Below are 57,671 nucleotides of genomic sequence, written 5' to 3' on the forward strand. Positions count from 1 at the left end.
TAAGTCCTTATTGACCTTTTCTTGAGTCCAATCCAAAATCTGATTTAAAACCTCTTGCAAATGCTCCTCAAAACGGTATTTAATAATCAATTGATAATGATAGAGGTTGTGAGTGCGGGCAATCGGCTTAGGAGTTGGTCCTAATATCTGAACTTTGTCTGACAAGCCAGAACGTATCATATTTAAAACTTCGTATGACTTTTTAACAACCTCTGCTTCTATTTTATGAGACAAGGTAAGTCCCACCGTAAAATAATAAGGGGGATAGGCCAACTGCTTTCTAATACTCATTTCATAAGCATAAAAGCCCTCATAATCCTGATTTTTCGCAAAAGTAATCGCATAATGCTTCGGATTGTAACTTTGAATAATCACATGACCTTCCTTTTCAGCTCGTCCTGCACGCCCAGCAACCTGAGTTAAGAGTTGAAAGGTGCGCTCAGATGAACGAAAATCTGGCAAATTCAAAGCCGTATCCGCATTGAGCACTCCCACGAGAGTAACATTTGGAAAATCCAGCCCCTTTGCAATCATCTGGGTTCCCAGCAAAATATCTGCACGCCCTTCACCAAATTCTTTTAAGATTTGTTCGTGACTGCCCTTTTTCCGAGTAGTATCAACATCCATTCTCAAAATACGAGCCTGCGGAAAGGCTTCTGCTAATTCATCATAGGCTTTTTGCGTCCCAGTCCCATAGTAACGAATGCTCCTGCTGAAGCAATTCGGGCAACTGTGGGGAATCCCTTTTGAGAAACCACAATAGTGACAATTCATACTTTTCGTATCCATATGCAAGGTCAAGGAAATATCGCAGTTTGGACAGGTGTCAACCGTTCCGCATTCACGACACATGACAAAACTAGAATAGCCCCGCCGATTCAACATTAAGACAACCTGCTCTTTTCTATCTATCTTATCTTGAATGGCTTCTAACAAAACAGGCGTGAAATTACTAGCTTCATTCTGTCCAATGTAATCACGAAAATCCACAATTTCCACTTCAGGAATCTGAGCTTGCGGCTTGGCTCGCTTGGTCAGTTGCAAAAAGTGATACACACCTTTGCCAGCCCGCGCTCTGCTTTCTAAACTCGGCGTCGCCGACCCCAACACCAGAACGGCTTGATTGTACTTTGCACGTAGTAAAGCGACATCTCGCGCATGATAGCGTGGATTGGAGTCTTGCTTGTAACTCGCTTCATGTTCTTCATCAATGATAATTGCACCAATATTTTTTAACGGAGCAAAAATAGCAGAACGAGCACCAACAACCACTTGTGCTGCTCCTCGCTCAACTTTGCGCCATTCATCATACCTTTCCCCATTTGAAAGACCTGAGTGAAGAATGGCTACTTTCTTTCCAAAACGCGAAATGAAGCGGTTTGTAACTTGTGGTGTCAAGGAAATCTCAGGCACTAACATAATGGCTGTCTTGCCATAGCTGAGCGCCTCCTGAATTATCTGCAAATAGACCTCCGTCTTACCGCTACCTGTCACTCCTTCTAGCAGAAACGGCTTACCGTCATGCCCGATTTGCTGTGTGATAGCTTGAGCCGCAGCTTCCTGCTCTTCATTTAGCACCAAGGCAGAAGACGCTGAAATATTTTCAAAATAAGCCTCAGAACGACTCACCTCTTTTTCAACGATTTGCAAAGCTGCTTGCTCTATAAAATAATGAATAACTTCCCGTGAAAAGTTCTCTTTCAAATCTGCTAAAAGGTGTATTCCAGTCTGATCCTGTAAAACTTCCCGTAAGACTTGCTTTTTTTTCGCCCGATTGGGAATGACCAATTGACCTAAAACCTCGTGATCAACCCGATACCATTTTTCTGTTTTGATATGTTTTTGATCGATTGCCTGATATTCCAACTGAATCGCTCCTTGCCGCGTTAAACGCATAACCTTAGCTTGCAGTTCTTTATCAAGTGATGAGAAATGCTGCTGATCTACATTTCCAAAAATGAGCAGTCGATCTTCTTCGTTCAGAGAGAGTTGAGCATGGAGAATTTTATCATAACTGGAGTTTAGAAATCCCGGCAACATAGCTTTTAAAATTGAAATTTTGTAAGAAAAAACAGATTTTCTCAATTCTTCTGCCAGCCACAGCTGCTCCTCATTTAAAACTGGTGTAAAATCCAATACCTCTACGATTTCTTTCAATTCTGTCGTCGTTTCTTCTTCTAGCTCTACGACAATCCCTTGAATCAAGCGATTGGCTTTCCCAAAAGGCACATGCACACGCATGCCAATTTCTAACATAGTCGAAAATTCTTTCGGCACCGCATAACTATAAGGTTTATCTGTCTGCATTAGAGGAACATCCACAATGACTTTTGCAATCTGCACTTTCTCACCACCTCTCATTTATCAGTAAAAGAAAAAATAAGATTGAGCTGACCCAACCTTAAATTTTTTCACCCTCTTCTTTTTCCTTCGCAATTTGTTCTTTGATTTTACGCTCTTCTTCTTCTCTGCGCAAACGTTCTTCCTCAGCACGCCGACGAACTGCTTCTCGCTTGCCTTCAGGATCTGGGTGAATCCCAACATTGCCAGATTCGATTTCTTCTAAAGCACGAAGTGTTGATTTGACAGACTTAAATTCTTGGGTCGGAGCTGCTCCTTCTTCCAATTCATGAGCACGTTTTGCTTCAAGAATCACCAAGGAGTATTTTGAAGGCACCTTATCAAGCAAGGTGTCAATTGAAGGTTTTAACATCATAATCTTGTACCTAATTTCTAAATTCTTATCTTACTGAAAGTTGTTCTAACAGCATATCTTGATAGTGACCGATGACACGTTCCACTCGAAAATGCTCTGCTTCAATAACGCGCTTGACACGTTCCGCTGCTAAGGGAACTTCATCATTGACAATGGCATAATCATATTCGCGCATGAGAGCAATTTCTTCTCTTGCTTTGGCAATGCGTCTAGCAATTACCTCAGCACTATCTGTTCCGCGCCCCACCAAACGATCTTGTAATTCTACCAAATCAGGTGGCGTCAAAAAGATAAAGACAGCATTCGGCACTTTTTTCTTCACCTGAAGCGCCCCTTGAACTTCAATCTCAAGGAAAACATCAATCCCTTTATCCAAAGTTTCATTCACATAGGTCAAAGGAGTTCCATAGTAGTTGCCAACATACTCTGCATACTCTAACATCTGACCTTGCCGAATCAACTCCTCAAACTCTTCTCTCGTACGGAAAAAATAATCCACCCCGTCCACTTCACCAGGACGTTGAGCACGAGTTGTCATGGACACAGAGTATTGAAACTGATTATCCGAGCTTTCAAAAATCTCACGTCGAACCGTTCCCTTCCCCACACCTGAGGGACCAGAAAAAACGATTAACAAGCCACGATCCGCCATCATATCTCCTTCATTGTCTTTCTATATAGTGTAACAAAAAAGCAGTATTTTTTCAACTGCTTTTTAGCATAGCATAGGTAGATGCTTGTTTCCTGAGAAAACAATGCAAGTCACTCTTACCTGCCTAAAATTATGCATTAGCTAGATAAACATTCATTCTTAGTAATATCTATTTCGCATAATCCACAGCACGCATTTCCCGAATAACCGTTACTTTGATATTTCCTGGATATTCAAGGTTGTTCTCAATCTTTTCACGCACATCATGAGCCAAAATAGTAATTTTATCGTCTTTGATTTGACCAGGATTGACCATAATCCGAATCTCACGACCTGCTTGTAAAGCAAAACTATTTTTCACGCCCTCAAAGCTATTGGCAATTTCTTCCAAATCTTGCAGGCGCTTGATATAGCTTTCAAGGGATTCGCTACGAGCACCTGGACGAGCCGCACTAAGCGCATCAGCTGCTGCAACAATAACTGCAATCACACTTTCAGGTTCTACATCACCATGATGACTGGCAATTGTATTGACCACAATTGGATGTTCCTTATACTTACGAGCCAATTCTGTTCCAATTTCCACATGGCTACCTTCCACTTCACGGTCAATAGCCTTTCCAATATCGTGAAGGAAGCCTGCACGGCGAGCTAAGTTAGCATTTTCACCGAGTTCACTTGCAATGACACCAGACAACTTAGCAACTTCAACAGAATGACGCAATACATTTTGCCCATATGACGTACGGAATTGCAAGCGTCCCATAATCTTCATCAAATCCGGATGTAAGTTTGGTGCACCGATTTCATAAGCCGCTACTTCACCATATTCACGAATCTTATGGTCAATTTCCAGACGATTTTTCTCTACTAATTCTTCAATGCGAGCTGGGTGGATACGACCGTCTTTCAGCAGGGCTTCCATTGTCATGCGTGCAATTTCACGTCGAATAGGATCAAAACCAGATAAAGTCACCACTTCTGGTGTGTCATCAATAATGACATCAATACCCGTTAAACTTTCAAAGGTTCGAATATTCCGACCTTCACGTCCAATAATGCGACCTTTCATCGTATCATCCGGCAGATGAACTGTTGAATTGGTTTGCTCCGCAACATAGTCACCTGCAATCCGTTGCATGGCTTGGACTAAAATATCCTTTGCCACCTTATCAGAACGTTCTTTGACCTCTTGCGCTGCTTCACGAATACGCGTCGCAATTTCCTTTGATAACTTATCCTCAGTCTGAGTGAGAATGATATCTCTGGCTTCAGTTTGTGAAAGTGAAGCAACACGCTCTAATTCTGCTTCTTTATGTTGCTCCAACTCTGTCAGTTTGTTTTCACGCGCCTCAAGGTTTTTGTTTCTATCAGAAATACTTTGTTCTTTCTGTTCGAGTGTTTTTTCTTTGTTGGTCAAATTGTCATCTTTACGATCAAGACTTGTCGCACGTTCTGTCAAACGACTTTCCAATTGCTTCAATTCTTGACGATCAGATTTAAATTCTGCCTCAACTTCTTCTCGATATTTTCTGGCTTCTTCTTTTGCCTCTAACAGTGCTTCTTTTTTAAGGGATTTACTTTCGCGCTTCACTTCTTTTAATAACAAATCCGCTTCGCGCTCAGCTTGTCCACGTAAATTAGTTGCTTCTTGTTCAGCATTTAAAAGAGTAAGTTCCGCAGCTTCTTTCGCAGATTTCATGCGAACTGTGATACTTACATATCCAATGACTAAACCAATGATGACGGCAAAAACACCTGCAAAAATCATTTCCATGTTTTTACCTCAAATTATTGATATTGAATTGTAAAATTCTTAATTATTTTATCATAAAAATCGATTTTTCACAAACTAAATTCTTATAAATACGTGACTGTTTTCACATTCTTTTTCGCGAATCCTTTTTCCTGTCTGGCTTTGGTAAGCAGAATTTTTTTCTTTGCTAGAGCAAAATATGGTATAATTTATTAAAAGTAAAAGGAGTTCTATTTATGGTCAAAGAAGTCATTGTTGAAAGTTTTGAGTTAGATCACACGATTGTCAGAGCCCCCTACGTACGCTTGATTGGCGAAGAGGTGGGGCCTAAAGGGGACATCATTTCCAACTTTGATGTTCGTCTGGTACAGCCTAATGAAGATGCCATTCCGACCGCTGGGCTTCATACGATTGAACATCTGCTAGCTAAGCTCATTCGTACTCACATTGATGGTATGATTGATTGTTCACCTTTTGGTTGTCGGACAGGATTTCACATGATTATGTGGGGGCAACATAGCTCAACTGAAATTGCTAAAGTCATTAAAGCTTCTTTAGAAGAAATTGCAAAAACCACTACGTGGGAAGATGTCCCTGGTACAACTATCGAATCTTGTGGTAATTACAAAGATCACAGCCTCTTTTCTGCCAAAGAATGGTGCAAGCTAATTTTAGATCAAGGAATCTCTGACGATCCTTTTAAACGCCATCTTGTATAAAATAAAAAAACGGACAGGAAATGCAAATTCTCCTGCTCGTTTTCTTTTTTATTGACGAATCAAATAATCAAATGCTCCCAAAGCTGCCGTTGCTCCTGAACCCATTGAAATAATGATTTGTTTATAAGCGCTATCTGTACAATCACCTGCTGCAAAAATTCCTGGCACATTTGTTGCACCATGTTTGTCAACAATAATTTCACCGCGTTCATTAAGAGCAACTGAGCTATCTTTGAGCCAGTCTGTATTTGGCAAAAGACCAATTTGAACAAAGACACCGCTGAGTTCAATTTTATGTTCTTCATTATTCGCACGATCGAGATAAGTAATGGCTTCAACTTGATCGGAACCATGAATTTCTTTTGTTGCTACATGGGTTAGAACTGTCACGTTTTTAAGTTGCTGTACCCTGTCTTGCAACACTTGATCGGCTTTCAAAGTTGGTAGAAATTCTAACACATAAACATGCTCTGCCAGACCAGCTAAGTCAATTGCTGCTTCAATTCCAGAATTTCCTCCACCGATAACAGCCACTTTTTTACCTGTAAAAATAGGACCATCGCAATGTGGACAATTGGTTACACCTTTCGTCCGGAATTCTTCTTCACCAGGGACGTTGACATTTCGCCAGCGAGCACCAACAGAAAGAACGGCCGTTTTTGCTTTCAGAACTGCGCCATTTTCAAGCTCCACTTCAATCAAATCCTTTTTCTCGATGTTTTTCACACGTTGATTCTTCATGATATCAATTAGATATTTCTTGGCATGTTCTTCTACCTGCGCCATTAGCTTAGGTCCTTCAGTGTAAGGCGTGCCAATCATATTTTCAATACCAACGGTCTCCATTACCTGTCCACCGAAAGTTTCAACGACCATCCCTGTACGAATTCCCTTACGAGCAGCATAAATAGCTGCGCTGCTTCCTGCAGGTCCGCCTCCAACAACCAATACATCAAATGGTTCTTTTTGGTCAAATTCCTCACTTGAAGCAGGTCCAGAAATCTTGTCGAGCAGTTGCTCAATGGTCATACGACCATTTGCAAATTCTTCACCATTTAGAAAAACCGTTGGAACAGCCATAATCTTTTTGTCTTCAACTTCTTGTCTAAACATGCCTCCTTCAACCATTGTATGGCTGATATTAGGATTCAAAATAGCCATCACATTGAGAGCTTGCACAACGTCTGGACAATTATGGCAGGTTAGGCTAACATAGGTTTCAAAATGAAGTGGCTGCTTAATAGCTTGAATTCGTTTTATAACAGCATCTTCTACTTTTGGTGCGCGACCAGAGACTTGCAGCAAAGCCAGCACAAAAGATGTAAATTCATGCCCTAAGGGAAGTCCTGCAAACTGCACACGCCCTGCTTGCCCCACTTGTGTAACGGTAAAACTTGGCTTGCGGTTAGTCTCTATATTTTCCAGTGATAAACGTGGAGACATTGCTACAATTTCCTCTAGAAAAGCCCGCACCTGCTCAGAACGCTCATCTTGACCTAAAGAAGCTTGAAATACAACATCAGATTCTAAAAGTTCCAGGTATTGCTTCAGTTGTGCTTTAATTGTTTCATCTAAAGCCATATAAGCCTCCTTAAATTTTACCAACTAAATCAAGACTTGGAGTCAGTGTTTCAATTCCTTCTTTCCATTTAGCTGGGCAAACTTCACCTGGATGACTCCGAACATATTGTGCAGCATGGATTTTGTCAATCAAGACAGAAGCATCGCGCCCAACACCGTCTGCATTGATTTCAAGTGCCTGTACAACACCATCTGGGTCAATGATAAAAGTACCGCGTTGAGACAATCCACTTTCATCTAACACATCAAAACCAAGCGAAATAGCATGAGATGGATCACCAATCATGATGTATTCAAGTTTTCCAATGGCATCTGAATGATCATGCCAAGCTTTATGTGTAAAATGCGTATCTGTTGAAACAGAATAAACTTCCACACCTAGTTCTTTAAGAGCTGCATACTGCTCTTGCAAATCCTCCAACTCAGTCGGACAAACAAATGAAAAATCAGCAGGATAGAAGCAAACGACGCTCCAATGACCTTTTAAATCTTCACTAGAAACTGTGATAAATTTCCCGTTTCCAGCGTGATAAGCATCTGCTGTAAACTCGACAATTTCCTTACCAATAAGTGACATAAGATTACCTCCAAAATTAGTTTTATAATAAAATAAAAATCTTATAAACCCATTATAGCCTATAAGATTTTTAGTGTCTAATATCTTGCTTGAAAACGTTCCCTAATAATCCAAAGCATCTGCGTAACCCGCGCCATTTCCTACAAAATAGCCAGTTTTGCAGTTGATACTAAAGAGATACGTGCCGTCTGTTCTAAATAGATTGTAATAACCATTTCCATTGATAATATTCACACGTTCAAGAATATAATTATCTCCTGTGAAATAGCCACGTTCCCGTGAGGTTGCTAAGATTTTTTCTAACACACCAGGATTGAAATTCCAAGCTGGATTATTACTGTCGTTAATTTTAGTTTGGTCGTATGGTACTCGACTTAAATGACGCTGTAAATTCGTGCCTGACGCTGGTGCTGCTGGAGCAGTTGTTTGCGCTGGTACAGAAGCTGGTTGTTCTGCTACAGGTGCTTGAGCGGAGCTTTGTGACGGTGCAGCGGCGGTCTCAGATTGAGGAGCAGAAATCGCTGATTGCTGGCTCTTTCCTAGACTGATAGCAGCTTTCAAGACTTTATCCAAATCTGTATTTCCTGTTGTAATATCTGTGAATTTAGCATCATTTTTAATCTTTGCCTTAGTATCTAAAACGCCGTCTGTGATTGCCACTGAGGTAAACTGTGCATTCACAGTTTTTACAGCTTCAACTTGTTTGAGCAAGCTGTCGTATTTTCCCTTAGCAACATTGTATTCCTTTGTATTCTTTAACTTTTCTAATGCTGCTTTTAGTTTGTTTAAGTTTCCGAAACTGCTGTTTTTCAAAGCCAATTTATTGGCATCTGTAAAGAATGAATCATAAAGGCTGTTGAAAGCTTTCAAATTCTTATTTTCAGAGCTAGAAGTGGTAGAAGATTTACTTGTTTGGCTCGTTGAATTTGTAGCTGGCTTTGCTTGCTTTCTATTCAACGACAGATAAACAGTCCCACTGATTAAAGCCAGTAAAGCGACACTCGCTACAGAATACAGGACTTTCTTATTTTTATAAAATGGAACTTTCTCTGTTTCCATTTCTTCATCCAGCGCTGTAAAAGTCGGATAGCTTTCCGTTGACTCAGTTGAACTCACAGGAATATCATCCATTTCAGGCTGAATTGGTTCCATTATTTTTGTCTCAGCCTCTAACTCCTCTGGAGTTTGTGTACTGTTTTCTTCCGAAGTTTCTTGCGGTTCTGCTTCGCTGGCTGCAAGTGCAGCTACTGTTTCATCAAAGGCAGACTCCTCAGACGCTACCTCTGCAGATTCTAGGGGGGCTTCCTCTTGAACCTCATCGTGCATCTCCTGGATAAATTCTGCTAAGTCTAACTGGCTCAGCTGTTCTTGATCTTCTGCTTCAGATATTTCTTCTGCAGATTGAGCCGAAAATTTTCCTGCTTCAATTTCTTGACGATGCTGTTTAATGTATTTATCCAGCACATTGTCCTCTTCCGTCACCCCTGCTTCAAGTTCTTCGCTTTTTCGAGCAGCTTGACCAACTGTCATTTCTTTAGCTGTTTCAAAATCAAGAATTGATTCTTTTTCTTCTTGTTCTGGCAAATGTTTTTCGTCTTTACTCACGGCAAATCCTTTCTAATCTATTTGGCGTTTGACTCTCTGACCAAAATATTGGTACAAATCAACTTTTAAAGTCCCATTATAGAGTTTGCGTTTTTTATCGGCTTGACTGCCAAATTTTGCTTCAAATGCTTCATCACTCGTCAAGATAAATTTGCTCCACGTCTTTAGTGGCTCAAAAGTCTGCCCCATTTCTTGATAAAGCTTGGTTACAGCATCATCATCCAGCAATCGCTCTCCATAAGGGGGATTGGAAACGATGACACCATTTATCTTGTCGGTGTGCAAATCTTGCAAACGCATTTGCTTGAAAACAATCTGCTCAGAAACACCTGCTTCTTCGGCATTTCGCTTGGCAATCTCCACCATACGTGCATCAATATCAGCCCCTAAAATATCAAGCTGAATGTCTTGCTTAATCTGTCCTAAAGCTCTAGCACGAACACGCCCAACCAAATCTGAGTCAACCCAATTCCACTCTTCAAACGCAAAATGGCGATGAAGCCCCGGTGCCATATTCATGCCAATCATAGCTGCTTCAATACAGAAAGTTCCTGAACCACAGGTCGGATCAATCAAGGGCTTATCTGGATACCAATTGGACAAGAGCAAAATCGCAGCCGCCATATTTTCTTTAATCGGTGCGCCACCTTTTTCAGTCCGATAGCCACGTTTAAAGAGGCTAAAACCTGTCGTGTCAATCAAAACAGTAGCTACATCTTTCAAAATAGAAACTTCAATTTTGAACTCTGCTCCATTTTCTATCAATGGAACGCCTTCTGGGCGTGCATAATGCTTTTGCAGCTTCTTAACTACTGCTTTTTTAGAAATAGCCTGCACACTAGGTTCATTGTGAAGTTTTGATTTGACACATTTTGCCTTGGCAATTGGAAATTTTGCTCCAAGTGGCAAATAGTTTTCCCAATCCAAAGCAAAAATCCCCTGAAATAATTCCTCAAAGGTTTTAGCCGAAAAACTGCCAACAACAATCTTAATGCGGTCTGCTGCACGCAACCAGAGATTAGTTTCAATAATGGTTTCAACAGTTCCGTCAAAACGCACGCGCCCATTTTCCACTTGACATTCTAAGCCAAGATTTCTGATTTCACGACCAACCACAGCCTCTAAACCAGCCGCAGCAGTCGCAATCAACTTAAATTTTGTTTTCATTCGTCCTCTCAAAATAAAAGCTAGCATAATACGCTAGCTAAACCTATATGCAACTTTCTATAAGCCATGTTTTGTTCCAGAAATAACTAGGTATCATTTCCTTCGATAATCATCTGTCTACTGTTTCCAGTCAGAATGCTGCGTTCGTTTCCACGCATTCCGTGCCCCGACCAAAGTTTGGGTTGCTAGCTTGAGGGGTTTACCGCGTTCCACTTCTTGTGTTTCCACAAAAACTACGTCACTGTGGCACTTTCAGGACTATTCCAGCATATCCAGAGACGTAGCTGTTTCGTCCGCCGTAACGGATACTTCCGTCCCTAGGCTTATTGTTTCACCTAGCACAAACACTACGGGCATCACAGCCCGTGCTAGCATGGACTTTCCTCATGAAAATAAAATATTCTCACGCGATTATCCAAAAATTGCACATTCCTTATTAAATTTCGTTATTTAAGATTTGCTTGCCGAATACTTCTTTTTCCAAACGATTTAAGCGTTTTAAAATATCAAAATTTGTCAGCGTAGCAGATGCCACTTGAGGGGTTTCCATGATAGATTGCGTCAAAGGGGAAGTTGCCGCCTCATTTGACTTTTTAGCGAGTTCTGCTTTCAAACGAGCATTTTCTTCACGCAGTTCCTTTACCAAAGCAGCATACGTTTCGTAATCTTTAATGACATCATCTAAAAATTCGTCCACTTCAACCTTGCTATATCCACGGACGCCAACTTTAAAATCTTGATCAAAAATATCTTTCGGTGTGTAAATAATACTAGCCATTTCTCTCTCCATTCTCGTTCATTACTTTAATTATATAAAAAATGAACCGCAAAAATCAAGGTTAAACATCTAATTTTCGGAAAAATTTTCTGCGACCTCATTCAAGTCATCAAATGTTAATTGTTTGATAAAATATTGTTCTTGTTTCTTCATCATTTGGTAAAGATACTTTAAATTTGTTTCATTTTCTTCATCGTAAAAAATATAAGCCCCGTCTGTATTACTGAGTAGAAAGTGATTGTAATCACGAAATTGGCTGGGATTTTCATAATGAGGATAGGCATATTTAACAAAATCCACCTGTTTAAAACGACTTAATTTTTCTTGATTGGCTTCATTCCAGTTTTCACCTTGATTCTCAAAAGTAAAAATCGTCGCAATTTGAAAATCGTAATCTTGCTGCAATTCTTTTGCAACCTCTAGTGCCCAAACTTCAAAACCTAAGTTCCCAGTAAAAATCAGCCACTCCGCACCTTCTTCTAATAAACGTGTCAAATCTCGCTGAATGGCTTTTTTAATAATCTTGATTCGAGGGTCTTTGTCATTAAAAATTCCCAAATCAAAATTCCGATAACCCACTATTAGTACGCTAACCACTTAAATTATCCCTTTATTTCCTTTTTTATGTTATAATAGAGCGATGTTATTGTACCAATAAGGAGATATATGGTCAACTATCCACATAAAGTTCCCTCTCGAAATTCATTAAGACTTCCCAAAAAGAAGTCCGTTGACTTTGCGAATCGGGGAATGTCGTTTGAAAAAATGATCAATGAAACGAATGATTATTATCTTAGTCACGATTTAGCGGTCATTCACAAGAAACCAACCCCTATTCAGATTGTAAAAGTGGATTATCCCAGACGTAGTCGGGCAAAAATTGTTGAAGCCTACTTTCGACAAGCCTCTACAACAGACTATTCTGGTGTCTATCAAGGACATTATATAGATTTTGAAGCAAAAGAAACACATCAAAAGGCTTCCATGCCGATGAAAAATTTTCATGCTCATCAAATCAAGCACATGGAACAAGTCGTCAAACAAGGAGGAATTTGTTTCGTTTTATTGCACTTTTCAGCCTTAAAATTGACATATCTACTTCCTGCTCCTTATTTAATTAACTTCTTCAAGATTGACAAGGGGAAAAATTCCATGCCACTTGACTACATTCAAAAGCATGGATATTCTATCTCACAGAATGGTCTTCCTAGCATTCCGTATCTTGAAATCATTCAACAAAATTTACTAGGTGGTAAAACAAATGAATAAGCAATCTTTACTGACAGCTGCAAAATATGTAGCTATCGGTCTCATTACATTATTTATGCTTGGAGTTGTAGCTGGTGGAGGAATTTTTCTCTATCAAGTTCACAAGGCACCTGCCTTGTCAGAAAAGAAACTAGTCGCCACAACTTCCAGTAAAATCTATGATAGTGAAAACAATCTTATTGCTGACTTAGGCTCTGAAAAAAGGGGCAATGCGGCAACAAGTGATATTCCAACTGACTTAGTACGAGCTATCATTGCAATTGAAGACCACCGTTTCTTCAATCATCGCGGCGTGGACTCTGTTCGTATTTTGGGCGCTTTCTTGAATAATCTGCGCAGAGGAAATCGACAAGGAGGGTCAACGTTGACGCAACAGTTGATTAAACTGACCTACTTCTCCACTTCAAGTGCCGACCAAACACTATCACGGAAAATTCAAGAAGCCTGGTTAGCTGTTCAATTAGAGCGGAAAGCCACTAAGCAAGAAATTATTACATATTATGTAAATAAGGTCTATATGTCAAATGGTAACTACGGTATGCAAACAGCTGCTAAAAGTTATTACGGCAAAGATTTGAAAGATTTGAGCTTAGCTCAAACTGCTTTATTGGCGGGGATGCCTCAGGGACCAAACCAATACGACCCTTATACAAAACCAGAAGCTGCTAAAAATCGTCGTAATCTTGTATTGTCAGAAATGTATAAACTCAAATACATCTCTGCTGAGCAATATGAAAAAGCAGTCAATACACCCGTCACAGATGGTCTGCAAAGCTTAAAAAATTCAGCGTCTTATCCTGCTTACATGGATAACTACTTAAAGCAAGTTATTGAGCAAGTCCAAGAAGAAACGGGTTATAACTTGCTGACGACAGGAATGGAAGTCTATACAAACGTAAACAGAGCAGCTCAAGAGCGCCTTTGGAATATTTATAATAGCAATGAATATGTTGCTTATCCAGATGATGAATTACAAGTAGCTTCTACCATTATAGATGCTACAACTGGTAAGGTAATTGCTCAACTAGGAGCCCGAAATCAAGCTTCAAATGTTTCTTTTGGTACTAACCAAGCAGTTGAAACCAATCGCGACTGGGGATCAGCCATGAAACCGATCACGGATTACGCTCCAGCCATTGAAAATGGCATTTACACTTCTACGGCTGCTTATATTAGTGATGCTCCTTATAATTATCCTGGAACAACTACTCCAGTCTACAACTGGGATATGCGCTATTTTGGAAACATCACCATTCAGTATGCACTTCAAGAGTCTCGGAACGTTCCAGCTGTCAAGACGTTAGAAGCCGTCGGACTCAGCAAGTCTAAGAAATTCCTAAGCGGACTGGGCATTAATTATCCAGATATGGTATATGCAAATGCCATTTCAAGTAACACGACAAAATCCGATCGAAAATATGGTGCCAGCAGTGAAAAAATGGCTGCTGCCTATGCTGCTTTTGCAAATGGTGGAACTTATTACAAACCACAATATGTCAGCCGTGTTGTCTTTAGCGATGGAACCTCAAAAGATTTCTCTAATCAAGGTACAACCGCAATGAAAGAAACAACAGCTTACATGATGACAAATATGCTGAAAACAGTTCTTACATCTGGTACTGGGACCAATGCAGCTATATCTGGTGTCTATCAAGCTGGTAAAACAGGAACTTCCAACTATTCCGATGATGAATTGGCGAAACTAACGAAGCCTTATGGTGGCTCTAGTGTTGTGACTCCTGATGAACTCTTTGTTGGTTATACGCAGAAATATTCAATGGCGGTGTGGACAGGTTACACCAATCGTCTCACTCCCGTTCTGGACGATGGTGTAAAAGTTGCAACAGATGTTTACCGTGCGATGATGTCTTACTTGTCTGAAAGTGGGACAGAAGACTGGGAAATGCCTAGCGGCCTTTATCGTAGCGGAAATTATGTCTTTTTAGCCAATTCCACTAATAGATACCAAGGAAATTATTATAATTCTACTTCCAGTTCGAGCCTTGAAGAATCATCATCTTCTTCAAACAGCCAAGAAAGTTCTACCCAAGAGTCATCAAGCAGCTCTGCTTCATCAAGTACAGAACCGAGTGCTTCTACGTCTGCAAGTTCTCCTAATGGCGGTGGAAATTCAGAAACTCCTCCTTCACGAAACCGATAATGAACAAGTTCCTGAAAGCCAAGCCGTTTAGAAGTTAGCACCTTCAAATCAGAGTTTTGTAAAAATTAAAAAACACGAACAATCAAGACCAGTAAATAACTGGCTATAAGATTGTTCGTGTTTTTAATATTTCAATTCTTGATGAAATTACCATGAAGCAGTCTTATACCTTATGAAAATCTCTTCAAACTTTGTCAGTTTCGTCTGCGATCTCAAAAGCTCCTCTTTTAATCTGCTTACGGACTCATCTCTTAGTTTGCAATTTGATTTTCATTAAGTATCAAAATTTTTTATACCGCTTCTTTTTAATTCTTATTATTTACTAGCCAAAGCTCCCATTGGATCCCATGGGGCAAGTACTTTTGGTTCTGCTTCATAGGCCGCTAGTTCTTCAGTTGTTAAAAATTCTTTGCGGACAACGATTTGATAAGTGTATTCGTCCATCCAGTCATCGCTAGCAACAAAATAGCCTTTGTTCCCAACTTTATCACCCCAAGAATTTTCCACTTTCCATTTTGTTGATTTGCCATTTTCGTCCAAGTCAACACCTGTCAAGACCATAGCATGAGTCATGAGACTTTCACTGTAATCCAAGCGCCCTGCTTTGTCTTGTATCAATTCAATATCCATGCTGGAAGTAAAATCATACATATCATTCACCATCACACCAGCCTTGCGATTGCTAGATTGACCCACATCAGAACCAAACCAAACCGTTTCTCCTGCTTGCATTTGAGCAATGGCCAGTTCTTTCAAACGATTCATATCGACATTCAAATAGCGGACGTCACGTGCTCCTACGACATTTCCTAACATCTCGACAGTGTAAGATTTGCCATAAGGTTTGTCAGCTGTTGGAGCATTGATGATGGATACATAATCATCTAGCTTAATATCCACATATTTCTTGTAAAATGCTTGTGGTGTCAATCCACTTTCACTATGGAAGTTATTGTCTTTATCACGATAAGCAAAATCAAAAGTACGAGGAGGGAGTCCAAGGGTCATTGCCAAGAAATTAAAAATTTCTTGCAAAAGTTCTTCTTTCTTTGCTTGAGCAGCTGCTGCATCAGCTCCGCTAGTAACCAAGTCACGTAAAATTTGTGCATCCTGGCGGAGTAATTTGTTGAGATATTGATTAAGCTCACGGCTATTGCTAGATGAAATGGATTCTGGGTAAACTGATTTTGGAACAACTCCATATTTTTCAAAAAGTGCCACAACCATATCCCATTGTCCGCCGTCTTGTTGAGGCGTATCTAAGAGGAATTTCACTTTGCGACTGGTTAAGTCTTGGTCAGCTGTTGCTAAGACTTGCTCTAAAAACCAGTTGGATTTTTCATATTTATCCCAAAAGAATGTGTGCGCTTGAGACAATTCAAATTCTTCCAATTGAAAGCCTGCAATCATTTTATGACGAAATGTATTGAGCGCTGCAAACATCCAGCAACGTCCAGACGCTTTTTGATTGCTGACTTTATCTTTGGTTAAATCAATGGAAAACACAGGATTGTTTTCAATTGCACTGCTGCGCTTTTCAAGCGATGTTAATAAACCATTGTGGCTAACTGCATTTTCAATTGCAGCATACTTGGCAGTTGCTTCATAATTTGCATATAATTTATCTGTAAATTGTTGATCTATAGAATTCATAGATACCTCCTTCTAATTCTAAACACTATTATAGCTTATTTTCAAAATTCTTCAAACAAAAAGTTAGGCGCACCTAACTTTTTGTTATACAGCTGATTTTAGTAACCGACGTATTTTAAAAAACATAAGTCAGAACAATTCTCCTGCTTATTTCCAAAAATCATCGAAGATTGTAATCGGCAAATGACGCTTGTGCTCCCCTTTGTGCCACCAAGATTCAATCCTTGCTTTCGCTTGGTCAGAAATGGTTTTACCTTCCAAATAGTCATCAATTTCGTTGTAAGTGACACCGAGAGCGACTTCATCTGCAATGCCTGGCTTTTCTTCTTCCAGGTCTGCTGTTGGTACTTTTTCATAGAGGGCAGAATCAGCGCCCAAGGCAGCCAACAGTTGCTTACCTTGCCGTTTATTGAGACGATAAAGTGGCAGAATATCTGCACCACCATCACCAAATTTCGTAAAGAATCCTGTGACGTTTTCTGCAGCATGATCCGTTCCAACCACTGCTCCTTTATAAGAGCCTGCTAAAGCATATTGCGCAATCATGCGACTGCGAGCTTTAATATTGCCTTTATTGAAGTCTGAGACCGTTGCTCCTGTAGCCTCAACCACTTTTGTCATAGCATCTGCACTTTCTTTGATATTGACAACAAGACTGACATCCGGCTGGATAAAAGCAAGAGCTCGCTGTGCATCGTCTTCGTCAGCCTGCACCCCATATGGCAAACGCACTGCGATAAATTGATAGCTAGCATCGCCAGTCTCCGCACGCATTTCCTCTATTGCCAATTGCGCCAAACGTCCTGCTAAAGTAGAATCTTGTCCGCCCGAAATTCCCAAAACATAGGTTTTCAAAAAAGAATGTTTTTTAAGATAATCCTTTAAAAAATCAATGGATTTACGGATTTCTTCCTCTGGGTCAATGACAGGTTTCACGCCTAACTGCTGGATAATCGTTTCTTGTAAGGTCATTTTGTTTCTCCCATTTGATTCGCTTTTTTGCGCATTTGATCAATCAAATCAACCTTGTCTTGCCATACATCACGCGCCAAATCCACAGGATAATCTTGCGGATTAAGGACACGTTTGTATTCGTCCCACAACTTATCAAACTCTTTGCGAGCATATGTTTGGATTTCTGTTAAGCTTGGCAATTGGTACACAAGTTGACCTTGTTTAAAAATATCTACCAACAGAGGTACTGCATCAAAATTTGTCACTGTTTTATTGATGTAGGTGTAAGTTGGGTGGAACATTTCTAATTTGGCAATAGTATTCACATCTACGCCATCATAAGTGATATAGTCTCCTTCTGACTTGCCTTTTGCACGGCTAGTAATCCGCCAAACTTGTTTTTTACCTGGTGTTGATACTTTTTCCACATTATTAGAGAGCTTAATCGTATTACGCAAATTGCCATGTTCATCTTCAATAGCCACAATCTTATAAACGGCTCCCAGTGCTGGTTGGTCATAAGCCGTGATGAGCTTAGTTCCAACGCCCCACACATCAATCTTTGCCTTTTGCATTTTTAAGTTGAGGATTGTATTTTCATCCAAGTCGTTAGAGGCGTAGATTTTAGCATTTGGAAAACCAGCTTCATCCAACTGCTGGCGAACTTTTTTAGAAATATAAGCCAAATCCCCTGAATCAATCCGCACTCCAAGGAAATTGATTTTATCCCCCATTTCACGCGCTACTTGAATCGCTGCAGGAACACCGAGGCGGAATGTATCATAGGTATCCACCAAGAAAACACAGTCATGGTGCGTTTCAGCATACGCCTTAAAAGCTTCATAGTCATTTCCATAGGCTTGAACGAGAGCATGAGCATGCGTTCCCAAGACTGGAATATCAAAGAGCTTTCCAGCCCGAACATTACTGGTTCCATTTGCTCCACCAATCACTGCCGCACGAGTTCCCCAGATAGCCGCATCCATTTCCTGTGCTCGGCGTGTACCAAATTCCATTAAAGGCTCATCTTCGATGACTGAGCGAATCCGAGCTGCTTTTGTCGCTACCAAGGTTTGATAGTTGACAATGTTTAATAAGGCAGTTTCCACTAATTGACATTGAGCAAGAGGACCTTCTACTTGAACAATGGGTTCATTGGCAAAGACCAAGTCTCCCTCTTGTGCAGAACGTACTGTTAATTCCAATTTCAAATTTGCTAAATAGTCTAAAAATTCTTCATCATAGCCAAGAGAACGAAGATAGGCAATATCACTATCTGAAAATGTCAAATGATTTAAATAATGAACCATCCGCTCCAAGCCAGCAAAAACCGCATAGCCACTATGAAAGGGCTCTTTCCGAAAATAAACTTCAAAAACAGCTCGTTTATTATGAATATTTCTTCTAAAATAAACTTGCATCATGTTGATTTGATACAAATCCGTATGCAAGGTTAAACTATCATCTGGATACATAACGACTCCTTGTAAGATGTATTTTTACTTATTATACCACAAATCAAAAGAGCAAGAGGAAATCTTGTTCAACTTTAGGTGTTTAAATAACTATTCTCAAGTTTTCTGTTGTATTGCGGTGATTAAATGTTCAGTTTTAAAACATCTTAAAAACCAAGGTGCATTGGGTACAACTTTAAAAAGTCGCAAATTTATCCTTGGTTTTATTATATTATTATTTATCTTTAAATTTCAATTGGCTATAGATACCAAATATAAGTATCCAAATAGCTGAACCGATTGCTCCTACAACGGTTGATTTTTGTAAAAAGAGGGTTATAAATACAAAGGCAAAGAAGAGCAAAGTAAGAGGATTGAGAAACTTATAGGCTGGCATTAGATAGCCATCTGCCATAAATTCTTTTGATTTTCTGTATTTCAGGTGAGCAATCATAGTGAGTGCATAGATAGCAATATAAACTCCTGATGAAGAAGCAGTAATCAAAGCAAAGGAGTCTGATACTCCTGGTAACACCTGAATAAAAGCAGCTAATGCAATCACTACCGCTGAGGTCAAAATAGCGTTTTGCGGAACATTTTGTCTGGATAATTTCCCAGCACCGATTCCATTCAAAAAGCGATTAGGTGAATCATGTGCAATTTGATACAAATGACGCCCAGTTGAATACAAGGTAGAGTTTAAAGCTGAAGCAGCTGAAGTCAATACGACAAAGTTAATCAAAGCTGCAGCCCATTTGAGACCTGCTAACTTGAAAACAATCACAAAGGGGGAATCTGTGGTTGCCAAATCCCGCCAAGGGATAATCGCCATAATTGCAAGCAAAGAGCCACCGTAGAAAAGAACGATCCGCAAGGGGATTTCTTTAATAGCCTTTGGCAATACCTGCCGAGGATTTGCCGTTTCAGACGTTGTGATTCCAATAAATTCAATAGCTTGATAAGCAAAGAAGACCATTTGAAAGCCCATGACAAAACTCATAAAACCATTAGGAAATAATTGGAAATTTTGACTGATATTGCTGATGCTGGCTACACCATTGGGCGTTTTAAAGCCTGTCAACACCATAAAAATCGCTGTCACAATCAAAGCAATAATCGCTACAATCTTGACCATGGCAAACCAAAATTCAACTTCACCAAAAACTCGGACTGCAATCAGATTGACCATACTCAAAACAGCAAGGAAGACGATTTGAATCAGCCATGCCGGCCAAGTCGGAAACCAAAATTGGACATATTGTGCAACTGCCGTGATTTCTGCCATACCGATAAAAATGAGAGAAATCCAATAGGACCAACCGGAAAAATAGCCCCAGCCATTCCCAAGATACTTGGTAATGAAGTTGATAAATGTGTGCTGGTCTGGATCATAATACAACATCTCTCCAATCGCCCGCATCATCAAATACATAAAGATGCCTGTGAGCATGTAAATGAGAATAATTGACGGCCCTGTCAGACTAATCGAACGTCCTGCTCCTAAAAAGAGACCCGTTCCAATTGTCCCAGCAATAGCAATGATTTGGACATGACGATTTTTTAAGCCACGTTCCATTTTATTCTTATTATTTTCAGAATTCTTTTCACTCATACGAAGCCTCCTTTTCACATGAACTTTTCCATTGTACCACAATTCTGACAATTTCACTAGTCATTTATGAGGACACGAGAATTGAACAAATCAAAAGAAGCCCTTTCATTTCTAATCCTCCAATGCATTACTGGGTTTTTATTAAGCAAAAAGAAGCTGGGACAAGTGCTCAACTTCCTTTGTTTATATCGTGCGTTTGGAGAAACTCTATTACCCTTAGGCAATTTAGAGTACAATTGAGGCTGATACGAAAGTCTAAAGGCGATTCGCTTTGCCGGTTCAAATGAGTACCTTTGTCCAGCACTTCGTTTTTTATCCACCACCTAAACTGCCGAGCAGCCTTGCGTGGCTGAGACTACGAACCAAAAATTTTCAAGATGATTTTGGCCTTTCTCTCTAAAAATTCTCTGTGATATACTTGTAGACTTCTTGTCCTGCGACTGCTCCGTCACCAACAGCTGTCGTTACTTGACGAAGATCTTTTTCGCGAACATCTCCAATAGCATAGATACCAGAAATAGCCGTTTCCATATGATTATCGGTTATAATCCAGCCTGCTTCATTGGTAATGCCCAAATCTGTAGCAAACTCACTAACTGGGTCTAAACCAACATAGATGAAGACACCGCCAAATTTGTGCTCTGACACTTCACCCGTTTTGACATTCTCTACCACAACGCTGCTAACGCGATTGTCACCTTTAATTTCTTTTACCACTGAGTCCCAGATAAAATGAATCTTTTCATTGGCAAATGCACGTTCTTGCAGTAACTTTTGAGCTCGCAATTCATCGCGCCGATGAATAATGGTCACCGTTTTTGCAAAACGAGTCAAAAATACAGCCTCTTCCACTGCAGAGTCGCCTCCGCCGACCACAAGTAAATCTTCATCTCGAAAAAAGGCTCCGTCACAGACTGCACAGTAAGACACCCCTCGGCTGTTTAATTCTTCTTCGCCCGGAACTCCTAAATGGCGGTGAAAGGCACCAGTCGCAATAATAAGTGTCTTCGTTTCCAAAACCTCATCTTCTGTAAAGACTTTTTTTATTGCTCCTTGGTGTTCGATTTTTTCAACAGAGCCAAATAAATGCTCCACTCCCAAATTTTCGAGCGGTTCAAACATTTTTTCTGCTAGTTCTGGACCACTGATATTAGCATATCCAGGATAATTTTCAATATCTGAGGTATTGTTCATTTGTCCGCCTGGAATGCCACGTTCCAAAAGAGCCACTTTAAGATTACTTCTAGCAGCATAAAGCGCAGCTGTCATGCCTGCTGGTCCAGCTCCAATAATAATTGTGTCGTACATAAATTTACTTCCTTTATTGTAATCACTGTTATTCTAACGTTATTAAGCTCTTTTTTCAAACATTATGCTCTGAAGATAAGCAGAATCCCCATCATTGCAAAGGATAAAATCGGAATCGTCATCACTGCAATCAATAGCATATCATACAGATGAGCTTGTCGATCTTTGATTGTTTTATCAACACGGCGAACAGCACGAAGCCCAATCCATAATCCGAGAAAACTCCCTACCAATAGCGCCGTAATCAGTAAACTCTCTAGATAGAGTAAAAAAACTTGAGACAGCATAGCCACTCCTCTATTAACTAACTTTTATTAAAGGCATTCAAAACAAATGCCGCAAACTTGAAAATAAACCCAGCTAGCAAGGCCAACTGGGCTTCTTTTTCTATTATATCAAATATATGTCCGTTTGTAACTGGCAAAAAATTCTTTTGTGCGTTCTTCTTTAGAGTGGTTCATTATTTCATCAGGAGTGCCTGTTTCGATAATGTGTCCCTTATCTAAAAAGAGTACCTTGTCTGCCACTTGAGACACAAAAGACATGTCATGGCTGACTAAAATCATGGTCTGACCAGCCTTGGCTGCATCTGCAATAGATGTTTCAACTTCCCCTACTAGTTCAGGATCAAGCGCTGATGTTGGCTCGTCTAAAAGCAGAACATCTGGCTTCATCGCAAGTGCACGCGCCAAAGCGACACGTTGTTTTTGTCCACCTGACAGATGACGAGGATAGTGATTTTCACGATCTGACAGACCAACTTTTGCTAGTTCTTCTTTGGCAAGATTCGTCGCTTCTTGGTCTGAGAATTTTTTTACAACCAATAAACCTTCTTTGACATTGTCCAAAGCCGTCCGACGCTCAAAGAGATTAAACTGCTGAAACACCATAGCTAACTTTCGTCGCAAGGTTAGGATTTCTTCCTTGCTAATCTTAGAAAAATCAACAGTAAAATCATCAATGGCAATCGTGCCGCTGTCTGGCTGTTCCAGATAATTCAAACTGCGTAAGAAAGTGGATTTCCCCGCACCAGATGAACCAATTAAAGCAACCACTTCTCCTTTTTGAATCTCTAAACTAAGATTGTTTAAAACCATTTGTCCAGAAAAGGATTTGCTGAAATTTGAAATACGAATCATTATCGAACATCTCCTTTCGCCTGTATTTGTGGATTGAGATTATCAGGCGCTTCAATCGCCATTTTCTTTTCGATAAACCGCCCAAATGCTTCAATTACAATATTCACGCCCCAATAGACAAGAGCAACCGAGATAAAGCGCTCGAAGTAACGGTAATCTGCACCACCCAAAATCTGCGCTTGAGCAAAAATCTCAACAACTCCTGCACTGAAAGCCAAGGAAGTTCCTTTGGTCAAGCCAATCAAAGAGTTAATCAAGGTCGGTGTGGCAACCACTGCGGCATTGGGAATAATAACACGACAGTAAACCTGCCCATTTGTCATTCCCAAACTACGAGCCGCTTCAATCTCTCCAGAATCCACTGATAAAATCGCTGCTCGAATAGTTTCACTGGCGTAAGCTGCTTCATTAAAGGCAAAAGCTACAATGGCAAATAGATAGGCTGGAATAGCATTGATATTCAGACCCGTACCGAATCGCAAGTTGATGGCCTTCAGAAGCAAAGGAATCCCATAATAAGTCAGCATGAGCTGAACAAGCACTGGTGTCCCTCGCAAAAAACTAACAAAAAAGGCCTGCAGAGGATACAAAATTTTCACACGGTTGATTTTGACAACAGAAAAAATGAGAGCCAAAATCAAGCCAAAAAAAGCTCCTCCTAAGGTCAGTAGTAGTGTTGTTGGTAATTTTTCGATAATTCTTGGTAGTCCGTCAAACACAGAGCGCCAGCTAAAAAGCTGTCCGTCTGGAATCTTTTGAACCAATTCTTGATACCAATTAGAGGTTAAAATCGCTGTTGTAACAATCATAGCAACTTCCCTTTCTCGATAATGTCTAATTCTATCACAATTTTTTTATTTCACCAATTATTTACTACGATAAAAATAGACTAGCAAGACTAGTCTATCACATTCGTTCTCTAAAGAATAATTGTTTTTATTTATGAGAGTGATAAAGAAATTTTAAGACTAAAAACTTTGACGTTTCGCTTTTCTTTCTGCACGACCGCGTGTGCGATTTTTAGCTCGCTTCGTTTTTCGGCGTTTTTCATTGACAGCCCACTGGATTTTTTTCTTATAGCCCGGTTTGATTTTCTTCTTTCTCTTTTTAACCAGACCAATCATTTCCGTGTCCAATTTTTCCTGCGTTTTTTCACGATTGGCACGACGATCGCGGTCATAGGTATCTTGAAATTCTCCGTTTTTAATCATCTTGGGAATGAAGTGAATGCCCAATTTTTCCAGCTCACGAATATCTGAATCATCGCTCGGTTGATAAAGTGTAATGGCTGTTCCCGATAGACCATTTCTGCCAGTTCGTCCCACTCGGTGAACGAAGAAGGACAAATCTTGCGGAATCGCATCATTGATGACATGACTAACGCCTTCAATATCAATTCCCCGCGCAGCTAAATCTGTCGCAACAATGTATTCAAAATCTAGGTTCTTCACCTGATTCATAATCCGTTTTCGCTCCCGCGGTGCAATATCCCCATGAATCTTTGCCACCTTGAGACCTTGCGCTGTCAAATAGCTATGCAATTCATCCGCTCGTGTCTTAGTATTGACAAAAATCATAGCTAGATAAGGCTGTAGGAGCTGTGTGATTTCATAAATCTGCGCATTCTTATCACGTCCTTTTGTTGAAATCAGCCAATTTTCAATGGTATCTGAAATAACCGTTTTGGTTTTGATTTGCTCAATGACCGGGTTAGATAGATATTTTTTTAAAAATGGCTGCAATTTTTGCGGAATGGTCGCAGAGAAGACCAGAAATTGCAAATCCTTCGGCAAACTGGACGCAATCTTATCCACTGTTTCTAAAAAGCCCATATCCAAGGTCATATCTGCTTCATCTACTACAAAGGTATTCGCCTTATGAATGGCTAAGTCACCTGATTCGACCAAATCATAAATGCGTCCTGGTGTGCCAATGACAATATGTGGTTGACTGGAACTCAATTTCCCAATCTGACGATTTTTATCAGTTCCACCGACATAGTTAGCAACTCGAATTTCCTTATCAGAAAAAGCAGCAATTTGGCGTGCAGCCTGATAAATCTGCCTAGCCAACTCACGACTAGGAGCTGTAATAACGACCTGAACACTATCTGTGCCTTCATCTAGTTTTTGAAAAATCGGCAGTAAGAAAGTGTGTGTTTTCCCTGAACCTGTTTTGGACTCTCCCACCAAGTCACGACCAGCAAGCACAACCGGAATGAGTTTCTCCTGGACTTCTGTCGCCTCAACAAAGTTCAAATCCTTGAGTGCCTCTTGAATGTAATCTTTAAACTTAAATTCTGTAAATTTCATGTTTTCCTCTATTCGTCTCTTATCCTATCTATTATACCAGAACTTGCTTTAAAAATAAAAATGAATCATGTTTTTCTCTTCTTATTTCCTCCCTTTTCTATGAAGCTCTCCTTATTTTATGATACAATAATAATAAGTTTACAAAAAAGGGATGACCATGAAAAAATTTATTATTACTCTTGTAACGACTCTCTTGATCTTCCTAGCTCCTACAGTTTTAGCGGACAACTTTGCAGTAGGTGCTAAGCATGCTATTGCAGTTGATGCTGCAACTGGAAAAATCTTATATGAAAAAGATGCTAATCAGCCAGTTGAAATTGCTTCTATTACTAAACTACTAACAGCCTATTTAGTCTATGAAGCCATTCATCAAGGAAAGTTCACTCTACAAACCCCAGTGGATATTTCTGACTATCCTTATCAACTAACCGTTAATCCAGATGTCAGTAACGTTCCGTTGGAAGCAAGACGGTACACTATCGAAGAACTATTAGAAACTTCCTTAATAGCCAGTGCCAATAGCCCAGCGATTGCTTTGGCTGAGAAGGTCGCAGGTAGTGAGAAAAAATTTGTGGATTTGATGAAAGCTAAATTGCAACAATGGGGAATCAAAGATGCTACTATCGTCAATGCTTCTGGGCTGAATAATTCTGTTTTAGGAGAGGAACATATTTATCCTGGTTCAGGAAAAGAAGACGAAAATAAAATGAGCGCCCACGATATTGCAATTGTTGCTCGTCGTTTAATTCTTGATTACCCAGAAGTTTTAGAAATTACCAAAAAAGCTACATCTAACTTTGCAGGTATAACGCTTACATCATCCAATCATATGCTTAAAGATATGCCGGCTTTTCGAGCTGGAGTGGATGGTCTAAAAACTGGTTCTTCTGATAAAGGAGGAACTTCCTTTGTCGGAACAATCCAGCAGAGAGGCATGCGTTTGATTACGGTTCTCCTCAATGTTGATCATGCAGATGAGGATGAGAATGCCCGCTTTACGGCTACCTCTAGATTTATGACCTATATTTATCAACAATTCACAGTCCAAACTCTTGTGAAAAAAGGTGAAGCCTACAATAAAAGCTCTGCCCGCGTCATTAACGGGCAAAAAGATGAAGTCACTGCTGTTGCTAGTGAAAAACTCACCATTGTGCGGAGATACAATCATAAAAAACCGACTGTTCATTTTACAACTGATAAAAACGGTTATCCCACTCCTTTAAAAAAGGGTGTCGTTGTTGGGAAATTGACCTATACTGATAATGATTTGATTGGAAAAGGCTATCTTGACAAGAAACCACCAACTATTTCCATGCTTTCAGCAAAGAAAATTGGTCGTCCTTTCTTCCTCAAATCATGGTGGAATGAATTCGTACAATATGTCAATGAAAAATTATAAACGAGCGAAATAGAAATCAGTATTTCGTAGAAGCTTGATTTCATCGTTCATCTCCGCATAGCTCGAAAGACTTGAAGAAGCTTTTGAGGTTGGAAATAAGCAAATGTAACTTGATGACAAATAGGCTGTAAAAGTTGATATAGAACATATTATAGCTCATTCCCACAAGGTTGCTCAACAGCCTGAGAGACTGTCGAGGTGGCAGATAAAGAAAACAAAGTTTTCGTCAAAAGTACTCTTCCAAGCTTGAAAAGCGAATCGCCTTGAGACTTGCTTTTCAAGCTCTATCCGTAACCTCAACGCAGTGCTTTGAGCAATTAGCTACTGCGTCTGTAATGCTAACGATATAAACAAAGAAAGCTGAGCACTTTTGTCTCAGCTTATTTATTTTAGCTTCATTTACTCAACTTTTCAGAATTTCCAGCTTCCTCAATCGCCTTTTTAAGAGCGTTCCAACCTAAGGTTGAGCATTTGATGCGTTGAGGGAACTTAGCAACACCAGCTAAAAAAGCTGCGTCTCCTAGTTCCTTTTGCTGCTCATCGTCCTTACCTTGCACCATTTGGGAGAAGATTTCTGCCAAAGCTAGCGCTTCTTCCTTTGTCTTCCCTAGGACTACATCCGTCATCATACTGGCTGAAGCTGTAGAAATACTGCAACCAGAATTCACAAACGCAATATCTTCAATCATGCCCGGCTCATCAAATTGAACCGACAGGCTGATGACATCACCGCACGTAGGATTGTTGAGATTCACTTGCTCCACTCCATCCAAACGACCTTGATGATGAGGGTGAGCTGAATGGTCCGTCACAACTGCTTTATAAAGACTATTTAATTTAGAAAGTGCCATCGAAAAACTCCTTTGTTTTCTGTAAAGCTTCAACGAGCTTATCGCAATCGGCTTTGGTATTATACAGATAAAAGCTAGCCCGAACAGTTGCTGCCACTCCTAGGTAACTCAACAAAGGTTGAGCACAGTGATGTCCAGCCCGTACAGCCACGCCTTCATAGTCCAGAGCTGTTGCTACATCATGAGGGTGAAGCCCAGCTAGATTAAAAGAAATAACACCCGACCGCTGAGTCAAGTCCTCCGAACCATAAATGGTAAGCCCCTCAACAGCTTGTAATTTTGGAAATACGTAAGCTATCAATTCCTGCTCATACTGATGAACTGTTTCCATTCCAATCTTGTCCAGATAGTCAATGGCGACAGCTAGACCTATAGCACCAGCTATATTGGGTGTGCCTGCTTCAAACTTCCAAGGTAGTTCTTTCCATGTCGCTTCTTGTTCATAGACAAAATCAATCATTTCCCCACCAAATTCGACAGGCGACATTCGCTCAAGTAGCTCTTCTTTGCCATAGAGAACACCGATACCAGTCGGACCTAGCATCTTGTGACCTGAAAATGCAAAGAAATCAACGTCCAAGTCTTGTACATCAATATTCATGTGAGGAACTGATTGAGCTCCGTCCACCACTAAAAGAGCATTTGCCTGGTGCACTAACTCTGCTATTTCTTTTATGGGATTCACCACACCTAGTACATTAGAAACATGCGCCAAAGCAACAAATCGCGTCTTTTCAGTCAATTTCGACCGAAAGTCAGCGAGATCTAACATACCGTCTTTCAGATAAGCATAAATCAATCTAGCACCTGTTTTCTTACAGGCTTCCTGCCAAGGAATGGTATTGGAATGGTGCTCCATAACGGAAATAAGTACTTCGTCGCCTGGCTGCAAGACACTTTCGGCATAACGCGCTACCCAATTGAGTCCCGTTGTCGTTCCTCTCGTAAAGAGAACTTCTTTCGTTGAAGCGGCATGGATAAAGGAACGCACTCGTTCCCGCGCAGCTTCATAAGCTGCCGTTGCCCGTTCTGCTAGTGTGTGAACACCACGATGAACATTGGCATTGTCTTTTGCGTAATAAGCTGCAATCGCCTCTAATACCTGCGTAGGCTTTTGGGTTGTAGCCGCATTGTCCAAATAAACCAAGGGTTCATCATTGACGATTTGATCCAAAATTGAAAAATCTTTCCGAAAGACTTCTACATCAAGTTTAGACATTTCTTTTCCTATCTCTTATTTCTTAGCCAAAATTTCATCAATATTTTCAATCATCTCAGCACGCACTTCTTTGACTGGAATTTCAACGATAACAGAGCCTAAGAATCCACGCACGACCAATCGTTCTGCAGTTGCCTTATCCAGTCCCCGACTCATGAGATAGTACATATCTTCTGGATCTACCTGACCGATAGACGCCGCATGCCCTGCTGTCACATCATTTTCATCAATCAAAAGAATAGGATTAGCATCTGAACGTGCTTTGTCAGACAACATGAGCACTCGACTTTCCTGTTGCGCATCTGCCCCCTTAGCTCCCTTGATAATGTGACCAATTCCGTTAAAAGTCAACGTTCCCTTTTCCAAAATCACTCCATGTTGGAGGATATTACCAATCGAATTGCAACCGTAGTTGGTGACACGACTGTCAATCCCTTGTATCTGTCTACCACGAGAGAGAGCCACCACTTTCATATCCGCATGACTGCCACGACCAAACAAATCACTGTCAAAATCAGCAATCACATTCCCTTCATTCATGACCCCGATTGCCCAGTCAATCATTGAATCATCGTCCAACTTACCCCGACGACTAATATAAGCGGTCACATTTTCTCCTAGTCGGTCAATAGCTGAAAACTTAATCTGAGCACCAGCCTGTGCAATCACTTCCACCGTGATATTAGCAGTCACGGGAACAGTCCCAGAGCCATAGGTCTCCAGACGCTCCAAATAGGTAAACTTGGAATGCTTCCCTGCGATAATCAGGATATGCTTGTTAAATGGCACATCACTTTCACTATCTTGGTAAAAAATGCCTTCAATGGGCTGATTGATTTCAACATTATCTGGAATATAGAGCACCGCTCCACTATTGAAATAAGCTGTATGGTAGGCTGCCAGCTTATCTTCATCATATTTAACTGAAGACATAAAATACTTTTCCATGATTTCTGGAATTTCCTCAAGAGCAGTGTAAAAGTCTGTAAAGATAACTCCTTGCTCCGCTAGTTCAGCCGGCAATTGCTCTAAAACAGTCTGTGTTCCAACCTGAACCAATGTCAAATGGTCATTCAGTGCTGTAAAATCAGGCACATTTGCAAGAACCTCACTTTCTGACAGCGTGCCGTCTCCCAAATTCCAGCGGTGAAATTTCACCCGCTCAATAACAGGCAGTTCCAACTTATCTATTTTATCAAAGGCAGCTTGACGGAGATTTGCCAACCATTCAGGCTCCGCATGCATTTGTGAAAAATGTTTAATGGTTTCTTTTGTCATTTCATTCTCCTATCTTTTCTAAGTAAAAAGAAAGGTTGACTAGACTTCTTCTTGGTAATCAAAACCAAGTTCTTCAGCCAATTTGGCATAACCTTCCTGCTCCAAACGAACAGCTAATTTCGGACCACCAGAAGCAACTACACGCCCATCCATCATGATATGGACCACATCAGGCGTAATATAATTCAACAGACGTTGATAGTGCGTAATAATCATAGCACCAAAATGTTCACCACGCATAGCATTGACGCCCTTAGACACCACTTTCAACGCATCAATATCTAGTCCAGAGTCAATTTCATCCAGTAGCGCAAAAGTTGGCTCTAGCATCAACAATTGCAAGATTTCATTGCGTTTCTTTTCACCGCCAGAAAAACCTTCATTCAGATAACGTTCTGCCATTTCCTCTTTCATATTGAGTAGTTCCATTTTTTCGTCCAATTTCATGATGAAATCACGAACAGAAATTTTTTCGTCGTCTTCTTTACCTGCATTCATAGCTGCACGCAGAAATTCTGCATTGGTAATGCCTGGAATTTCACTTGGATACTGCATAGCAAGAAAAAGCCCCATGCGAGCTCGTTCGTCCACATCCAATTCTAAAATATTGACACCGTCAAAGAGAACTTCTCCCTCGGTTACCTCGTAATTTGGATTTCCCATAATCGCTGCTGATAAGGTGGATTTTCCCGTACCGTTTGGCCCCATAATGGCGGCTACTTCTCCTGTTTTAAGAGTCAGATTAACTCCTTTTAAAATTTCCTTTCCTTCAATTTCTACATGGAGGTCTTTGATTTCTAACACAGACATGGCAAACTTTCCTTTCTTCATATCCATAATCTACCTTACCAGTATAGCAAAAAAAAGCCAAAAAGGCTTTGATTTTGTTTAAGTGCGAGTCTACTTCTTTTTTCTATTTCTGAACTTTGTCCGGATTTCTTCCCGATAAGCAGAATTTCCGATAAAACGAAGGATATTGAGCAATGGTGTTCGATTCGGACCCAGAACACCAATTAGTTCTACCAAAAGTTCCACTCCAAAAAGTAGTCCAATAATTAACAGTGTCCCACCGATACGGCTCGAAACATTTAGCAAAAGAGAAATCATGGCAAAAATCATAGAAATGCCATAAATAACCAAGACTGTCCCACGATGTGTTAAGCCCAAGGATAACAGCCGATGATGAAGATGTCGCTTGTCTGGTGTGTAAAACTTTTGCCCAGATAAAGTTCGACGGACAATCGCTAAAAAGGTATCTGTAATCGGCACACCCAGAATAATCATCGGAGTAATCACAGCGACAGCTGTCGCATTCTTCAAACCTTGAAGTGATAAAACTGCAATCATAAAACCGATAAACAGCGCTCCTGTATCTCCTAGATAAATAATAGCTGGATGATAATTATAAGGGAAAAAGCCTGCAATAGACATGACCAAGACAAAAATAGTTAAGGTTAGAAAGACATTGTGATCTGGCAAGAAAAAGTAGGAAACAATCCCCATTGTCACCAGCGAAATAATGGATACACCACTCACTAATCCGTCCAACCCGTCAATCAAATTAACGGCATTGGTAATCGAAATAATCCAGATAACCGTCAAAATAAAAGACAACCAAGGAGCAAAGTGCAGCAGCGGCCCACCAAAAGGGATTTTAAAATGATTCAAACGGAAATCCGTCAATAGCCAAATCAAACTGGCAGCCAACACAATTCCTGACATCTTTGCTAAAGGCTTCAACTCTTTCACATCATCAATAAGCCCTGTTAAAGCAATGATGCCGCCTCCTAAGACAACCGGCCAAATATAATCAAAATAACCCTTTCCATGAAAGGTCGCTTGCACAATCATCGGCATAAAAACAAGTGTAGCAACCGAAAAAGCAATGACAATAGCTAAACCGCCGCTGCTTGGCATCGGCTTTTTGTTGATTCTTCGTGCATTTGGATAATCAACCGCACCTATCTTAAATGCCAATAGACGCACCAAAGGCGTGAGAATCACACCGATGAAAAAGGTTCCAAGCAACACCAAAATGAATTTTAAAGGGAAGGGAATCATAAGCATTTAACCTTTTTAAGACTGGCAACCGCCTCGTTGACAAGCAATAAGTAACCGTGCTCTTGCAAAACAGCTCTTGTCACATCCGTATCTTCTGCATGTTCACGCATCAAAGCCAGGAGCCAAGCTGGATAACGCTTTGGACGCCCTTCAATATCAACCAAGATTGTCAAATAATAGCGGTCGTCCATTTTGTACAACTCCGAAGTATTGACAGCATAATCTACTGTCTTAGAAAAAACAATTGCTTCTTTCAGGCTGGAAAATTTCAAAATGTAATAAATATATTTCTGCGTTAGTTCGTCACTATTTTCCTCTGACTCCATATCAGAAGTGCTTGTGTTATCGTCTGCTTCCGCCGTTTCCAAAGAACGAACAGCCTCCATATCGTCTTTACTTTTCTCAAAAATATTTTTTTCTAATGTCTTTAAAAATTCATCAGGAGACATTTGAGACAACTCTTCTACATCTGGCAAATCTGCCAAATCATCGAAGTTCAAATTCTTATCAATCTTAGACTTGGTGACAAAGACATCCAATCGGTCGGGCTTTGGTGTCACACGAAAACTGAGCATGCCACTATCTAAAAAGCTCTCTGGCATTTCCAACTCATCTAAAATCGCATAGAAAAATTCCTCTGTCTTTTCTTGTGGAACGAGAAAATCTGCCATTTCCATCCCACGTTCCTCTAAATCCTCTAATTTTATTGTGATTTTAATCGTTGTATCACTAATTTGCTTCATTTCCATAGCATTACCTCATACTTCTAGTCTTTTCATTATACTAAAATTTCGGGTTTTTTACAAAAAATAGACAACCTCATTTTCTTTTACCAATAAAAAACTCAACAAAAACTGTTGAGTTTTGAATACTTAAAAAATAGCTTTAAAGATTCCGTACACGATAAGCAAAACACCGAGTCCGATACGATATTTCCCAAAGATCGTAAAGTCGTGCTTTTTCACATAATCCGTCAAGAAACGAATCACATAGAGACTGACCCCGAACGCAACGCCCATTGCTACAAGCAGCAAGAAGAACTGCCCAAATCCAAGTGTATTTCCTTTGATGATAAACTTCAAAATCTTCCAAGCACTTGCACCAAACATAACAGGAATCCCTAAGAAGAAGGTGAACTCTGTCACCACGGAACGACTAGTACCATTTAAAAGCCCTCCTACAATCGTTGCTCCAGAGCGACTGGTACCAGGAAAGAGTGACAATACTTGAAATAACCCAATGTAGAGAGCAGTTTTATAAGGCAATCGATCTAAGCTGGTAATTGTCGGTTCTACGTTTTTATTACGTTTTTCCAGTAAAATAAAAGCAACACCATAGATAATCAACATACAAGCAACAGAAATGAAGTTATAAAAATGAGCATCAAACCAACTATCTAAAGGCAAACCAATAATAGCAGCAGGTGCAGCCGCAACCACTACTTTTGCCCATAATTGCCATGTTTTCTGCACTTCACGCGCTGTCTTTCCCGGTTTAAACGGATTTAATTTATCAAAATAAATCACTACAACTGCTAAAATTGCTCCTAATTGGATAACGACATTAAACATTTCCATAAAGGCAGCATTCTGATTTTTATACTTGATAAACTCCTGTATCAAAATCAAGTGACCTGTGCTAGAAATAGGCAACCACTCTGTAATTCCTTCCACAATCCCAAAGATGATGGATTTTAAAATTTCAATGATAAACATGTTCTTCTCCTAAGGTTGATTTGTTTCATTATAGCATAATTTCAAGTGAGAGAATAGAGGCACTTTTTAAAAAGCACCGCCTCCACCGCCTCCGCCTCCACCAGTGAAGCCGCCTCCGCTGCTACCACCTGATGAAACAGTGAAGCTACTAGCTGAATTGGCTTCTGAGCCATAACTAACAAAAGCGTGGGAGCTAGTATGGAAGGTATACGACATATCCTGATAAACAAAAGCATTCATAGACGGATTGTCAATTGTGATTTTACGTAGCTTCATAGCCTTGGTCACCTTATCAGCACAATTAAACATAGTAGCATAAACCAATAATCGGTTCCATAAAATGACCCCGTCAACTTCTGTGTCCTTTAAATGAGCAATATCACGTAGCATATTGGCAAAACTCTTCCAGTAATAATAGTTTTCTGCCCCTTCTTCATTTAAAACTCCATCACGTTTCACCATTTTGCATTTTCTCCAGAGGTAATACAAAAATCCACCGGCAATGAGAAAACTAACTATGAATTGGAAGAAAATCAGTCTGTACCACAAGAATATCCAGACAAAAATACCAAGAGAAACAACCACAATAAGTGCCATCAAGGAGATTGAAAGATATAAATACAAGAGTTCCTTTTTAGCAACTGGACGGTAATTATTTGGCAATTGCTCCCGCTCAATAATCTCATGCACATTTTCTGTAATATTCTTCAAATAACATTTTAAGAGATTTTTTACCCTGTTTCCCGCTTTACGGACAGCTTCCTCACCTCTGTTATACACTTTCTTATCAATTTTAAAATCTGAAAACAAATTTTTCACAAGCAACTGCTTGTTGTTGCCCATAGCCATTTTTAAAAATTCTTTTTCAAAACCCGATAAACCTTTATCCGTCACTCTTTGCAGCCTTGGTTGCTTCGTATCGTCTGTAAAAATAAGATTCCCTCTGTCAATCAAATCTAGCAAAGTAGCTTGTACAAGATTTTCAAATTTCAAAGACGTTGCTTGCTTCTCCGTTGGATCCAGCTCTGTCAAGTCTACCGAATAAACATTGGAAGCAATGACCATTGGTGGTAAATCTTGCGGTATTTCATACAAGCGAGCACGCTTAGGAAACGTTACACGGGGTTTTATAGTGAATTGAAAGAAACCATAAAATGCTAGACTAATCAGACCAACTAGCACAAAAGCAAGTGGTAAACCCCAGTCCATCAATCTCTGATATCTTTTTGTTTTCTGAGCAGCTTCTCTTTCGACTTGCCAAAATCCTTGCAATCGATTCTGATTTGTGATAGCCAAGCTATTTTCAGGAACCGTCATTAATGACCGATCCCAATAAGCATGAAATTCTAGTTTTTTTCCTTTACGAATATTGCCCGCATGAATAAGGTAAGTGTTCCCAGAATGCGTCACCTGAGCTGGTTTCATAAAATAACCTGTATGAGCATACAATTCGGTCTGCTGAGAACTTTTTGGAACTGAAATCCGAAACTCCACATTGTTTAACTTCTTATCCCAGTTACTAATCGGAATCCAGTGCAACTCCACGATGTCAGTGTGGACAAACAGCATATTTTTCAGTTTCCACGTAACCGCAATAGTCACACGATCCCCTTTATTACCAGCATTATAAATTTTATATTTATAACCACCCGCAATGTATTCCTGAACAGCAGTAATATCCGTTTTTGGTTGTCCATTTCTTAAAGCTAGAATCGTCGGCTTTCCTTCCACATCAAAGCCCAGAGGAACTTTACCAGATGTCCCCAAAGTAATGATTTGTCCTCTGTAGCCGCTTGAGAAATGGTAAGTGACTGTTTCAACAAATGTCGCTGTATTATCAGAATGAATCTGTAAATTGCCTTTATAGGATTCAATATCATAACTCACCGCCAAGACTCGTTGACTGAAGAACAAACATGAGAAAAAAATTATGATACTCCAAAAAAACTTTTTCATCTAGCAATCTCCTTATACTGATTGCCTTTATTATACCATTTTTTTAAGTACGGGTTTCCCCAATATTGAAAAGCATGTCATTTTTCGGTACAATGAAAGGAAGCTATTTTTAGATGAGGAGAAAATATGAAGAAATTATTCTTATCTCTATTTGCACTTCTGCTGCTTAGTTTCGGATTTGCAAATAGAGCTCAAGCCGATGAATACTTGCGAATCGGAATGGAAGCGGCTTATGCACCGTTCAACTGGACGCAAGATGACGATAAAAATGGTGCCGTCAAAATCGAAGGCACCAACCAATATGCCAATGGTTATGACGTCCAAATCGCCAAACAAGTCGCAAAAGCATTGGGCAAAAAACCGTTAGTGGTCAAAACTTCTTGGAATGGATTGATCCCTGCATTGACATCAGGTAAATTAGATATGATTATCGCTGGAATGAGTCCAACTGCTGAGCGAAAAAAAGAAATCGCATTTTCCAATAGCTACTACACCAGTGAGCCTGTGGTACTAGTCAACAAAGACGGAGCCTATGCCAATGCAAAAACGTTGAAGGACTTCAAAGGAGCAAAAATCACTTCTCAACAAGGTGTCTACCTCTACAATTTGATTTCCCAACTGACAGGTGCTAAGCAAGAAACTGCAATGGGCGACTTCGCTCAAATGCACCAAGCACTTGAGTCAGGAGTGATAGACGGCTACATTTCTGAACGTCCCGAAGCCCTCACAGCAGAATCCGCTAATTCAAAATTTAAAATGATTCAGTTCAAAAAAGGTTTTGAAGTTAATGAAGAGGATGCTACGATTGCAATCGGAATGCGCAAAAACGACAATCGTCTAGAACAAGTCAATGCTGCTATCGCTAAAATCAGTGCCAAAGACCAAGTCGCTTTAATGGACAAGATGATTCAAAACCAACCTGTTGAAACTGACACCAGCAAAGATAAAACTACTTTCTTTGGACAAGTGACAAAGATTCTGAAAGACAACTGGCCCCAATTTCTGCGCGGAGCTGGCTTAACCCTTCTCATTTCCATTACTGGTACAATTGCAGGGCTCATCATTGGTCTCTTAATCGGTGTTTACCGCACCGCTCCTACAGCCAAAAATAAAGCTCTCGCTCTTTTACAAACTTTATTCGGTTGGTTCCTGAATGTCTACATCGAAATTTTCCGTGGAACACCTATGATTGTTCAATCTATGGTTATTTACTACGGAACAGCACAGGCATTTGGAGTTTCCATTGATCGTACAATCGCAGCCATCTTTATCGTTTCCATTAACACGGGTGCTTATATGAGTGAAATTGTCCGCGGAGGAATCTTTGCTGTTGATAAGGGGCAATTTGAAGCCGCAACTGCTCTGGGAATGACACATAACCAAACCATGCGCAAAGTTGTCCTTCCTCAAGTCGTGCGCAATATTCTACCTGCTACAGGGAATGAATTTGTCATAAACATTAAAGATACTTCTGTACTGAATGTTATCTCCGTTGTTGAACTTTATTTCTCAGGAAATACTATTGCCACCCAAACTTACCAATATTTCCAAACCTTTACGATTATTGCCGTGATCTACTTTGTCCTAACATTTACGGTAACACGCATTCTCCGCTATGTAGAACGGCGTTTTGACACAGATGATTACACAACGGGCGCTAATCAAATGCAAACGAAAGGAGTAAAGGCATGAGCGATACCATTTTAGAAATCAATCATCTTAAAAAATCCTACGGACAAAATGAAGTCTTAAAAGACATTTCTCTCACTGTCCACTCCGGCGAAGTCATTTCTATCATCGGAAGCTCTGGTAGTGGAAAATCTACTTTCTTACACTCTATCAATCTCCTTGAAGAGCCAAGTGGAGGAGAAATCCTTTATCGTGGTGAAAATGTACTAGAAGAAAACTATAACCTCACTCATTACCGTGAAAAACTCGGTATGGTGTTCCAAAGCTTTAACCTTTTTGAAAACCTTAACGTTCTTGAAAATACCATTGTCGCACAAACAACTGTTCTCAAGCGAGAACGAGCAGAGGCCGAAAAAATCGCCAAAGAAAATCTTGAAAAAGTTGGCATGGGGCAACCTTACTGGCAAGCCAAACCAAAACAACTCTCTGGCGGACAAAAGCAACGGGTTGCTATTGCACGTGCCTTATCCATGAACCCAGATGCCATTTTATTTGACGAGCCAACCTCAGCGCTTGACCCCGAAATGGTCGGTGAAGTGCTGAGAATAATGAAAGACCTTGCTCAAGAGGGCTTAACCATGATTGTTGTCACGCACGAAATGGAGTTTGCGCGTGATGTCTCCAATCGTGTTATTTTCATGGACAAAGGCATCATTGCTGAAGAAGGCAAGCCTGAAGACATTTTTACTCACCCTAAGAAAGAACGCACAAAAGAATTTTTACAACGTTACTTACGATAATCCACAACCGACGGGAGTGGGACAAAAATCGGTAATTTCGAAGAAATTTGATTTTGTCGTCCCACCCCCGCACAGTTGAGTAGGGCTGTAAAGGTTGATTTATCAACCTCATAGAACCCACTCATCACTGAGACTTGCAAGAAACTCATAAAAATCTGACGAGGTTAAGGACTTTTGTCCCAGTCTCGTCTTTATTTTCTCTTCAAAATCTTTAAGGAGTCAATTGAAAAACTAATTTTTATTCAAACAAAACAGAATGTTTGAATACACATTCATTAGAACATTTTCTTGTTAAAAATAAAACTCTAATTTTTAAGAATATTTTTTAAAATAGATTGTATTGTAGAAAGCGGTTTATCATTTTTCTGTAAAAATATTCATTCTAAAGAATTAGATAGGAAGCGAATAAATAAACTTTCTGCTTTATAATTATTTGTTATTTCCGTATAAAATTATACTATTTTACAATTGCAAACAAAAAAAGCAGGCTGATAGCCTGCTAAAAATACAACGATTAGTTTTCAAACTTTTCGTGGTTTTTATCGTAAAAATCAATCAATCCAAGAGCGGTTTCAAATGAAATATTTTTCACTTTAGCACGACCTTGAGCAAGGGCAATGATAGACATTTCACGAGCGTTCGTTTCTTTACTGATACGATAACCCGTGATTTTTTTATCACGAACCCAGCTAACAACTGATTCTACTTTTTCAAAGTTAGATTTAGCCATTTCCTTCTCCTATTTATTATTTCTAACTAAACATTTTAAATGTTTTTATTTGTTTTGTCAATGGAAAAGACAACTTATTTTGACGAATAAAATAATTCAGAATATTCTTTATTTTGCTTTAAGAGCTGATAAAATTTGCGTTCGGATACTTTCTACTCCGTCAGGATTGGCTGGTAAGAAAATTGTATTATTTCCCTTATTATCTGCAAAATTATTTAATGTATCAAGATATTGGTTGGTTAAAAGAATGGACATGATTTGTTCTTCTTTCAATTCAACATTTGCACCTTTTAACTCTTTGATAGAGTCTGCCAAGCCATCCACAATCGCTTTACGCTGTTCTGCAATCCCAACACCATGAAGACGATCTTTTTCTGCTTCTGCTTCTGCAGCAGTGACAATTTTAATTTTATCGGCTTCAGCTAATTCTTGAGCAGCGACACGTTTCCGTTGAGCAGCATTGATTTCGTTCATTGATTGCTTAACCTCTGCATCTGGCTCAACTTTTGTAATCAAGGTTTTTACGATAATATAACCATAAGTAGACATTTCTTCTGCTACTTGCTTTTGTACTTCAAGTGCGATTTCATCTTTCTTTTCAAACAATTCGTCCAATGTCAATTTAGGAACAGATGACCGCAAGGCATCTTCAATATAAGACTTAATTTGAGCTTCTGGACGAATCAATTTATAGTAAGCATCTGTTACGTTATTTTCATTCACACGATATTGCGTTGCAACATTCATCATGACAAATACATTATCTTGTGTCTTCGTTTCGACAACAATCTCACTTTGCAACAGGCGTAATTGCACACGTGCTGCGATATGATCAATACCAAATGGCAAGCGTAAATGAATTCCGCTATTACTAAGTTTTTGATATCTACCAAAGCGCTCTATAATTGCTACAGACTGTTGACGAACAACATATAAGGAACTAAAAAGAATAACAATCAGTACGACAACAATAATTGGCAATACTAAAAATAACATGATATGAAACTCCTATCTTCTTTTTCAAGATTATAGCATACTTATAAGAGTTTATCAAACAAAAGCGATTACAAACAAAAACAAATTATAAAAGAAGTTTTGATAGTGGAAGCGTATAAACTCCCTTATTTTAAAGCTAGCAGTTCTCCTCATCTATCGTTTCATTTTCAGACATCAAAAAAACTTTTAGAGAAAAATTTGCTCTAAAAGTTTTTTATCATCAATGATGAATGGGTTTTAACATCCAACTAGAAAATACAATCAGTATAGCAGCTACTGCAAATAATGCCGTCATATAAGGCCAAGCAGCAGCAATCGTTCCACCTGATTGGAAGACATCCACAATTGAAAGCACCCAATTTTGTGGTAGTAATTTTCCGATTGCTTGCATATAGCTAGGTGTAATCTTTAAAGGCCATAAACAACCTGCTAACATGGAAGTTGGCATAATAATAAGGTTCGCCAGCTGGCTGCTTTGTTGGCTATTTTTAGAAATCGCCCCTACAAAAAGCCCAAAGCCAATCACGAGCAAACTAAACAAGAGGAAAGTCGTTAACAAAGCCCAGATAGGAATGTAAAAGCTGATGTTAACGACTTTCAACATTCCCAAAATAATGGCAATTTGAATCGCATAAGCTACTAGGCCGACACAAACATAGCTCAACATATATTTCAATCGAGACAATTTAGATAAGGTTAAACGATTGTAGATTTGAGAAGTCTTATCAGTCAAGATTCCACTATAAATCACACTGGCGCTTCCTAACATTAGAATCAGAAGAAAACCAGTCGTGGTTGAGGAAACAGATTTGCTTTGTGAAAGGTCTGCTAAGGTCGTTTGACGCACTTTATAGGACAATTTTTTATTATGAGCTAAGATATTGTTAAAAATCGTCTGATCACCAGCTGCAGCATCCCCTATCGTATTATAATTTTCCAAAAGATAGTTTGCATTGGCTTTAAACCATTCTGTCACTTGACTGCTAGAAATAGCGCGCAAATTCAACTTTTGTGTTTGCCCACGAAGCACTTTGTTTCCAAAGCCTTTGTCAATCACTAAAACAGCCTCTAACGTTTTATTTTTTAGGTAGTTATCTATCTGTTTCTCATCAAATTTCGTGTAAATATCATATTTTTCATTTTGCTTGATTTGTGAAACAAACTGTTTTGAAACTTGACTTTTATCCTTATCTAAAATCCCAATCTTCGCAGCACTTTCACCTGTAAAACTTAAAGAGAGTGCTAGTAAAGTGGTCAAAATCGGCAATAAGATAAAGGTCACGTAGCTTGATTTTTTGCGACAAATTTTCTTAAAAAGAATGTTTATAAAGGAAATCATGCTGTCACCTGCTTTCTCATCCGAAATAGGGCAAAGAGGATAAAGGCAGTTCCTAAGCCTAGATTAACGAGTAAAGTCGTTGGGATAGGATTGGTTTGCCCTCCAAATACAAGATAGAATAAACTATCATTGACCCATTTAATAGGGGAAATATTTGATAATTGATTGATAAATTCACTATTAAGAGTGGATAGAGGAACATAACTTCCCCCTAAGAAAGCAAAGATTGGAATGACGGCATTTGAAGTCACCATTAAGAAAGATTCATTTCGGATACCGCTAGCCAGTCCGATTCCAATTGCAATGGAAAGATAAATCAAAGACGCTGTCACACCAAGAATCTGCAAATGATGACTACCCCAATTTACTTGCATAACAAAACGTGTGAAGATATACAAGACAGTTAGTTGAACACCAGTTGCAAACATGCCTCCCATTAATTTTCCCAAAAGAATATGAACATTAGAAACACCTGTCAAACGGATACGATTTACCGCACCTAACTGACGGTCTGAGAGAACTAAATTCATAGCTGACATGATACTATAAAAAGTAATCATGGTGAACATGGAAATGGCATAATAGTCTGCCGAAGTCATACCTTTGCTGGTTTGGATAGAGGTCGTTTTAATATAATCAACCGTTCTTTTTTTGATATTATTAAGGGTGGCTGGATAAAGCTCTCCAATCGAGTCATAGGTTTTAGCATTATCAACATAAGTATCAACCAACATCTTCACCAAGTCTGCATTCTGTTGATTGATGCGGTTGGTCGTCACCTTAATTGTTTTATCGCTTTTTACTTCTAGAGTAGCCGTTAAAGCTCCTTCGCTGACTTTTTGTTTATCTGCGGACAGGTTCTTACTCACTTTTGCTTCAAATCCCAGTTCTTTATTTAACGTTTTTAGAAATTTTGTGAAATTCTTCTGGTAATCTGTTTCAGCTCCTTCAAGCTGATAGCGAACTTTCAGATGGGGAACGGTAGTTGTTGTATTAAAACTGGATTTGAAAGCAAAACTCAAAATCACTATCATCAAGATAGGAAAAATAATCATCATCAAAATCGCCGTTCGATTTCTAAAGATTTGCAGACTTTCTTTTTTAATTAAATGAAATAGAATCATAGCAACCCCTAATCTCTTAACTTCTTACCGGTCAAGTGTAAAAAGATTTCTTCTAAATTCAAATGTGTATGACGAATTTCACTAAAATGAATGTGAGCTTGGTTTAACTTTTCAATCACCCTTTGAATACTTTCATTCTCAACTGTTATGATAATTTCATGATCTAGCTCTGTAATCTTCCAATTTGGTTCATTTGCCAAGCCAGAAATCCCTCCGTCTGTTACTGTTACCATTATCTTTTGAGCAAAGTCTTTTTCATAACGTTTTTCTAAATCGCCTTTGCTTCCTTCTTCAATCACTTTTCCATGATCCATGATATAGATATAGTCACATAGTGCTTCAACTTCTTCCATATAGTGGGTTGTATAAATAACTGTCGCCCCTTGTGCATTGAGAAGACGAATGGACTCCAAAATATGATTACGTGACTGCGGATCAATCCCCACCGTTGGTTCATCAAAGATAATCAACTGTGGAGAATGAACCAAAGCACACGCAATATTTAAACGTCGTTTCATGCCACCTGAAAATTGACGAGGAAAGTTTTTCGCTTGGTCAGTCAAGCCTACAAATTCCAAACTTTTCAGTACCTTTTCTTTAAGAGTTGCGCCTTTTAAACCATAAAGAGAACCAAACAATTCTACATTTTCGTAAGCAGTGAGATCTGGATAAATGGCAATATCTTGAGGAACATATCCAATTTTTGAACTCACTTTTTTAATCACCTTTATTGGCTGATCAAACAAACTGATCTTCCCAGATGTCATTGGAGTTAGTCCTAAAATCAGATTGATTAAACTAGATTTTCCGGCTCCATTCGGTCCTAATAATCCATAAATTTTTCCTTTTTCAAGCGAAAAAGACACGTGATCAACCGCTGTTTTTCCTCCTGAGTAAACTTTGATAACGTCTGTTAATTCTACAAGACTCATAAATGTTCCCTTTCTTTAATTTATCTATGTTGCTCTTTAAAACTAATTATCATGTAAGTTAAACCAAGAAGCAACATACCAACGAACCAACTATATAATAAGGTGGCTACCATACACCAAATACCTATATTTAAAAATAGTAAAAATGCAACTATTTTTTCTGGATTCCCTTTGAAAGAGCAAGCTTTCACGACAGCAAAACTAAGAACAGTCAAAAGAAATCCCCAACGTTCCTCTCTAAGTGAAAGGTGAACAATTCCAAAATAGAAAGCAGCATCTGTCAACGTTGTCAACAAAAGAAAAAGAATACTAGTTAGTGGCTGCTGTTTTGTAAATGCCAACCATGTCATTTTTTGAAAAGTAGCTCGACTATCTATCTTAAAAACAACTTCTATCAGCCCAATTAAAACGAACATTGTCACTTCTATTAAGGCCAATATATATAAGATTAAAAAGCAGAAAAATCGCCAATCGAAATTTCCTTGCCCTAAAAAGGAGACAAAATAGGATGTACTTTCTCCCTTGCTCCAAAGAAAAAGGAAATAACCGAAAATCAAACATAGCTGAAAGCTTAATAAAATGATTTCAATACCTTGGCGATAGGGTAAGTTACTAACATAATGTAAATGCCACCGCCTCAATACTCGCAAATTTTCTTTGTTTAGCCAAAAGGTAAGACACGCAAGGAAAAGCAGAGCTGCAATTATCACAATTGTTGTCATAAAGCACCTCTTTTCTTTGCTTGATAAATACTTAAGCAATCAATCCATAAATTTCCACCAATGTGGATAAAAAGAACTAGCCAAATATTTCCGCTCCAATAATAAATTATACCATATAAAAGACCAGTCAGTAATTTTGCATACAGTATTTCTTTTCCCATTAGAAGATGATTGAGTGCATAAAAAATGGTAGTGATGAGAAGGACCAGGATAAAGGGAAGTTCCCATTTCTGCAATAGAATGTCAAACCATAACAAACGATAGGTCATTTCCTCAAAAAAAGCAAGAGAAAGCGTCAGCACAACATCAATAGGACGAGAAGCAGCCCCTACGAAAGACAATTTCAAAGGCAACCATTTTTGAGCTTTTAAACAGCGAAGCCCATGCGAAAAGCTAACTTCCAAAAGAAACATTCCAATTATCAAGAGAATAGCAAGAGGCAGATAAGCAAAGCTGACTTGTCCATAAAATTGAATGAACCTAGGATATAGCAGACCAATTCCTAAAAACATTATGACATAATAAGCATTGACTGCTTTTAAAAATCGTGATAAATCAAAACCATAACCGCTTGGATTTCGTCCAAAAATAGCTTGCATGGGAATCGATGGATTTAAACTAACTAATAAAAAACATAAGCTAAGGCATAGGGTGTACAAATTCATGTGTTACACCTCCAAACTGTCTCATGCGCGGATGATTTGCAAATGGAAAAGCTGGAATGCACATTTCAAGCAAGTCTGGCATTAAGACACGCGTAACGTACCAACCTTTTTCAGCTGCTTCGGGCGGTGTCATATCTAAAAATACTGCGTTAGGACTGACCTTTTTCGTATAATCAAGCAAAATCCTCAAATCGTCTTTTTTATTTTTACCACTATGATCGTCTAGTTCACTCAGTGTAACACTCCCAGAAATAAGTGGCTCAAAGGCTTGCCACTTTTTCTCTTGGTTTTTGGCATGAGCATAGTAAAATACATTGCTATCCAGATCCAAAAATTGTGGTTCTGTGCTTTCGATATTGCTTAAAGCCTCTTGATTATACAGTAAATTGTAATAATAACTATAACTAATAGCTGAAGCTTCCATAATCCCACGAAGAAGTGTATGTTTTGGATCAAGACCAGCTTGAACACCAAATAGCAAATACGGAGCTTCTTGATATTTGTTTTTCAAGATAACGCCAAATGTATAGAGTGGATTGTCCTCTCCGATGGTCATATCAATTGGAATAATTTCATAAAGGCTATCTTCACCCAAATGTGCTTCCTCTAAAATAGCTAGGATATCTGGATCGTCAATTTCAATCCGACGACAAGGCTTTTTAGTATGCCAGCTCAACATCATAGAATCAATTTGCAGATATTCAATGACACTATTGCACATAGCTGCTTCTAACGTCTTGTGCGAAGCTGTTCCCGTTGAAAATCCCGGAATAATATACTGTTCTCCAACTTCATGATTTGGTTTATACCCCACACAGAGCATTTGAACAGGGATATACATCTCTTCATCTTCAAACAACAGGGGACATTTCACCCAGCCAAGGACATCTTCTTCTGTCACCTCTTTTTGGCACATTGTCATATGAAAAGCGATACTTTGTTCAATCTGCTTTTTTGTAAAGACACGTAGATACTCTAATGGCATAACACGATTTGTCTGGCTCAGTTCTGCATAGGAAGCATAAACTATCCGATCAGCCAATAAATCTGCTGCAATAATTGTTGCATACCGCTCAATGCTTTCGCCTAAGTACTTAATCAGCGCTTCTTCATAATGGCTTCCGTATCCAATGATATGGTAACTAACCTGACTGTTCTCACCGATAAATTGCTTATGGTAATCTGGCATCTGACCCGTTACACTTTTTAAATATACATCATGAGGATGATTGCAAATAGGTACTTGAGTCTGGTTCAAAATCCCTGTCCGATTGCCACTTAAAGCTTTAAATTCTGAAAAAATTTGATTAAATGAAGGATAATAATTTAGCATACATTTATTCCTTGTCTTCTCTCAACAAATTTCTAACTATTTCACGTGTTGAAATTTGCTGATCCTCATATCTAAGTTTTGCTAAGGCACCTTGCGTTTGAGAATTAGCCATTTTCAAAATATCTTGCACTTGAATTTCCAAAGTAGGTAAGTAGATACTTAACAGGCGCCCCTCAAATTTTGAATTTCCCGTACGAGCTACTAAAAAAGCTTCACTAACGACTAAATTCATCAGAATATTCAATAGTGGTAAAAATGCCTGACTGACAGATTGTGTAGGTGGTAATAGTTGATTTGCAAAATGTTGATACAAAGTATGATCTTGTAAACGCGCTAAAACACGTCGTTCCAAACTATCGAAATCTGCTGTGTGTGGTGGATTCAAAGTACAAGCATGGATAAACGGACCATCCACAAACCCAACAATCAACTGCTGTTTCAAAGAAACAATGACTTCGTTTAGATGACGCATCATTGTTATGTTGAGTCGCTCTTGACATACAACAATAGCTTGATAAACTTTTAATTCTTCTATCAATATCTGCATATTTTGTCGATGAACCAAAGCATCCAGACGCGATGACACATCAGTAGTTTGAATTTTCGATTTTAGTTCATCACTTGCAACCTCAATGTTCACTCCCATCACTTTTGCTAATTCACAGGCAGAATCATTTACAAAATCAACATCGCTGATAAATAATATTGAAGCTGTATTCATTTCTTGTCCATCTTCTGCAAGAAAACGAGAGCCTCCCATTAAAATTTGCATCATATTTTCTTGGATGGTGTACTTATCTTCTTGCATCAGCAAATCACTATAATACAACGCTTCAATAACCTGAGACAATTTCGCAAAATCATCTGCATCTAAACGTTCTTCAAAAGCAGTAATTTCAATTGCTTGTCCTTTAAACAACGCAGAAATCATCTCGCAATAGACTGCTTTTAATGCTTGAGATTCTTGACGAATGTCCAAAGTAGCTTCATTAAAGTCCCAAATTCCTTTTCTAAAACAAAATATTTCATTGAATTGAACAATTCGAACATTACTATTTAATTGATATTTCATGAAAACTCCTTATTTCCGACAACAGTCATATGTATCACATGATGATTAATTCCATCTAGATCTAACTTTTCTTCTATATATTCTTTATTGTATCCACCAATATCCAAACTGCCATATGTCAATGCTGTAGAAACCAATTGAATATTTTGAGCTATTTCACCAGCTTCAATAAATGCATAAACCGTTGCTTGATTACCATATTTTCTAGTGTTTTTTAGATAATTATAGGCATACATAAAAACAAGATTACTATCTTCTGCATTGATTGCTCCAAACTCTGCAAGAGCTCTCATATCTTCTGCTGGAGCAATGAGATGGCATCTCAAAGCATGTTGATAGGGTAAATATTCATAATAACCATCTTCTAATCCTTCAACTTGTCTCGCATAAAAATAGAGAGTAATCGGATATAGTCCTCCCCCAGAGGCACAGTTTCTTAAAGCAACTTTTTTTTGAATCTCTTGCTTAACAGTTGCTTCCCCACTAACGCCACAAGCATAGTAAAGTAGATTCGCTAAATCTTGTTTTGGCATTTTCATTGCTTTGAACCGGCGGTGGCTACGTCTATTCACGATACAGGTAGATAAGGAGGGAGCTAACTTTTTGGCTTGAGGCAATGCTATAACATTTTGAAAATCTTCAAAATAAGAACTATTGGTAAAATTTGTGATAGCTGAGTCTGTAAAAAATTCGGAAACACTCGTTTTAAAACCCAAGTAATCATTATTAGCCTTATAATTCATTAAAAATTCTTGGCTTAAATTATCGCTTTCATAAGGCATTAGATGTTGAGCGACTAATTGCTTTGATGTTTTTAAAACGGTTTGATGATGATAATCCGAGAAAGAGAAGTAATTGGTATTAAATTCAAATAATTGACGAGCTTCTTCTCCTGTAAGATGTCTTGGAACAGTCGAACGGATATTATCCTTTGAAAAAAATGACATACATACCTTTCTACTCTTACAAATAATAAAGAGTAGTAATTCATTAACACATATGATACCAATGAATTACTACCAAATAGTTAAACTAGGTTATGTAAATATCTAATTGTACCTAATTTTATCAAAGCAAATATCATCCAGAAAGCTTTTGTTAGGTTCTACTAATAGCTAGCAATTAGTGAATGTGTCAACTCTCTGGATAATATTTGATAGCATTATTTACCTGGTGATGGTAAAGTTGTTGAACCACCAGTTGAGTTTCCGCCACCTGTTGATATAGAGAAGCAGCATGTGCAACTACAGCAGCAACATCCGCCAGGCGCAACTTGTGTTGTATCTGCCACACTAGTAGCTAAAACATTTGAAGAAAATTTCAACATAGACTTCACCTCCTTATAAAACAATATGTAATAATACAAATATGTGATAGAAGTTAGGGAATCAAACATTGGCTGAGTTATGATAGCAATTCTAATCTAGTAGACTTAAAACGGCCTAACCTCAGATAATAACATTGTACAAAACAAAGGCTAGCTAATCTTTGTACTTCGTAGTAAGACAACCGTCCAATTTCTATCAAATACATTATACGAAAAAAATGCTTTCAAGTAAATATTTTTTAACTACTTTTTGAATAATTTTTTTATATTTCACAAGCACAAATATTTCATTTCGTATATAAAAAGTCCATTTATAAAGAATTTAAACGCACTTTTTATATAATTATGTGTTTTTATTCATAATATAAAACAAGCAATCACTTGAAATTTGAACCAGATAAGTTTCTATCTTCAAACAACTCTACTTTTACAGCCAGCCATTTTCTTGAGCAATCCGAACTGCTTCGAATCGATTTTCTGCTGCTGATTTTGTTAAAATACTTGACATATAATTTCGGACTGTTCCATGTGACAAGTAACGTTTCTGAGCAATCTCTTTACTTGGAACTCCGGCTGCTGCCACTTTTAATACCAAAGTTTCTTGATTAGACAAGGGATTCTTGCTTGTCATCATGACTTCCATCAGCTCAGGTGAATATTCTTTTTTTCCTCTAAAACGGTGTGAGTCGTTTTCATCAGATCTGCAATGCTGCGCTCCTTTAAAACATAAGCACCCACACCGTTTTTCACAGATCTTTCAAAATGGCCTGGACGTTTGAAAGTAGTAACGATAATAACTTTTGATTCAGAGTGTTGCTCTTTTAGCTACTCCAACACTTCCAAGCCTGTTTTTTCGGCATTTCTACATCTAAAATAGCCACATCTGCCTTTTGAAATTGTAGTAACTCTATCGCTTCCTGACCATTTGCTACTTGATAGACTTCTTCCACATCTGGCTGCATGTTCAATAATTGACACAAAGCATCTCATAACATACTTTAATCTTCTGCTACTAAAAGTTTCATCTTTTACTCCTCTATTGCTATCACCACTTGAATTTTAGTTGGCTTGCGGTGATTTAAAATCTCTACATTACCAGACAAAATCGTTAAGCGCTCACGAATAGAATGTAACTCCTTTCCTGTTATTTCCTCAAAACCTATTCCGTCATCTTCCACATCAAGAATCAAGTTCCTTGCATCTGAAATGAGATAAATTATACAATGTTTAGCTTGAGCATGCTTGATAATATTTGTTGCTAGTTCTAGTAAAATCATAGTAATGCTGGATTGCATGCTAGGTGAAATACTAGCTATATTGAGCTGATTGTCCAAATGAACACGAACATCACTCATTTCCAACATGGTCTGAATCGTTATCAACTCTTCATGCAAAGTTCGACTTTTCAAATTATCAATAATTCGTCTCACATCAGCCATTGATTGCTTGCTAATGTCATGCACTTCTGCCAATTCTTTACCTGCTTGCTCATATTGACTCATCTTGAGAAGTTGTTGGGCTAATTCTGTTTTCAAACTCAGCATAGCAAAGGTGTGTCCTAAACTGTCGTGCAAATCACGTCCGATTCGATTGCGCTTATTTTCTGCTAAAAAAGATTAAGTTGAGCAGGTACTAGCCCCATAAAATGAGACACAAGAAAACCACTTCTGTTGGATATGTCAAGAAATAGTAGACACAAAGTTAAGTGAAAACGAGGGAAATCATTATATTTGATAAAGCATTTAAACTCTCTGCTGTCATACTCATTACAGAGGAAGAGCAGTCTGTAAAAAGCGTTAGTTCGACTTTAGGAATTCATCCAAATAGTTTATATCGTTGGGTTCAATAATATGAAAAATATGGAGAAAGTGCATTCTCAGGCCTTGGGAGCGCTTTTCGTCATGCTCAATTTGAGATTAAAAAACTCGAAAAAGAAAATAAGATATTACAAGAGGAATTAGTTCTTCTAAAAAAGTTTCAGGTCTTCTTGGAGCCAAAACGAAAATAAAATTCCAATTTTTAAAGGAAAATAGTTCTAGCTTAAATATTAATCATGCTTGTCAAACACTTCAAGTATCTCGTTCAGGTTTCTATACCTATCTAAAACGTAAGCCATCTTCAAGACAGATAGAGAATGAAATATTAAAGGAGATTATTAAGGCTATTTTCTATGACCATAAAGAACGCTATGGTAGTGTCCGAATCACTCAAGAACTCTATCGACAAGGGATAAAGGTCAATCGTAAACGTGTTGGTAGATTACTTCATGAACTTTGTCTCTATGCTAAAGGAAGCCGCTATAAATACAAGTACTATAACCGTCGGCGTTCCTCATTGACACGTCCAAATTTGATCAATCAGTGTTTTCAAACGAAAGGTAAGAATGAAATCTGGCTAGGAAATTTAACTTATATTCCTACAAAAGCAGGAACACTTTATTTATCTGTCTTTATAGATATCTATAGCAGAAAAATTGTAGGTTGGGCGATGGGAAATCGCATGCAAGACCAGTTGGTAACAGATGCTTTTAATCAAGCTTATCATAGAGAAAGACCTAAGGAAGGATTAATAGTCCATACAGATCAAGGTTCACAATATACCGGAGCACGATTCCAAGACTTGCTTAGGAAGAAAAAATGCAAATCTAGCATGAATCGAAAAGGGAACCCTTACCTTATGGAATCCTTTTATAAAACATTAAAAAGAGAGCTTGTCAACGATGCACATTTTGCATCCATTGAACAAGCTCAACTTGAAATCTTTAAATACATTGAAACCTATTATAATCCAAAACATCTTCATTCTGCATTAGGATATCGGTCACCAATAGAATTTGAGACAAATAGTCTCTAATCCACTTAACTTTGTGTCTACTTTTTCTTGACATATCCACTAATAGTGTTTTTCTACTGTCCCATTTTGGGGGTGCAGTGCCAGCATTTTGCTTCATTTTTTCTTCCTTGATTTACTCAGAAAGCTGTATTCGATGAAGACCAAAAGTCATTAAGTCTGAAAAATAAAAACGAAAGATAGGAGATATCAACTGGATTTTTCATATAAAGACTAATTAGAAGAAGGGGTTGCAAGGTCAAAAAACTCCCAAAGCGCCAGGATTTAAAAGACATCTCCTTAAAATGATAAACAAAAAGATTGGAAAGATAAAAAATGTACCAGACAAAACCAGAATTCAACCAAATCGAGCTATAGAAAATATAGACAAGTAAAATCAACCACGAAATCTGTTGAAACATTTTATGATTACTTAGCAAAATCGTATAATACGCACCGATAAAAATAGCTGTCCACAGCAAGGTTAAAAGCGGGTAATCACCACTTATGACACCCGCTATCGGAAAAAAGATAAAAACTACAGCAACATGAAACATATGGTGAATATTTTTAAATTTTTCCCACATCAAATTATTTTACCTCAATCCGTTTTTTATGCACAAAATCAAACCACTCACCCACAAGGTAAATACAACTAAGTTAGAGTACAGAACCCCAATCAAGACGATGCTGGTTCAAATAGACAGAAATCAAGTTCATCAATTGATAAGTTGGCAAAGTTTTGCCGATTGCCTGCATCAAACTCGGAAACATCGTCAATGGAAACCAAAGCCCATCGAGAATAGCTAAGGTCATATAAACAATATTGCCAATCACAGAAACAAACTGTGTATTCGGAATCAGCGCTAGCAACAGTCCAAGTACAACAAAGGCTGCACTCCCCATCATCAATATCCCTGCCGATACAAACCAATCCATCATTGGCACATTCACATGACGGACGATATGCCCAACTGAAAATACGACTGTAATCGCAGGCAAGTAATCTATCATCATCGCCAAAAACTTAGATATATAATATTCTACCACAGAAACAGGAGAATGAACGATTGTTTTCTGCCAATTACTAATTTTATCTGTATGCAATGTACTAGGAAAAGAGAAGAAAGCTGTTGACATCATATTAAAGGCTGTCATTGAAAACAAATAATCTCGCAAAAAATTACTTGGTAGAGTATATTCCAGAGAACAATAGATAAAAATCCGTCGGCATCCCAATAGACAATAAATAGTAAGTCACTTGTCGTTTTGCCAATATCAATTCGATTTCCATTAAACTCATCAATTGTTTCATCACAAACTCCTATTCTTATGTTGTCTCAAAAATACTATCCAACAACGTTCGGTTGCGTACTTCAATTTCCTCAATCGTACAGCCATTATGGATCAAGACTTGCCATACTTTACTGGCCTCTTTAGTTGCAAAGGACAGAGCACTTTGCTTGATTTCGATTTCGGTTGCTTCAGGTAAGTCTTCTACAATAGCTCGGTAAGAAAGCAGAATAGTGAAGTGTTTTTCCTGTTCTTCACTACGCATGGCATACGGCGTCGTATCTCGGATTAGTTCTCCCTTATGTAGCACCAAAATACGATCCGCTGTATGCTCCACTTCTTCGATATAGTGAGAAGAATAAACAATAGTCACACCATTTTTCTTTAGTTCATCCACAACTTCCCAAAAATGCTGTCTTGTAGAAGTATGCATAGCAGAAGTTGGTTCATCTAAAAAGAGTATCTTCGGACGCCCGATAAGAGCTAAAACAAAAGAAAGTAACCGTTTTTGTCCACCAGATAATTTACTGGCCAACTGTTCTTTTTGCTTATCCGTAAATTTCAACAGAACATCAATTTCCTGATTGCTCAGACTATTTGGGTAAACACTTTGGAAAAAGTTTAATAGTTCATTTACCTTCAAATCTGCCATGACTGTGTTTTCTTGTGGCAAAATAGCAACTACCTGTTTCAATTGATTATTTGTCGGCTGCAAACTCTGAATCCCGACCTGTCCACCTGTAAGAAACTTATCGCCCAACAAGCAATCCATTAATGTCGTTTTCCCAGCCCCATTTGGACCAATCAACGCCACACATTCTCCATCGTTAATTGTAAAAGAAATATTTTTCAAAATTTCTTTCCCACGAATCTCTTTGGACAAATCCTTTACTTCAATCAAATTCATCTTTTTCCTCCTTGATAAGTACATACATAAAGACTGAGCAACCAAGATTGCACAGACACTCCAAAAATAGGGTAAAATACCAGTGATCCTATCTTGATTGGAAATCCTACTTCCAAAGAATAAGCCGTACAGAATACTCGTTATCAGTCTTCATCAAGATATTACATTATAATGACCAATTCTCATTGATTGCTGAATCACTAAAATATAGAGAGCTGAACATCTTTTTCATAAACCAGCTGCCTTTCCTTTTGATAATTCTATTATATATTTTGTCAAAAATTCCAACTAGATGATTTTGTCATCGTTTCACATGACAAATGTCACAAAAAAGGCGACTCGGTTGAGTCGCCTTTCAGGCTCTATAATTTCTGTAGTGGGTAAAACCATTTTAGGAATTATGGAGCCTATTTTGTTGTAGAAAAAAAGTCCCATAAGACCTATAATGAAAAGTGACCAAACCATCATTAGAAAGAATCTTATGGAACAATTAAATTTTATCACAAACTTACTCGGAATAAAAGACCCTAACATCACTATTTTGGATGTTCTAGATGCTGGAACGCATAAAGAAATCATTGCTAAGCTAGATTATCCTGAGCCTAAATGCCCTCACTGCCAAGGACAAATGGCTAAATATGACTTCCAGAAAGAATCAAAAATTCCCTATCTAGAGTGTGCGGGATTCAAGACTCTCATTCGATTGAGAAAACGCCGTTTCCGCTGTAAAGTCTGTCGGAAAAATGGCTGTAGCTGAGACTTCCTTCGTCAAGAAAAATCACCAAATCGCAACTATCGTCAACCAGAAAATCACACAAAAATTGATTGAGAAAGTCCCTATGACTACCATCGCTGAAAGTTTATCTGTATCTACTTCCACCGTCATTCATAAATTGAAAGAATTCAAGTTCAAGACTGACCTTAGCTACCTTCCAGAACACATGAGCTGGGATGAATACAGCTTCAAGAAAGGAAAGATGAGCTTCATTGCACAGGATTTCGACTCAAGACAGGTCATAACTATCCTAGATGGACGAACTCAAGCGAGGATTCACAATCACTTCCTTCATTATTCTAGACCGGTTAGATGCCGAGTGAAAATCATTACCATGGATATGTTTAGTCCCTACTATGACTTGGCTAGGCAACTTTTTCCATGCGCTAAAATCGTCCTCGATCGCTTTTACATTGTACAACATCTCAGCCGGGCTATGTGTCGTATTCGTGTTCAAATCATGAAGCAATCAGATCGAAAGTCTCATGAATATAGGGCGCTGAAACGCTACTGGAAACTCATTCAACAAGATAGTCGAAAACTAAGTCATAAACGCTTTTATCGTCCGACTTTTCGTATGCACTTGACAAATCAAGAGATTCTTGACAAGCTGCTCTCTTACTCTCAAGAACTCAAAGAACACTATGAACTCTACCAACTCTTACTTTTTCATTTTCAAGAGAAACAAGCTGAACATTTCTTTGGACTCATTGGAAAAACAATTTCTTGTATAAATCCTATCTTTCAGACTGTTTTTAAAACCTTTCTCAAGGACAAAGATAAAATTATCAACGCTCTTGAACTCCCTTACTCAAATGCAAAACTAGAAGCTACGAAGAACCTTATCAAGGTCATCAAGCGCAACGCTTTTGGCTTCCGAAACTTTGAAAACTTTAAAAACTTTAAAACTAGAATCATCATCGCTTTGAATATCAAAAAGAAGAGAACCAATTCGGTCCTCTTCAGGGTATGACTTTTGGGTAACCCACTACAGTTGACAAAGAGTCGCCTTTCAATGATTCTTTGATTTTATTCAACACTAAAAAGATATGGATAAACTGGTTGTCCACCTTTATGGATTTCCACTTCTACATCTTCAAATTTTTCAGTAATATCTTGAGCCAATTCATTGGCCAAATCTTCACTTCCATCTTCACCGATGTAAATCGTCACAATTTCGCTGTCTGTATCTAACATTTTACTGAATGTTTCATTCAATGTTGTCAACATATCCGGATTAGACACAACAATTTTTCCATCTACCATACCAAGATTATCGTTTTCATGAATTTCCAATCCATCAATCGTTGTATCGCGAACAGCTGTTGTCACACTACCACTTATCACATCCGTAAGAGCAGCCGTCATTCGGTCATGATTTTCCTCAATAGATTTACTTGAATCAAAAGCCAATAGGCTTGTTAAACCTTGCGGAATCGTTCTTGTTTCTATTACTGCAGCAGGTTGTTCAATTACCTCAGCTGCCGATTGTGCCGCCATGAAAATATTCTTATTGTTTGGCAAGATAATGATATGGCGAGCATTGACCTGTTCAACTGCCTTAATAAAATCTTCTGTTGAAGGATTCATCGTTTGACCACCGGAGATGATGTAGTCTACTCCTTGTGCCTTAAAGATTTCTGCCAAACCTTCACCAGCCACAACTGCAATAACAGCATACTCCTTTTCTTCAGCAGTTTGCTTGTTCTCACGCTCTTCCTTTTCAACTTGTGCATCATGTTGATTGCGCATATTATCTACTTTGACTTTGACAAGGCTTCCATATTTCAAGCCTTCCTGCATGACTAAACCTGGATCTTCCGTGTGGACATGAACCTTTACAATTTCGTCATCATTGACGACAAGGAGTGAGTCCCCCAATTCATTCAAATAATTGCGAAATTCATCATAATCAAATTCTTTTACATACGTTGAACCTTTTTTCAAAGCCACCATGATTTCAGTACAATAACCGAATTTGATGTCTTCTGTTGCCACATGACTCGCTACTGACTTATGATGCTCTGCATTAATCATTTCCGTCATTGTTGCAGGCGTTGCCTGAAACTCTTCGGATGCAATGTATTCACCTGTCAACGCTGCCAAAAAGCCTTCATAGATGAACACCAAACCTTGACCACCAGAGTCCACAACTCCCACTTCCTTTAAGACCGGAAGCATATCTGGTGTCTTCGCAAGAGCTATCTTAGCACTCTCAAGAGCAGCCTTCATCACCTCAACAGCATCGTCTGTTTCTTCTGCTTTTTTTCTAGCACCGATTGCAGCCCCGCGAGAAACAGTTAAAATCGTTCCTTCAACAGGCTTCATCACAGCTTTGTAGGCCACTTCAACTCCAGACTGAAAAGCAAGAGCTAAATCTTGTCCTGTTAATTCTTCCTTTTCTTTCACACTCTGAGAGAAACCACGGAAAAGCTGTGAAGTAATAACACCAGAATTCCCACGCGCCCCCATCAAGAGACCTTTAGCAAAAATTCCAGCCACTTCACCAACAGTAGAAGCAGATTTATCTGCAACTTCTTTTGCTCCATTTTCAATGGTCATTCCCATATTGGTACCTGTGTCACCATCCGGCACAGGAAAAACATTTAAAGAATTGACATATTCAGCCTGTTTATTCAAACGAGTAGATGCAGACTGCACCATTTCTTGAAATAAACTAGTAGTAATATTTGACACGATTATTCTCCTACAACTTTAATATTTTGGATATAGACATTTACTGTTTCAGCAGTAATTCCAAGCTGATTCTCAAGACTGAATTTCACACGCTCTTGAATATTTTTAGACACTTCACTTATCTTAGTACCATAGCTCAAAACTGTATACACATCAACAGCAATGCTTCCTTCTTCCGTTGTTTTTACTACAACACCTTTTGCATAATTTTCTTTGCCCAACAAAGCTTGGAAATTATCTTTAATGGCATTTTTACTGGCCATTCCGACAACACCAAAAATTTCAGTTGCTGCCCCACCAACAATTGTCGCAATGACATCATCTGTCAGTTCGATTTGACCATCTTTTGTATTGATTTTTACAGTCATAGTTTCTACCTCAAAAGTATTTTATAGTTTATTTTACCATATTTTACGCGGACTGTAAAAGAGAGAGTACATAATTAGAAAGGATTCAGTCAATGTTGGGGATTTTCCTTGTCGTAAAAAATCTATTTTCTTGTGCAAAAAGAAAAAGGACCCCAGAGGTCCGATTCTTCATAAATTAAACGCGTTCAACTTTGCCTGATTTAAGGGCACGTGCTGAAGCCCAAACTTTCTTAGGTTTACC

Annotated in this window: 49 protein-coding genes, 1 other RNA gene and 5 pseudogenes (2 of these 55 running past the window's edge); 8 read left to right on the plus strand and 47 right to left on the minus strand. The window is 38.7% G+C overall.

Annotation, left to right across the window (positions count from 1 at the left end; genetic code table 11):
- From ANG_RS08895 to ANG_RS08910, 4 genes are all read right to left on the minus strand, one after another.
- A protein-coding gene (locus ANG_RS08895) for a primosomal protein N' (protein WP_025271942.1) crosses the window boundary here: on the minus strand, positions 1-2,343 show its 5' portion. It extends 39 nt beyond the left edge of the window; only the first 2,343 of its 2,382 coding nucleotides appear in the window; the start codon lies at positions 2,341-2,343; its stop codon lies beyond the left edge, outside the window.
- 58 nt (positions 2,344-2,401) lie between these two features.
- A complete protein-coding gene (rpoZ, locus tag ANG_RS08900; protein ID WP_003031464.1) occupies positions 2,402-2,716 on the minus strand; it encodes a DNA-directed RNA polymerase subunit omega in 315 nt (104 codons plus the stop codon).
- Between the two features lie 25 nt (positions 2,717-2,741).
- Positions 2,742-3,368 carry a guanylate kinase gene (gmk, locus tag ANG_RS08905; RefSeq protein WP_003036402.1) on the minus strand — a complete coding sequence of 209 codons (627 nt, stop codon included), beginning with the start codon at positions 3,366-3,368 and terminating at the stop codon, positions 2,742-2,744.
- 169 nt (positions 3,369-3,537) lie between these two features.
- Positions 3,538-5,145: a ribonuclease Y gene (locus ANG_RS08910; RefSeq protein ID WP_025271943.1), complete on the minus strand. Its 1,608-nt coding sequence runs from the start codon at positions 5,143-5,145 to the stop codon at positions 3,538-3,540.
- 215 nt (positions 5,146-5,360) lie between these two features.
- Here ANG_RS08910 and ANG_RS08915 point away from each other — a divergent pair, with 215 nt between their 5' ends.
- Positions 5,361-5,843 (plus strand): S-ribosylhomocysteine lyase, encoded by a 483-nt coding sequence (locus tag ANG_RS08915; RefSeq protein ID WP_003036364.1) that lies wholly within the window; start codon positions 5,361-5,363, stop codon positions 5,841-5,843.
- Positions 5,844-5,891: 48 nt separating this feature from the next.
- On the opposite strand, the gene ahpF is transcribed toward ANG_RS08915, so the two are convergent.
- The 7 genes from ahpF to ANG_RS08945 all read right to left on the minus strand — a co-directional run bounded on the left by ahpF (position 5,892) and on the right by ANG_RS08945 (position 12,148).
- A complete protein-coding gene (gene ahpF / locus ANG_RS08920) occupies positions 5,892-7,424 on the minus strand; it encodes an alkyl hydroperoxide reductase subunit F (RefSeq protein ID WP_025271944.1) in 1,533 nt (510 codons plus the stop codon).
- A gap of 10 nt (positions 7,425-7,434) precedes the next feature.
- Positions 7,435-8,001, minus strand: a complete 567-nt coding sequence (ahpC, locus tag ANG_RS08925) for an alkyl hydroperoxide reductase subunit C (RefSeq protein ID WP_003036466.1) — start codon at positions 7,999-8,001, stop codon at positions 7,435-7,437.
- 102 nt (positions 8,002-8,103) lie between these two features.
- Positions 8,104-9,606 carry a cell division site-positioning protein MapZ family protein gene (locus ANG_RS08930; RefSeq protein WP_025271945.1) on the minus strand — a complete coding sequence of 501 codons (1,503 nt, stop codon included), beginning with the start codon at positions 9,604-9,606 and terminating at the stop codon, positions 8,104-8,106.
- 12 nt (positions 9,607-9,618) lie between these two features.
- The gene (locus ANG_RS08935) at positions 9,619-10,773 is read right to left on the minus strand and encodes a THUMP domain-containing class I SAM-dependent RNA methyltransferase (protein WP_025271946.1); all 1,155 of its coding nucleotides are present in this window, start codon (positions 10,771-10,773) and stop codon (positions 9,619-9,621) included.
- A 55-nt stretch (positions 10,774-10,828) separates the two neighbouring features.
- Positions 10,829-11,196, minus strand: an RNA gene (gene rnpB / locus ANG_RS10745) — RNase P RNA component class B.
- Positions 11,197-11,209: 13 nt separating this feature from the next.
- Complete coding sequence (gene gpsB, locus ANG_RS08940) at positions 11,210-11,551, minus strand: cell division regulator GpsB (RefSeq protein ID WP_003036439.1); 342 nt, start codon at positions 11,549-11,551, stop codon at positions 11,210-11,212.
- 69 nt (positions 11,552-11,620) lie between these two features.
- Positions 11,621-12,148, minus strand: a complete 528-nt coding sequence (locus ANG_RS08945) for an SLOG family protein (RefSeq protein ID WP_003036467.1) — start codon at positions 12,146-12,148, stop codon at positions 11,621-11,623.
- Positions 12,149-12,217: 69 nt separating this feature from the next.
- Between ANG_RS08945 and recU the strand changes: the two genes are divergently transcribed.
- A complete protein-coding gene (recU, locus tag ANG_RS08950; protein WP_003036440.1) occupies positions 12,218-12,820 on the plus strand; it encodes a Holliday junction resolvase RecU in 603 nt (200 codons plus the stop codon).
- Entirely contained in the window at positions 12,813-14,981 is a 2,169-nt protein-coding gene (pbp1a, locus tag ANG_RS08955; protein WP_003036437.1) for a penicillin-binding protein PBP1A, read from the plus strand. Before recU ends, pbp1a begins: the two co-directional genes overlap by 8 nt.
- A 315-nt stretch (positions 14,982-15,296) precedes the next feature.
- Here pbp1a and pepC read toward each other — a convergent pair whose 3' ends face one another.
- From pepC to ANG_RS09000, 9 genes are all read right to left on the minus strand, one after another.
- Positions 15,297-16,634 (minus strand): aminopeptidase C, encoded by a 1,338-nt coding sequence (pepC, locus tag ANG_RS08960; protein ID WP_003036473.1) that lies wholly within the window; start codon positions 16,632-16,634, stop codon positions 15,297-15,299.
- Between the two features lie 147 nt (positions 16,635-16,781).
- A complete protein-coding gene (gene nadE, locus ANG_RS08965) occupies positions 16,782-17,606 on the minus strand; it encodes an ammonia-dependent NAD(+) synthetase (RefSeq protein ID WP_003036452.1) in 825 nt (274 codons plus the stop codon).
- Positions 17,603-19,063: a nicotinate phosphoribosyltransferase gene (locus ANG_RS08970; protein ID WP_003036469.1), complete on the minus strand. Its 1,461-nt coding sequence runs from the start codon at positions 19,061-19,063 to the stop codon at positions 17,603-17,605. The genes nadE and ANG_RS08970 overlap by 4 nt, the downstream gene beginning before the upstream one ends.
- Positions 19,064-19,277: 214 nt before the next feature.
- On the minus strand, positions 19,278-20,654 hold the full coding sequence (locus ANG_RS08975; protein WP_003036481.1) for an amino acid permease: 1,377 nt from the start codon (positions 20,652-20,654) through the stop codon (positions 19,278-19,280).
- A gap of 396 nt (positions 20,655-21,050) precedes the next feature.
- Positions 21,051-21,962, minus strand: coding sequence for a thioredoxin-disulfide reductase (gene trxB, locus ANG_RS08980; RefSeq protein ID WP_003036373.1), 912 nt, complete (start codon positions 21,960-21,962; stop codon positions 21,051-21,053).
- 62 nt (positions 21,963-22,024) lie between these two features.
- Positions 22,025-22,249 (minus strand): DUF4059 family protein, encoded by a 225-nt coding sequence (locus tag ANG_RS08985; protein WP_003025868.1) that lies wholly within the window; start codon positions 22,247-22,249, stop codon positions 22,025-22,027.
- Between the two features lie 108 nt (positions 22,250-22,357).
- Positions 22,358-23,101 (minus strand): amino acid ABC transporter ATP-binding protein, encoded by a 744-nt coding sequence (locus ANG_RS08990; protein ID WP_003036458.1) that lies wholly within the window; start codon positions 23,099-23,101, stop codon positions 22,358-22,360.
- On the minus strand, positions 23,101-23,910 hold the full coding sequence (locus ANG_RS08995; protein WP_003036464.1) for an amino acid ABC transporter permease: 810 nt from the start codon (positions 23,908-23,910) through the stop codon (positions 23,101-23,103). Before ANG_RS08995 ends, ANG_RS08990 begins: the two co-directional genes overlap by 1 nt.
- Before the next feature lie 159 nt (positions 23,911-24,069).
- Positions 24,070-25,413 carry a DEAD/DEAH box helicase gene (locus tag ANG_RS09000; protein WP_003036463.1) on the minus strand — a complete coding sequence of 448 codons (1,344 nt, stop codon included), beginning with the start codon at positions 25,411-25,413 and terminating at the stop codon, positions 24,070-24,072.
- 157 nt (positions 25,414-25,570) lie between these two features.
- Between ANG_RS09000 and pbp3 the strand changes: the two genes are divergently transcribed.
- On the plus strand, positions 25,571-26,812 hold the full coding sequence (gene pbp3, locus ANG_RS09005) for a D-alanyl-D-alanine carboxypeptidase PBP3 (RefSeq protein ID WP_020999477.1): 1,242 nt from the start codon (positions 25,571-25,573) through the stop codon (positions 26,810-26,812).
- 395 nt (positions 26,813-27,207) lie between these two features.
- Here pbp3 and sufU read toward each other — a convergent pair whose 3' ends face one another.
- The 8 genes from sufU to ANG_RS09045 all read right to left on the minus strand — a co-directional run bounded on the left by sufU (position 27,208) and on the right by ANG_RS09045 (position 35,892).
- Positions 27,208-27,663: a Fe-S cluster assembly sulfur transfer protein SufU gene (gene sufU, locus ANG_RS09010; protein WP_003036412.1), complete on the minus strand. Its 456-nt coding sequence runs from the start codon at positions 27,661-27,663 to the stop codon at positions 27,208-27,210.
- A complete protein-coding gene (locus ANG_RS09015; RefSeq protein WP_025271947.1) occupies positions 27,650-28,882 on the minus strand; it encodes a cysteine desulfurase in 1,233 nt (410 codons plus the stop codon). Before ANG_RS09015 ends, sufU begins: the two co-directional genes overlap by 14 nt.
- Before the next feature lie 15 nt (positions 28,883-28,897).
- Positions 28,898-30,160 carry a Fe-S cluster assembly protein SufD gene (gene sufD / locus ANG_RS09020; RefSeq protein WP_003036420.1) on the minus strand — a complete coding sequence of 421 codons (1,263 nt, stop codon included), beginning with the start codon at positions 30,158-30,160 and terminating at the stop codon, positions 28,898-28,900.
- Between the two features lie 39 nt (positions 30,161-30,199).
- Entirely contained in the window at positions 30,200-30,970 is a 771-nt protein-coding gene (sufC, locus tag ANG_RS09025) for a Fe-S cluster assembly ATPase SufC (protein ID WP_025271948.1), read from the minus strand.
- Positions 30,971-31,060: 90 nt separating this feature from the next.
- A complete protein-coding gene (locus ANG_RS09030; protein ID WP_003036405.1) occupies positions 31,061-32,227 on the minus strand; it encodes a glycosyltransferase family 4 protein in 1,167 nt (388 codons plus the stop codon).
- Entirely contained in the window at positions 32,218-32,970 is a 753-nt protein-coding gene (mecA, locus tag ANG_RS09035) for an adaptor protein MecA (protein WP_003036395.1), read from the minus strand. The genes ANG_RS09030 and mecA overlap by 10 nt, the downstream gene beginning before the upstream one ends.
- Positions 32,971-33,093: 123 nt before the next feature.
- Entirely contained in the window at positions 33,094-33,936 is an 843-nt protein-coding gene (locus ANG_RS09040; RefSeq protein ID WP_003036361.1) for an undecaprenyl-diphosphate phosphatase, read from the minus strand.
- A gap of 66 nt (positions 33,937-34,002) precedes the next feature.
- Positions 34,003-35,892, minus strand: a complete 1,890-nt coding sequence (locus ANG_RS09045) for a DUF2207 domain-containing protein (protein ID WP_025271949.1) — start codon at positions 35,890-35,892, stop codon at positions 34,003-34,005.
- 126 nt (positions 35,893-36,018) lie between these two features.
- Here ANG_RS09045 and ANG_RS09050 point away from each other — a divergent pair, with 126 nt between their 5' ends.
- Complete coding sequence (locus ANG_RS09050; RefSeq protein ID WP_025271950.1) at positions 36,019-37,584, plus strand: ABC transporter substrate-binding protein/permease; 1,566 nt, start codon at positions 36,019-36,021, stop codon at positions 37,582-37,584.
- Positions 37,581-38,321, plus strand: a complete 741-nt coding sequence (locus tag ANG_RS09055; protein ID WP_025271951.1) for an amino acid ABC transporter ATP-binding protein — start codon at positions 37,581-37,583, stop codon at positions 38,319-38,321. Before ANG_RS09050 ends, ANG_RS09055 begins: the two co-directional genes overlap by 4 nt.
- Before the next feature lie 514 nt (positions 38,322-38,835).
- Here ANG_RS09055 and ANG_RS09060 read toward each other — a convergent pair.
- From ANG_RS09060 to ANG_RS09115, 13 genes and pseudogenes are all read right to left on the minus strand, one after another.
- Complete coding sequence (locus tag ANG_RS09060) at positions 38,836-39,051, minus strand: capsule biosynthesis transcriptional regulator (protein ID WP_003025899.1); 216 nt, start codon at positions 39,049-39,051, stop codon at positions 38,836-38,838.
- Between the two features lie 108 nt (positions 39,052-39,159).
- On the minus strand, positions 39,160-40,047 hold the full coding sequence (locus tag ANG_RS09065; protein ID WP_003036319.1) for an SPFH domain-containing protein: 888 nt from the start codon (positions 40,045-40,047) through the stop codon (positions 39,160-39,162).
- A 220-nt stretch (positions 40,048-40,267) separates the two neighbouring features.
- Positions 40,268-41,386, minus strand: a complete 1,119-nt coding sequence (locus tag ANG_RS09070; protein WP_003031101.1) for an ABC transporter permease — start codon at positions 41,384-41,386, stop codon at positions 40,268-40,270.
- Entirely contained in the window at positions 41,383-42,510 is a 1,128-nt protein-coding gene (locus ANG_RS09075; RefSeq protein ID WP_003036478.1) for a SagG family ABC transporter permease subunit, read from the minus strand. The genes ANG_RS09070 and ANG_RS09075 overlap by 4 nt, the downstream gene beginning before the upstream one ends.
- Before the next feature lie 8 nt (positions 42,511-42,518).
- Positions 42,519-43,442, minus strand: a complete 924-nt coding sequence (locus ANG_RS09080) for an ABC transporter ATP-binding protein (RefSeq protein WP_025271952.1) — start codon at positions 43,440-43,442, stop codon at positions 42,519-42,521.
- A 20-nt stretch (positions 43,443-43,462) separates the two neighbouring features.
- Positions 43,463-44,164, minus strand: a complete 702-nt coding sequence (locus ANG_RS09085) for a SagF family protein (RefSeq protein ID WP_003036385.1) — start codon at positions 44,162-44,164, stop codon at positions 43,463-43,465.
- A complete protein-coding gene (locus tag ANG_RS09090; RefSeq protein WP_020999472.1) occupies positions 44,161-44,829 on the minus strand; it encodes a CPBP family intramembrane glutamic endopeptidase in 669 nt (222 codons plus the stop codon). The genes ANG_RS09085 and ANG_RS09090 overlap by 4 nt, the downstream gene beginning before the upstream one ends.
- Entirely contained in the window at positions 44,804-46,162 is a 1,359-nt protein-coding gene (locus ANG_RS09095; RefSeq protein WP_003036343.1) for a YcaO-like family protein, read from the minus strand. Before ANG_RS09095 ends, ANG_RS09090 begins: the two co-directional genes overlap by 26 nt.
- A gap of 4 nt (positions 46,163-46,166) precedes the next feature.
- Positions 46,167-47,234: a streptolysin associated protein SagC gene (locus ANG_RS09100; RefSeq protein ID WP_003036332.1), complete on the minus strand. Its 1,068-nt coding sequence runs from the start codon at positions 47,232-47,234 to the stop codon at positions 46,167-46,169.
- Complete coding sequence (locus tag ANG_RS09105; RefSeq protein ID WP_003036322.1) at positions 47,231-48,181, minus strand: SagB/ThcOx family dehydrogenase; 951 nt, start codon at positions 48,179-48,181, stop codon at positions 47,231-47,233. Before ANG_RS09105 ends, ANG_RS09100 begins: the two co-directional genes overlap by 4 nt.
- Positions 48,182-48,396: 215 nt before the next feature.
- On the minus strand, positions 48,397-48,561 hold the full coding sequence (locus ANG_RS11035) for a streptolysin S family TOMM toxin (protein WP_003036429.1): 165 nt from the start codon (positions 48,559-48,561) through the stop codon (positions 48,397-48,399).
- Positions 48,562-48,988: 427 nt separating this feature from the next.
- Positions 48,989-49,556 (minus strand): annotated as a pseudogene (locus ANG_RS09110) (response regulator).
- Positions 49,557-49,589: 33 nt separating this feature from the next.
- Positions 49,590-50,174, minus strand: a pseudogene (locus tag ANG_RS09115) (sensor histidine kinase); the annotation flags it as partial.
- Positions 50,175-50,281: 107 nt separating this feature from the next.
- Between ANG_RS09115 and ANG_RS09120 the strand changes: the two are divergent.
- Positions 50,282-51,414 (plus strand): annotated as a pseudogene (locus tag ANG_RS09120) (IS3 family transposase).
- Between the two features lie 115 nt (positions 51,415-51,529).
- Here ANG_RS09120 and ANG_RS11660 read toward each other — a convergent pair.
- The 3 genes and pseudogenes from ANG_RS11660 to ANG_RS09135 all read right to left on the minus strand — a co-directional run.
- Positions 51,530-51,977, minus strand: a pseudogene (locus tag ANG_RS11660) (sensor histidine kinase); the annotation flags it as partial.
- Between the two features lie 4 nt (positions 51,978-51,981).
- Positions 51,982-52,705, minus strand: a pseudogene (locus tag ANG_RS09130) (ABC transporter permease).
- 15 nt (positions 52,706-52,720) lie between these two features.
- Positions 52,721-53,590, minus strand: coding sequence for an ABC transporter ATP-binding protein (locus ANG_RS09135; protein WP_003036434.1), 870 nt, complete (start codon positions 53,588-53,590; stop codon positions 52,721-52,723).
- Positions 53,591-54,071: 481 nt separating this feature from the next.
- Between ANG_RS09135 and ANG_RS09140 the strand changes: the two genes are divergently transcribed.
- Positions 54,072-55,338, plus strand: a protein-coding gene (locus ANG_RS09140; protein WP_148290567.1) for an ISL3 family transposase whose coding sequence is annotated in 2 segments (ribosomal slippage) — positions 54,072-54,329 and positions 54,331-55,338 — 1,266 coding nt in all. Because the reading frame shifts where the segments join, the coding sequence is not laid out codon by codon here.
- 56 nt (positions 55,339-55,394) lie between these two features.
- Here the strand turns inward: ANG_RS09140 and ANG_RS09145 are convergent.
- The 3 genes from ANG_RS09145 to rpmB all read right to left on the minus strand — a co-directional run.
- Complete coding sequence (locus ANG_RS09145; RefSeq protein ID WP_025271953.1) at positions 55,395-57,062, minus strand: DAK2 domain-containing protein; 1,668 nt, start codon at positions 57,060-57,062, stop codon at positions 55,395-55,397.
- Between the two features lie 2 nt (positions 57,063-57,064).
- Positions 57,065-57,430 carry an Asp23/Gls24 family envelope stress response protein gene (locus tag ANG_RS09150; RefSeq protein WP_003025907.1) on the minus strand — a complete coding sequence of 122 codons (366 nt, stop codon included), beginning with the start codon at positions 57,428-57,430 and terminating at the stop codon, positions 57,065-57,067.
- 175 nt (positions 57,431-57,605) lie between these two features.
- A protein-coding gene (gene rpmB, locus ANG_RS09155; RefSeq protein WP_003025909.1) for a 50S ribosomal protein L28 crosses the window boundary here: on the minus strand, positions 57,606-57,671 show its end. It continues 123 nt past the right edge of the window; the window shows 66 of its 189 coding nt (coding positions 124-189); its start codon lies beyond the right edge, outside the window — the gene reads right to left on this strand; it ends in the stop codon at positions 57,606-57,608.

It is taken from the genome of Streptococcus anginosus subsp. whileyi MAS624 (assembly GCF_000478925.1).
GTDB classification, from domain to species: domain Bacteria; phylum Bacillota; class Bacilli; order Lactobacillales; family Streptococcaceae; genus Streptococcus; species Streptococcus whileyi.

Excerpts from the sequence above, each read along its gene's own strand:
- ANG_RS08985 (WP_003025868.1), bottom strand. The coding sequence starts at position 22,249 with ATGCTGTCTCAAGTTTTTTTACTCTATCTAGAGAGTTTACTGATTACG.
- ahpF (WP_025271944.1), bottom strand. The coding sequence starts at position 7,424 with ATGGCTTTAGATGAAACAATTAAAGCACAACTGAAGCAATACCTGGAA.
- pepC (WP_003036473.1), bottom strand. The coding sequence starts at position 16,634 with ATGAATTCTATAGATCAACAATTTACAGATAAATTATATGCAAATTAT.
- ANG_RS09080 (WP_025271952.1), bottom strand. The coding sequence starts at position 43,442 with ATGAGTCTTGTAGAATTAACAGACGTTATCAAAGTTTACTCAGGAGGA.
- ANG_RS09060 (WP_003025899.1), bottom strand. The coding sequence starts at position 39,051 with ATGGCTAAATCTAACTTTGAAAAAGTAGAATCAGTTGTTAGCTGGGTT.
- rpoZ (WP_003031464.1), bottom strand. The coding sequence starts at position 2,716 with ATGATGTTAAAACCTTCAATTGACACCTTGCTTGATAAGGTGCCTTCA.
- ANG_RS11035 (WP_003036429.1), bottom strand. The coding sequence starts at position 48,561 with ATGTTGAAATTTTCTTCAAATGTTTTAGCTACTAGTGTGGCAGATACA.
- sufC (WP_025271948.1), bottom strand. The coding sequence starts at position 30,970 with ATGTCTGTGTTAGAAATCAAAGACCTCCATGTAGAAATTGAAGGAAAG.
- ANG_RS08915 (WP_003036364.1), top strand. The coding sequence starts at position 5,361 with ATGGTCAAAGAAGTCATTGTTGAAAGTTTTGAGTTAGATCACACGATT.
- trxB (WP_003036373.1), bottom strand. The coding sequence starts at position 21,962 with ATGTACGACACAATTATTATTGGAGCTGGACCAGCAGGCATGACAGCT.
- ANG_RS09040 (WP_003036361.1), bottom strand. The coding sequence starts at position 33,936 with ATGTTTATCATTGAAATTTTAAAATCCATCATCTTTGGGATTGTGGAA.
- ANG_RS08935 (WP_025271946.1), bottom strand. The coding sequence starts at position 10,773 with ATGAAAACAAAATTTAAGTTGATTGCGACTGCTGCGGCTGGTTTAGAG.
- sufD (WP_003036420.1), bottom strand. The coding sequence starts at position 30,160 with ATGACAAAAGAAACCATTAAACATTTTTCACAAATGCATGCGGAGCCT.
- ANG_RS09030 (WP_003036405.1), bottom strand. The coding sequence starts at position 32,227 with ATGCTTATGATTCCCTTCCCTTTAAAATTCATTTTGGTGTTGCTTGGA.
- ANG_RS09070 (WP_003031101.1), bottom strand. The coding sequence starts at position 41,386 with ATGATTTCCTTTATAAACATTCTTTTTAAGAAAATTTGTCGCAAAAAA.
- ANG_RS09090 (WP_020999472.1), bottom strand. The coding sequence starts at position 44,829 with ATGAATTTGTACACCCTATGCCTTAGCTTATGTTTTTTATTAGTTAGT.
- ANG_RS09135 (WP_003036434.1), bottom strand. The coding sequence starts at position 53,590 with ATGAATTTGATTGAAGTAAAGGATTTGTCCAAAGAGATTCGTGGGAAA.
- gmk (WP_003036402.1), bottom strand. The coding sequence starts at position 3,368 with ATGGCGGATCGTGGCTTGTTAATCGTTTTTTCTGGTCCCTCAGGTGTG.
- ANG_RS09015 (WP_025271947.1), bottom strand. The coding sequence starts at position 28,882 with ATGTCTAAACTTGATGTAGAAGTCTTTCGGAAAGATTTTTCAATTTTG.
- ANG_RS09000 (WP_003036463.1), bottom strand. The coding sequence starts at position 25,413 with ATGAAATTTACAGAATTTAAGTTTAAAGATTACATTCAAGAGGCACTC.
- ANG_RS08910 (WP_025271943.1), bottom strand. The coding sequence starts at position 5,145 with ATGGAAATGATTTTTGCAGGTGTTTTTGCCGTCATCATTGGTTTAGTC.
- ANG_RS08975 (WP_003036481.1), bottom strand. The coding sequence starts at position 20,654 with ATGAGTGAAAAGAATTCTGAAAATAATAAGAATAAAATGGAACGTGGC.
- ANG_RS09100 (WP_003036332.1), bottom strand. The coding sequence starts at position 47,234 with ATGAAATATCAATTAAATAGTAATGTTCGAATTGTTCAATTCAATGAA.
- ANG_RS09050 (WP_025271950.1), top strand. The coding sequence starts at position 36,019 with ATGAAGAAATTATTCTTATCTCTATTTGCACTTCTGCTGCTTAGTTTC.
- recU (WP_003036440.1), top strand. The coding sequence starts at position 12,218 with ATGGTCAACTATCCACATAAAGTTCCCTCTCGAAATTCATTAAGACTT.
- ANG_RS09055 (WP_025271951.1), top strand. The coding sequence starts at position 37,581 with ATGAGCGATACCATTTTAGAAATCAATCATCTTAAAAAATCCTACGGA.
- ANG_RS08990 (WP_003036458.1), bottom strand. The coding sequence starts at position 23,101 with ATGATTCGTATTTCAAATTTCAGCAAATCCTTTTCTGGACAAATGGTT.
- ahpC (WP_003036466.1), bottom strand. The coding sequence starts at position 8,001 with ATGTCACTTATTGGTAAGGAAATTGTCGAGTTTACAGCAGATGCTTAT.
- ANG_RS09105 (WP_003036322.1), bottom strand. The coding sequence starts at position 48,181 with ATGTCATTTTTTTCAAAGGATAATATCCGTTCGACTGTTCCAAGACAT.
- ANG_RS09075 (WP_003036478.1), bottom strand. The coding sequence starts at position 42,510 with ATGATTCTATTTCATTTAATTAAAAAAGAAAGTCTGCAAATCTTTAGA.
- pbp1a (WP_003036437.1), top strand. The coding sequence starts at position 12,813 with ATGAATAAGCAATCTTTACTGACAGCTGCAAAATATGTAGCTATCGGT.
- mecA (WP_003036395.1), bottom strand. The coding sequence starts at position 32,970 with ATGGAAATGAAGCAAATTAGTGATACAACGATTAAAATCACAATAAAA.
- ANG_RS09085 (WP_003036385.1), bottom strand. The coding sequence starts at position 44,164 with ATGACAACAATTGTGATAATTGCAGCTCTGCTTTTCCTTGCGTGTCTT.
- gpsB (WP_003036439.1), bottom strand. The coding sequence starts at position 11,551 with ATGGCTAGTATTATTTACACACCGAAAGATATTTTTGATCAAGATTTT.
- ANG_RS09095 (WP_003036343.1), bottom strand. The coding sequence starts at position 46,162 with ATGCTAAATTATTATCCTTCATTTAATCAAATTTTTTCAGAATTTAAA.
- nadE (WP_003036452.1), bottom strand. The coding sequence starts at position 17,606 with ATGACCTTACAAGAAACGATTATCCAGCAGTTAGGCGTGAAACCTGTC.
- pbp3 (WP_020999477.1), top strand. The coding sequence starts at position 25,571 with ATGAAAAAATTTATTATTACTCTTGTAACGACTCTCTTGATCTTCCTA.
- ANG_RS09065 (WP_003036319.1), bottom strand. The coding sequence starts at position 40,047 with ATGTTATTTTTAGTATTGCCAATTATTGTTGTCGTACTGATTGTTATT.
- ANG_RS09150 (WP_003025907.1), bottom strand. The coding sequence starts at position 57,430 with ATGACTGTAAAAATCAATACAAAAGATGGTCAAATCGAACTGACAGAT.
- sufU (WP_003036412.1), bottom strand. The coding sequence starts at position 27,663 with ATGGCACTTTCTAAATTAAATAGTCTTTATAAAGCAGTTGTGACGGAC.
- ANG_RS09045 (WP_025271949.1), bottom strand. The coding sequence starts at position 35,892 with ATGAAAAAGTTTTTTTGGAGTATCATAATTTTTTTCTCATGTTTGTTC.
- ANG_RS08995 (WP_003036464.1), bottom strand. The coding sequence starts at position 23,910 with ATGATTGTTACAACAGCGATTTTAACCTCTAATTGGTATCAAGAATTG.
- ANG_RS08970 (WP_003036469.1), bottom strand. The coding sequence starts at position 19,063 with ATGTATCCAGATGATAGTTTAACCTTGCATACGGATTTGTATCAAATC.